Origin of the sequence: Wolbachia endosymbiont (group A) of Aleiodes leptofemur (assembly GCF_964028465.1) — a bacterium.
GTDB lineage: Bacteria > Pseudomonadota > Alphaproteobacteria > Rickettsiales > Anaplasmataceae > Wolbachia > Wolbachia pipientis.
On the sequence record NZ_OZ034782.1, the window covers coordinates 573,823 to 631,493 of the forward strand.

A 57,671-nucleotide genomic window follows, 5' to 3' on the forward strand; every position below is an offset into this window, starting at 1 on the left:
ATGCAGCTATGATAGCTAGATTTTGTATCGCCAACAAACCTGCTCTTTGGAAGCCCATTGCACCTGAAATGAGGCATTTGAGGGAGCTTTACCGTTGCATGCAATCGCTAAAAGATGATAAGGTGCAACAGACAAATCGCTTGGAAAACAAAAATATGCATTCCAGTTGCAAAGAAGCTATATCTAAAGTAATTTTGGCAATAGAGGAGCAAATTATTGTTCTCAAAAAAGAAATTAATGAGCATATAAATAACTATCCACATCTAAAAAATATGGTGGAAAACCTTAAGACTATAAAAGGTATAGGATATCTTACTGCTGTTGCTGTTGTCGCAGAAATGCCATCAGTTGATAACTTTGACAATGCTAAACAATTTACAGCTTTTGCTGGTCTAAATCCAGGACATTATCAATCGGGATCGTCAGTAAGTAAGAGAAGTTGCATATGCAAAATAGGATCTGAGCGTATTCGAAAAGCTCTTTATATGCCAGCTATAGTAGTCAAAAACCATAATAATCATTTTCAAAAGTTTTGTCAGCGTCTAGCAAGTAAAGGCAAATGTCCAAAAGTCATAGTTCTTGCGTTAATGCGAAAATTAATGCATGTCTTTTTTGGTATTCTTAAAAATAATCAACCATTTAATTGTAATTTTGTTGGATAATTTGTTTGACAGCAGAGACAGTATCTGGGATCTAAATTTTTTATGCGAAACCATTATGTTTATATACTTGTAGGCCCAAGTTCCTCACATAGTGAACAAAAAAGTAAATGAGATTCCAGTGTCACGCGCTGGAATGACACCTACCCCATGAGAACTCTATTTTTCATACCACTCATTTATAAGTTTATTGATATCAGAATCTATAAAATCCTTTAATGGTTGCCTGATTTTTATCTCAACATTTTTAGGGATGCACCTATCTTTACATATCGCATAATTTATATGGAAGTTAAGGTCAATATACCCTTGATTTAAAAATATATTCATCTTAAAGGGAAATAATACCATATCCTCATATACGTTACTTACAAACGTCTCTCTCCCTACTTTATCTTTATGTTCCTTTGGAATAGGCCAGTGAATATTTATATCTGATGCATTACCTTTGTAACTAATAGACGTGGGAAGGCCAAAATCTCCAGGATCTTTATAATATATGTGCCAGCCTGGTTCTACTGTAACCTTTATTGCACCTTTAAGAGTGAAGCTTGCTTCATTTATCTCGCCAATAAGTAAATCAAATTTTGCAATTTCCTCGTCAGCATATAGTTGAGCGCAAGAAAAAAATAAAAATAATATTAAATATATATATATTTTCATTAAGGTAAATTTCTCCTTTTATAGAGAAAGTAATTTAGATTTTAATTATTATATTTAATAGTATTATATAGATTATTTATTAATATAGCATTATGCTATAGCTAAACTGACTTACGACAATCTGAAAAACGACAAATTCGTCATTCCGCTACTTGTTAGCGGAATCTATGCCGAGATACCGCGAATGAATCCACAACTGTACGAACATTGTGATTTTGGCCCATAAGGAGGGTGTCATCCCAGTGCTTGACACTGGGATGGCTTTGTTGCATCACACTTTATGAGATGGTGATTTATGGTAAATTCATGTAACTATCTCAAATTTAGCCATACCAATATCAGTGAATTTATTAAGCAAATAGCATTTAGTTCTTTTTCTCGATTTATCTCAGATTTATTCCTAAAACTAAATCCGAATATTTGCTTTAATCTTGAGAAAAACCCTTCAATATAAGATCTTTTCCCATAATTTACTTCTTTTTTCCATTCTTTCATGCCATCAACTATGTTTTTTAAAATTTTTTGAATTTAGTCTCATTTGTTGATAATTTTGTATTTTTATTCAATTGAAAAATGTATTTTGGTAACAAAGATCCTAGTTTATACAGAAAGAAATTTATATCAAACAGCAACCACTGCTTAGATTTTATGGTTAACGAATATGTGCTTTAAATGTGTGTAGACGCACATATCCGTTAACCTATTTTCTATGCAGATTTTTTTTTATTTCATATTAATTGCTTCTTTAAGTCTTGCATTGGCAATTACTATGATTTTTCGCATTAGAGCTGTTATAGCTACCATCTTCTTTTTACCTCTACCAATAAGATCAGAATAAAAAGCACCAAGTGCAGATTTAGATCTTGCAGCAGCCATAGCAGCTGTGAAAAGCTTTGCACGAACATTGCTTCTACCACCTGTTATCCTTCGGTAACCAATAGTTTTACCGCTTTCTTTTGGATGTGGAGCAACTCCAGCAAGACTTGCAACTTCTTTTTTGTTTAGGTGGCCAAGTTCTGGCATTAGACACACAAAAACTTGTGATAACTTGAGACCTATTCCTGGCACTGTTCTCAAGATTTTTTGACGCTTTTGTAACTCTGGATTTTTATCAATAATTCTTTGTATGGCATCGTTGAACTCATTTATCTGACTGGTAAAAAAGTCTATTGTTTTTTGGCAACTTTCCTTTATATAGTCGTTTTCAGGTGCTGCAAGCCTACATTTCTCTTGAGTTCTCATTTGCGTAATGTCATCACGACGTTGACAGAGTGCAACTAAGGCGGTTTGTTCTTTTGACATAGGCACAAATAGAGATAGAGCACTATAGCGTTCAAAACCATATTGAGCAAGGGCTCTTGCATCTGATTGATCTGTCTTTGCTAAAGTTCCATGTGATATGATAAAACTTTTTACTTTACGAGTATTAGCTCGATGTACAGCAACATTCTTATCAACAAGAAAATGTGCTAAGCCAAGCTCATATTTTCCAGTGTTTTCTAAAGTTACTAGAGAATTAGGTAGGATATCTGAAAATTTTTGAAACAACTGTTGCCAACCAGTAGCATCATTGTCAAACTTGATAGCGCTCCTTTGGTTATAAGCTGCAGCAACATTTTTAAATTTTCCGATATCAATGCCAATGAAATTTTGATAAGATGTAATCATAATAAATAACCTCGATAGTTTAATTAATTTAAGATTGTAAACGGGTGCATACATATGTCCCATGCAACTATTCAAACGTATCGAGAGATGGGGCTAGTTTACCTTGATGGCTACGGTTGTAATACCAACTTTCATTCGGTCGCACACGCCCGTGATAGCCCTATTCCTATAGTGAGTAGGGTTATCTTTCCCTCTTATCTCTTTTATATCACATTTTTAACTTACAATCTTTCATATGCTTCTTTTACTTTAGCATGAGAAGTTAATGCATCAAAAAACTCAGGGCTTACCAAGGCATGAATTCCAGTCATATATTCACCACTTAGATTATCTTCTATGTGCCGGAGTACTTCCAGACACTTACGTTTTACGTCAGTTGTTGCTGTTCCAAGGGCAAAATTTACTACTTTTGGTGTTATTTCAAATTCGTTGTACAGATTTAATAATTCTGACCCATCAGCATCTAAAATTATTCCTTTGAGCGCTCCCATTCGCAAATGCTCTAATGTTATTGCGTGTTTGTTTCTCATTAGCTGCAAATGATCAGTTATTACATCTGCCAGCGCTTTCAGTTCACTTTCTGATCCAAATGCTCTTATTCCTTGTACTTCTTCTGGTAACACTACATCATCGTGAGGAATATGTGGAATCGTAAATGTTCTTACTTTTCTTTTACCACGTTTTCCTACTGTTGCTGGTACTCCTGGAACTTGCGTTGGTAGTAAACTTAATACTCCGTTGTGTTCTTCTATGGTAATATGTCTAAATCTTACTGACCTACTTGGAAACAAATTTAAATTTTCAACACGTCCATAATTTATCGGCAATATATTCATCGCATTTGTTAGTGCCGTCATGCTAAATGCTGTATTTGTAAATGGATTTTGCATTTTTTCCCCTTTATGTTTTTTATTATTTACTAGACCCCTTTGCGGATGATGATCCCTCGTCCTTCAAGTTGCTTTATTGCTGCATTTTTCTGCTCTTCAGTGATATTTGCTGGCCATACAACTGCATAATCAGCTAGCATTGCACTACGAGTAATAATTACTGCTTTGGCATTTTCTGTCGCATTTACATCACTTATAGCTCTTTTTACAATAATCCGAACAGACCGTAATATGCTACTGGCCTGCTATAGCCATAAACACATATCTTATCGCATTCGGACTATTATAAGAAAGGCTATACTATTGCACCTATTGCTGTTTGTGTGCCATCTGTGGCAGTTGGATTTATTATCCTAATCATGTTGTCTTTATCACGACCAACAACTGTCCCTAGCTTCAGATTTTGACCCTTTGCTACCGTTATTTGGTCTCTTGAATATAGACTTGATGCCTCATACTTTAATAAGTCACCTAGATTATTTTGTTCTGTTATACTACTCATTTTGCTTTTCTCCTTTTGTTATATATTTTAAATGCCTACGACTTTTCGCTACCTGCATCATCAACTCTTCTCCTGAATTCTGTGGTATTGTACTTATTATCTCTGTCTTCTTTGTTCTTTCTGCAAGTAATTCCATTAAAACCTCCCTTGCTTGCTCAACACTTACACCCTGCTCAATAAATTCTCCTATTTTCTCTGGCATTCGTGATAAGTTACACAAACGTATTATAGCTCTTTCCACAGAAGTCCGGATATGATAAGATTAAGGATAGATGGCGATAAGGAGGTTGGATGCCGGCAGCATATAGTTATGATTTAAGAAAAAAAGCAATGGAAGCACTAGACGAAGGGGAAAGCAGAGAAGCAGTGGCAGCAAGATTTAAAATTGGACGAACTACTTTGTGGGAGTGGAAGCAAAGAAAAAAAGAAACAGGCGACTTTCAGTCAAAAAACTCGGTAATGGAGGTTACAATCAGAAAATTATCGACTGGAATAAGTTTATCGAATTTGCTAAAAAACACGGTAGAAAAACTCTGTCGGAAATGGCTAAACTTTGGGGCAACGTTAGTATCGAAACGATCCACCGAGCTCTCAGAAAAATTGGATTTACGCGCAAAAAAAGACATATGGATACAAGGAAAGGAACGAAGAAAAACGTGCTGAATTCTTAAAAATTATAGCAACAAAAGAACCAGAAAACTTAGTGTATATAGATGAGTCTGGGATTGATAACACGGAGGACTATCCATATGGGTATTGCCAGAAAGGACAGCGATTTTATGCCCTAAAATCTGGAAAAAAAACTCAACGAATCAGCATGGTTGCAGCCTTAAGTAGAAGAAAGATAGTTGCTCCATTAACATTTGAAGGCCACTGTAATATGGATATTTTTAATGGATGGTTTGAGCAATTTTTGGCACCGATCTTAGAACCTGGACAAACTGTCATTCTTGATAATGCTACTTTTCATAAGTCTGATAAGCTTATCAAGCTCGCTAAAGGAGTCGGTGCAGAAATTTTGTATCTGCCGCCTTATTCTCCAGATTTTAACAAAATTGAGCATCATTGGTTTGCTATAAAAAACAGAGCCAGGAAAAACATTCCTCTATTCGAATCCTTTCGTCGTGCTGTTGATTCTGCCTTCCTATGACCTATTCGGACTATTATGAGAAATGCTATAATTCAACAACTTCAGTACGATACTTAGTTAAATTATTAGTTTTTAGGTCATTTGTAGTTTGTTCATTCATAATAATACTCCTGTTTTGATTAATAGATGAAAGAATTGTAATTCCATCTGCAAGACCTATTTCTACTGCTTTCTCGCCAAAATATAGCCCTGCTTCTGTTGATTTGATTGCTTCTACAGAAAGGTTTCTATTGCGTGCTATTAGCTCAACCAGCATTCCATATAAACGATTCACTTCGCTTTTTAGGTTTTCTAAACTCTCAGAAGTTATTGGCTCATGTGGATTTAAATCATTTTTTCTACTTCCTGCAAATACTGTCGTATATTTTATTCCCTGTTTTTCATCAAACCCACTTTGATCTATATGACTTGCTATTACTCCTATGCTTCCTACTCCTGAAGTTCTACTCACAAATACCTTTTCAGCGCTAGAGGCTATAGCGTACGCAGCAGAATATGCATCATCATTTGCTATTGCAATAATTCTCTTTTTTGTTCTTGATTCATAAATAAAATCAGCTAGGTCAAAGACACCGTTTACTTCCCCTCCTGGACTGTCTATGTCAAGTAGAATCGTCTCTATGCTTTTATCTTCTAAAGCGCTCTCTATCTCTTCATGAATATTTTCATACGAAGTCATATCTAAAATATGATCAAAAGCTTCTGTTTTTTTTGTCAAAACTCCATAAATACGTATTATTGCTATTCCTTTTGGGTTTATATGAAAATGCTTTAAGTTCTTAAAGATAGGTTGTTTGCTGTTATATAATGATAGTAGTTCAAAGCTTCTTCTCTCTACCATTACTGGTTTATTTATCCACACCACTTCCTCCCCTTTTATGATTAACATCAGAATCGAAACAAAGTCCAAAAGAATTAGCTCGCTTTTGATCTTCTACTATTTCTTGATCAATTTCTTCTACATCGTAACCCATTTCTGATACTACTTCCGATCGACTCTTAAATCCATTCCTTACTGCCATTTGCTGTGCTTGCTGGTCTTTCAGTGGATCCACCCAATCAAATCCCTGTGGTATCCATTTTACTTCTTTAAATACTTGATTATCTGTTGTAGAAAGCTCTCCAGATAAAGTGGCAAGTTCTAGCCATCTACTCCATACTGGTCTGCAAAATTGGAATACCATAATGTTATGTTGCAGCATAGCGCATCTACGACGAAACTCTATTAATCCTGCTCTGATTGATGAATAATTAACACCGGTTAAATCTCCTGTTAGCTGCTCATATGTTATCCCTGTACCTATTGCTATTGCCCTCAGTTGCTGTCTCATGAATGCTTCATAACTTCCTCCAACATCTGATGGCTCTGAAAATTTTATGTCCTCTCCTGGGTCTAAAAGCTGCATTGTTCCAGGTTCCAGGCCAGATAGTGCTACTCCTTGCTCATTTGCTTGCGCCTCACCTAAAATATTTGCTTCAGGATCAAGTCTTGTAATAAACCCTGCAAACATTGCTGCTGTCTTTTTTCTCACCAGCTCTGCATCATCGTATTGATCAAGCTCATAAAGCTTTAGCAGTATATTAGAAAGCCATGGCTCCCCTCTAATTTGCCCAGGTCTTAATGGTCTATAAATATGTAAAACATCATTTGCTGGCACTCTCACTGATTCTCCAAATGAGCCTTCTCCTGGATGTTCTCGAAAAAGGAAAAAAGCTTCTCTTTGCCCAAGCCTGTTAAACTCAATCCCGTTTCTTATTACATTACCATTTCCTAAAGTTTGATTTGTTTTATTATCTAAATGTTCAGACTCAAGTACTTGCAGTTGTAATGGCACAGAAAATCTATCTTCCAGCTTTCTCGTTCTTAAACGTACAAAACATTCTCCTCCCTCTATCATACTTCTGCATACTAGAGCTTGTAATCCATAAAAATCACTTACTCCATTACTGTCCGCTTCATCTGTCCATTTTAGCCATAATTCTTGTATTTTCTTTCGAAATTCTCCATCTCTTGCTTTTGATTGTGGTTTTATTCCTGTTCCAATAGAGTTACTTACTATTGTATCAATGATATTTGCTGCATATGGATTTTTTCTCACCATATCACGTGATCTACTACGTAAAGTTTCAAGGCTTTGAGAGAGTAAGCTATTTATATTACTTTTCTCCGGTTGCCAATACACTACTCTTCTTCCTGATCCTGCAGCATCCCATGCAGAGCTTTTTATCTTTGGTTTGTTAAATAATTGCTTGAATGATTTTAATAACATTTTGCCTCTTTAATTATGCAGCAAGTTGTTGCACAATTTGACATTGAAAAATTATAGCAAGTTGCTAGAGAATTTGTTTAACAGATTGTATGTAGAGAGTCATTACTCTGGACTACGTTTATAAATTTCTTTTCGATGTCCTATTGCTGCAATCTTGACCATGTGCTCTGAGTTATCTATTAAGTATATGACTCGATAATCGCCAACACGCAACCTAAAGTAGCCTACCCATTTATGCGATAAAGCCTCACCTACTTTATCAGGAATAATTGTGAGACGTTTTTCTATAGCTTTTTGCACCCTTAACCGTATTGTTTTCGGAAGAGAAGGAAGATCTTCGGTATCTACACCTTCTAAATAACCAATTTGGTAAATTATTCCCACTTGATATCTTCATGCCTAATTATTTTTGCTCCAGGAACATTACGTTTAGCAGCAAGTTCAAGTAGAGCTATTTCTCCTTCATCCATTTCGTCACCTTCAGATAGTTTACTTACTTCAAGTTCTTCTTCTACTAGATCTTTTACAATCTCTTCTATAGGTCTATTTTGAACTTTCGCCATTTCTATAAGGTAATGAGCAAACTCCCCCTCAAAATTTACATTAACATTAATCCTTCCTTGATTTTGATCCATATTATTCACTGCAAGATATCAACTTCGAATTGTAACACTTTTATATAATTTTGTCAATCCCTTTACTCGTTGAAAACACTATCTTTCTCTTTGGCTTCACACCTGCAACTTTCAGTTCAGCTTTAATACGTTGCCTGAGCTCCAATAAATCCTTTATTTGAACTTCCCCGTACCGCACAACATGGTCACCATAAGCAATTGATACTACTCGCTCTCCATTTTGCAGTTTTTTTATCGCTTCTTCGACTTGAATTAAATATTCTTCGTTATACATTTACTACTTGCTGATCCACTTGCTTTTGACTATTTTCTTTGATTTTTTACTTTCTGGTTTTTCACTCAAACTATTCCATTTACTCTCTGGCCAACGATCAATTCCAAGCGCAATAGATGCTGCTCTTGCGTAAATTCGGCAATCTAGTACTTCATTTCTTTCTCTTACCTTTTGCCACTCTTGTTTGGTATATCCTTTCACTACTTTACTGACTAATTGCTCTGCCGTTAGCTGCTTAAAATATTCAGGTGCATACTCAGGAAAATGACAATATCCTGCTGGCACTTTCTCTTTTTCCCCGCTTTTTAAAATATTAAGTAGCTGAAAAAGCTCTGACTTTAATATCGATACCCCTACTGGCCACAGCTTTATTCCTCTTTTCAGCTTTTGACCACCAACTGTTATATCTACTCTACTTGGGCTGCTAAGTGGTACTAGCGCTTTATTTACACCTTTCACTGCCATTACTCTTCCCGATCCTTGATGACTTCTCACCCAGTTGTAAACTTCCTGCGTTGCATACCCTGCATCAACCGCCATCATGCTTATCATATATTCAAGCCCATTTTCACCGATAAAATGATGATTTAAGAGCTCAGAGAGTTTTCCCCATACTTCTCCACCTCCTGTATCTCCTTCAAATACTCGATAGTCTATTGACCAACTTTCACGGCTTTTTCCCCAGGCTACAACTTCTACTTCTAACCGATCTTTTTGGACATCTACTCCTGCTGTGAGAACTACTTCGCCTTTTGGTACTGTGCCTATGGGGAAAAATTCTCTTCTGTTAAATAGTTGCTTCCAGTCTGGTACTTCTCCTTTGTCTACCCAGGTTTCTCCAAGCGTAGTATTTATCCCAACCTTCAGTAATTGTTCACTTTCCTTTGCATGCAGAAAATCCTCTACTGCTTGTTGCCAACTATACCAGCCAACTGGACTATAAAGACTTGAAAGATGAAATCCTTTTTTCTCACCTTTTACTCTACTAGTAGGCCTCCATTCTCCACGCTCAAGCATCTCTGTCTTTTGATGATTTTCTATCTTTTCACCACATTCTACACATATATAGTGTGCTGTATTTGGATTTTTATCTTCCCATTTTATTTGTGACCACTTTAGAACTTGATAGTAATTACAATGCGGGCATGGTACAAAAAAGTATCTCTTATCTGTTGCTTCAAATTCCTTCTCAATTCTGCTTATTCCATGAATCGTTGGTGTTGATACTAAAAAAATCTTTCTACGTGCAAAAGTGTTAGTTCGAGCAATACTGAGCAGTACTGGATCTCCTTCTCCTCCTGAATCTCCTGGATACGCATCTATTTCATCAAGAAAGAGGTATTTTACTGGCATAGATCGGAGGCCTACACTGCTATTTGCTCCAGTTATTACTACTATTCCACCTGGAAATTCCTTGCTTTGTACAGTATTGCCCGAATCTCTTGACCTTGGGTCTTTTACTTTACTTTTTAAACATGGTGTACTTTCAATCAGTGGCGCAAATCTTCCTTTTGACCAACGTTTTCCCATTTCAACTGTTGGCTGCACAACTAACATTGGACCTGGTGTCTGATCAATGATGTAGCCTATCCAATTGTTACCAGCTTCTGTTCCTCCAATCTGCGCTCCTTTCATGAATACTACTTTTTCTGCAGGTGAAGATGGAGAAAGTGAATCCATGATCTCTTTTAAATAAGGAGTTCTTTCCGTTCTCCATTTTCCTGGCTCTGATGCTGCAGTTGGTGCTAAAACTCGATACTCATTCGCCCACTCTGATACTTTAAGTAGTGGATCTGGTCTTAAACCTTCAGAAAAAGATGTAGCATAGATCATACCTTAACCCTACTTATTGCTGGTTCTATCTCAACATCATTAACAGTAGAACTACATTCCTCCAATTCCATAAACATCTTTTTCTGAAATTCGTTTTCTATATATCTTTTGCTCATCTGACTTATGATTATTGCTATAACAAGCACAAATACCCCTGTTATTGTTGCAAAAATGATTGCACCGCTTATTGTTGTTGCTGTTAACCCTATACATACCGCTATTGCTACTGCACTTACTGAGGTAGAAACACAGATTACATTATTGTATTTTCTTACTTTTGCATCTCTATGCTCCATACACCTATAATAAATTGGTACAGATCTGCCTATCTCATCTGGTAATTTGATACTCTTTTCTTTAAATAAAGTTTTTAGCAATTCTAAATTATTTGACTTGATTGCTAAGTGCAGAACAGGTGTATAGTTTGCTCCTTTTTTCAGCAATAACTTTACTACATGTAAATGCCCTTTTTCTGCAGCAAGATAAATCGGTGATAGACCTTTATTATTTACAATATCAATATTGATTTCTTCTTTTAAAATTGCATCTACAATCTCAATTTCTCCTCTTTGTGCAGCTAAATGGAGTAGACTATTCTTTTCAGAACCGTATTTATTACTCACCAAAGCCTTCTTTATCTCAGATTTAGCGTAATCAAATGGTGTCTTGCCGCTATCGTCTTTTACCAGAGGGTCTATATCTTCTCGCGTTAGTAAAACTTCTATTGTTTTAAGTCTTTCAGCGTAATGTAGTGGTGTTTTATTTTCGTAGTCTTGCAAATTGACTTGAGCATTAGGCTCCTTTATTAAGCATTTGAGAATATCAAGACATAAGTCTCTTTCATCGTAATTAGTATTACTTACAGCTATATGAACAGGTGACAATTTCATTGAGTTTTGTCCTATGCGCGCGCTATTTACATCTGCTCCAAGCTTCAGCAGTAACTTTACTATCTCCAACTTTTTATTATTAACTGCATAGTGCATTGGTGTCTGATTTCGTGCATCAAAGACATCTATTTCAGCTTTTCCTTCTTCTACTAAAATTTTGACAACATTTCCATGTCCTATGCCTGCTGCTAGATGTAATGGAGTATGATGCAGAGCATTTCGTGCATTAACGTCAATACCTTTTCTGATCAAATATCTCACTGCATTAACTTCACCTATCATTGCGGCCAAATGAAGTAAGCTATCTTGCTCTGATCCGTATTTATTGTTGATTAGCGCTTTCAATATTTCTGCTTTTTTCCCTTCTTTGGCATAATCTAAGGAGGTTTTGCCTTCATTGTCCTCAACAAAAGGATTAATATTCTTCTTCGTGAGTAACAAATCTACCATGCTTAATTCATCAAATTCTATAGCACAATGTAGTGGTGTCTTTCCATTTAATCCTCTGACATTAACATCTAATCCAGGTTGATTAATGAGACACTTTATTAACTCCAAACTTAAGTTATCAGCCATTTTATATTCAAAATCTTTTTTATATTTGAAATTTAGTATTAGATAACTCTTGTAATGAGTTTGTAATCTCTTCAGTTAGCGCCATATGAATCTTTTCAGTGTCACTCAGTGATGCAAGCAATGCTGAAACTCTATTTGGAATATTAAGTAAATTATTACGGACAACTCTTGCTACATTAAATGCATCGCGCTTTACTTCTTCTACTGCTACAAGTTCTCCTATCTCAGCCCTAGCTTTTGCCTCAAGAAGTTTACCTCGTTCCATTTCATTTTTTATTCTGGTTTTTAGCAACATCGTGGAAAGGTTACTTGTATTTTCTGGATTTTTCCTCCTCAGTGGCTGACTTGGATCTCTTATTGCCGCTACTGCTTCATTTGCTTGTTCTCTATTGATCAAACCATCCTCCAACTCAACTATTCCTTTTTTTACTAAATAACAGACATATTGCTTTGATACTCCTATCTCTCTTGCCCATTCTGTTTGTGTGATTTTCACTTTTTTTTCTCCTCTCTCTTGTTTCTACGAATTTTCTTCTTGAATCTCTGAAAAGGTTTTGCCAGTATCAGCAATTCCCTACCTGTTTATACTTGCCGGCGTCTTAGAGATATTTTACTAATATAGAGCGAAGTACTCCGGTTTATAGCTGCTTTCTTTTTACATAGTGAAATTTGGCTATTTTCAACTAATACTATAAATTGCATCTTTGTAGTTATGAGATTCAACCACTACTTGCTCTAGCGTTAAACTGCTGCATTTGGCATCTTTACTATGGTTTTCTTCAAGCACTTTTGTCCTTGCTTCCTTTATTTCCTCAATGAACTTTCCATTAACTTTTTCTGGTTCAATTCTTTCCTCACAATATACAAGATTTGTGCAATTTGTTTTTCTGTAGTAATGTACTCCAAGGAATATCACTGATAGTGCAAGTATACTCGAGCCTATAAGTAGTGATAACCCTACGTTATTAATCAAAGCGTTCTGGTAAAACTTCTGTACACTATTAATACCACCTTCTACATACAGTAATAAAGGCAATACTATATTTACAGCAACCAAACTGCTTAATAATGCTGTAAATAATGGCCTATCTTTGATTACTGATTCTACTTTATTTCTTCTACTAATGACTTTGTCGTCAATATTAATGAAGTTGTTCTTACCCTCCCAAGCGTTAAGTGTAAAATGCGAATGAGTACCATTGCCGTATTCCAGTTTGACTGATTTTATTACTTTATCTTTTGGTTGATACTTTAGCACCTGATTCAAAGTTTCATTCGCATTCTTTCCCCCTATTTGACACTCTTCAGTATCTCTAAATTGCTTTATTCCACAAAATATCGGACTAATTGCAACCAATAATGCAACAGCTAGAATTGGTATAGTTACATAGATGACACTGTTTGCAAAAAATGCAATAAATTGTGCTTTATCCTGTAAATATACCAAAGCTGCAGAAACGCTAAGTGCAACAGCAGCTATACCGAAAATTATAAATTCCTTCTGCTGCACTGCATATTTTACTCTTGGCAAAATTCTATTTGTTTTCTTTTCTTTTTTAATTAACGGGGTTTCTTCATTATCACTTTTTTCTGATGAGCTAGTTGAAAGTGTAACTGGACTATCATGATTTAATGACATATTCTCCCATCCTTGATTGCCACAAGACTCACTCATCTCTGCACTTCTATTGTCTATTCCACTATCACTTCCTTCCAAACTCTTTTTTAAAAATTTTGTATTCAGATCTACAGGTTCATCAATTGATCCTTTCTTAATTGATGTTTCTTCAGAATTTGAATTTTCTATCTCTGGACTTTGATCATTTATTTTACCATCTAAACCTCTTTTCGAGAATCTTTTACTTTGGTCTATAGTTGCATACATAGGTTCTCCTATAGCTTCTTGCTCATCACATTTTTCTCCATTTAATTGGAAAGAAGAATGTGGTAGCTTTGGTGGTGCAATATCCTGAATAATACTCAACCGATGATTTTCTGCTGTTCTAGGTGAAGGTGGAGCTACATTTCTAATATTGTCCTTCTCCAACATTCCATTCCTAGGTAACGGCTTTGGTTTATCTCCTAATTCTATATCCTCTTCCTCTTTTTGCATTTCTTTTGTGTTGTCTATTTGGGAGTTGGAAGATGTGTTTGATGCTGCCTCAAACTGATCAAGAGAATACGGACGGTTATATTCTATTCCTTTTTCCTCACAAACTGTATTAAATTCATCCTCTGTATCTTCACCCTTATCCAACACTGAAAGTGCATCAAATTGATCAGCACCTGCCTCATCCATTCCTAGTGTAATACTGCCATCACTACCATTACTAATCACATTTGAAAAAGCTGCTTTGTATTCAGTGTTGCACTGCTTCAGGTCGTGACTACCACAAGTTTGCTTCATATGTTTCTCCTTAATAATAGGTGTTTGCTTCGTACCTTTTTCAAACAATTCAATTCTCTCCTTAACAGATAGTGTAGAATTGGAATACGAAAGCCAAATTCCCGAATAGAAGCACACATTCTGTTGACCACATCGTCATTTTTACGTGGGTTACGCTCATATTCAACTAGGTTTCGAGTAGGATAGTAGTGGATTGCTAAATTCATATAATTTAAATTCTTAATAATTAAAAAGTTAATATTTAAAATATCTCTGACGCTAAAGAAGGCCTGGAGTCAGCACCACCAAACCCGCCAGTATGGCCGAAAGGACCCACTTTTACGGTATTTTTTATGTGTTAAAATCTTTACCAAGATTCATAGCGTAAAACATTAATGCCAAAGCATCCGCCTCATTATCATCTCTAGGTGAAAAACTTTTTTCACGTATCGCTTCAATAACTTCACTCTTACTTGCATTGCCTTTGCCTGCTATAAAGCGTTTTATAGTCTTTACAGGAACACCTTTGTATGGCACATGATGCTCTTCACACCAAGCAGAGAGAACAGCCAGAAAACCACCGTAGCAATGCGCTGCATCTGTTCCTAAATGTCTTCTTACTTCCTCAAAATACACTGCAGTGAACTTATGTTCTAAAGAGTTAAGCCAATTACGGAAACTCAAAAAGCACATGCCACCTCCACTGAAACGACTACCATGAAAGCTTTTGCTCCCACTTTGAATTGCTCCATCTGTCAGAATTGCCCAGCCCGTTTGTTTGCCGAGGTCCAGTGTTAGGATTGACATTTGCTATTATTAAAATTACAAGTAGCACTTACTCCAAAATATCGTCTGGTTTCTGCAAAATACACTAGCAATTCATAGGTTTTTGTAGACCAACAACGGAAATTCGAGAATTATGTGCTACTGCAGAAAGTTGTTTTCTTATTATATATATTCACCAAAATTACAAAAACTGTTCAATTTTTTTTGCAAAGGATAAAAACCGTTGCTTGCAAGTTTGTTTTGTAACAGTAAGATTACTAAAAATACCATTTAATTAAGTTTTAAAGGGTACTAAGTGCATTCTTTGATGAGGTGCTGAGATTGATCTATAAAGTTACACCTAGCTTTAAAATGAAGTTTTTACCTCATCTAAAAAAATACAAGTATATTCAATGTTTGTTTGCCGAGTTTTGAATTGACACTTAAAGCTTTTGTATTTGAAGCACATCCACAAACTACATCAATGCCCTTCTATTATATATATACCGGATTTCTCACCACTTTTTCCGGGATTTTCTAAAAAAAAGTTAAAATAATTTTAAAACTGCTTATCAGCTAAAGAATAAAGCAGATAGTTCTCTATTTTTAGAGTTTTACAGTTGCTTGTCTTTTTTACAAATAACCCATATGCTACTTGAAGTAAGGTAGAGTAGATATGATAATAAATGGGAACGAAATTTTATTATATACAACTCCAGATGGAGACGTGAGAATTGATGTTTTGTATCGAGATGAAAACATTTGGCTTACACAAAAAAGAATGGCAGAGTTGTTTGATGTTAATATTAGAACAATTAGTGAGCATTTACAGAACATATTTGCTAGTCAAGAGTTAGATAAAGATTCAGTTATCCGGATTTTCCGGAATACTGCTGAAGATGGTAAACAGTATCCTACACAATTTTATAATTTGGATGCAATTATAGCTATTGGTTATCGAGTTAATTCTAAAAAAGCAACATTGTTCAGAGTATGGGCTACGAAAATTTTAAAGGATTTTATTATCAAAGGATTTGCATTAGGTAGCGAACGACTAAAAAACGGAAGGAAGTTCGGTAAAGACTACTTCAATGAGTTACTTGAAAAAATCAGGGAAATACGAGCATCCGAACGTAGGTTTTACCAGAAGATTACTGACATTTATGCTGAATGCTCTGCAGACTATGATCCAAATTCAGAAATAACAAAACAATTTTATGCAAAAGTACAGAATAAATTATATTGGGCGATTTACGGCTTGACTGCAGCAGAGCTAATATATTCTCGAGTTGATCATAAAAAACCACATATGGGACTAACTACTTGGAAAGATGGTCTAGGTAATAAAATTCATAAGAGTGATGTAAGTGTTGCAAAAAACTACTTGACTTTCCATAAGATGGTACAAGCCTCCACCTTCTAGGTGGAGAAACTTTAGTTTGTCAATGTCATAACTGTACTTTATAAAGTATAGTTATGACGGAATATGACAAAGGAAAACACACTGTATTTTATCATAGGTACCATATAGTCTGGATTACAAAATATCGGTACAGAGTATTAACTAAGGCTATGAAGGAGAGAATACGAACAATCATAGCAGAAGTATCTGAAGAAATGGGGATTAAGATAGAAAACGGAGTAATATCATCAGATCATTTACATTTATTCGTAGTAATACCTCCTCATATAGCTGTGAGTGATTTTGTTCAAAGAGCCAAAGGCAGGTCTTCACGCAAAGTTCAACAAGAATTTCCAGAGCTAAATAAAATGTACTGGGGAAAGCGTTTTTGGGGAAGAGGATACTTTAGTGCTACCAGCAGACATATCACAGATGAAGTCATTAATGAGTACATCAATAAACATACAGATGCACATCAGCCTCATTCTATATCTAGTATAAGATTGGAGTAGCTTTAGCTTCTCATCGCGCTTCCAGCGCTATATCCAACCTTTCGGCTCTCAGCCGATAGTGGTTGAGTGAAAAAGAATTAAGTGAACTAAATCACATTGTTTCAATGTATCTAGATTATGCAGAACTTCAAGCAAGAAAGCATCGGCTAATGAAAATGCAGAATTGGGTTGAAAAGTTGGATGCATTTCTATTGTTCAATGATTATGAAGTACTTAAAGATGCTGGTAAAGTTAGTGCTGAAGTTGCAAAAGCTCTAGCTGAAGGAGAATACGAAAAGTACAGAGTTATACAAGATAAATTACATGAATCTGACTTTGATGAATTAATTAAAGCAAGTAAAGAAAGTGAGAAAATAACTACAACAAAAACCAGCTTGTAGTTGAGCTATCTGTGTTTGACATCTTGCTTTTGTTTTAATTTCAAGGGGTGAACCACCCTAGTGAAAACATAAATCTTTGTCTCCATTGTACGCGATAAAATTGGAGACGTAAATAAATAAATTTGTCTCCATCTTGAACTATTGAGAGAGTTTTGTAGCTTATGTTTATGGCAAAACTTTTTTCTTTATCTTCACCTACAATTTGTTTATAGAGATTATTTAAAATATTTCCTTAAGAGTTTTAAATAAAAGTCGTTATATTTCAATAAGACCTCCAAAATAACCAGCTCTTGTTATATATATTTACCTAAATTACAAAAGCTGTTCACTTTTTTGAAAAAATATTTTACAACAAATAAAAAACATGATAAAATGAAACAAGGTTTTTTGTAGTAAGTAAAAGTTTAAGGTAAAAGATAATTTAGAAGTGCCTCATAATCGGGTTTTAAGCTACCTTACATAAGTAACTTAGGTCTTATTAGTATAATTGTACCCTGGAGTCGTAGAATCTTTTTAAAACGATATTATTAGCCATCTTGTTTTTTGTAAGCATTTGTCTTTCATCTTTTTTTAGGTTATCCAAAATGCAATAGCAGGTTTTTCATATTTTTGTCTCTGTGTTGTATTTTTATTTAGGGCGATCTGATTCATTAAGTCTTTTGAAAATGGAAAAGTAATATTTTCACACACTAAGTGGCTAAAAGCATAGAAATTCAGTGAGTTAAGTATAGTATGTTTTTGTTCCTAATTTTTCAATTTTACTGGAAATCACAAAACTCAGAACAGCTTCTTATTCCTTAAAACCTTACTTTGAAGAATAGGCCACACATTTATCTTCCTTTGAGTGATGCCTTTAATTATCTTACAATAACTAGGTTTATGTCTACTAATATCATGAAATGCAGCTGGTCCACCTGTATGCGTAAGTAGTTAGAGTAGGTTATAGGCGACTTTAAAAAACCGGTTAATTGCCACTTGAGTTTATTTTTTAAATGACTTTTATATTTCGGTTAAAAATTAAAATGGACGGTATATTAGCCTTTTTGAAAACCATTTCAGTTGAGCACCAGGTTAAAACTTATTACAGTTCATGTCTTTTTGCTTAACTTGTTATTTAAAAATTAAATATTTAAGCACGTTAATAATATTTAGGTAGGTATTATGAAAGGTATAGCTCTTTCCACAGAAGTCCGGATATGATAAGATTAAGGATAGATGGCGATAAGGAGGTTGGATGCCGGCAGCATATAGTTATGATTTAAGAAAAAAAGCAATGGAAGCACTAGACGAAGGGGAAAGCAGAGAAGCAGTGGCAGCAAGATTTAAAATTGGACGAACTACTTTGTGGGAGTGGAAGCAAAGAAAAAAAGAAACAGGCGACTTTCAGTCAAAAAACTCGGTAATGGAGGTTACAATCAGAAAATTATCGACTGGAATAAGTTTATCGAATTTGCTAAAAAACACGGTAGAAAAACTCTGTCGGAAATGGCTAAACTTTGGGGCAACGTTAGTATCGAAACGATCCACCGAGCTCTCAGAAAAATTGGATTTACGCGCAAAAAAAGACATATGGATACAAGGAAAGGAACGAAGAAAAACGTGCTGAATTCTTAAAAATTATAGCAACAAAAGAACCAGAAAACTTAGTGTATATAGATGAGTCTGGGATTGATAACACGGAGGACTATCCATATGGGTATTGCCAGAAAGGACAGCGATTTTATGCCCTAAAATCTGGAAAAAAAACTCAACGAATCAGCATGGTTGCAGCCTTAAGTAGAAGAAAGATAGTTGCTCCATTAACATTTGAAGGCCACTGTAATATGGATATTTTTAATGGATGGTTTGAGCAATTTTTGGCACCGATCTTAGAACCTGGACAAACTGTCATTCTTGATAATGCTACTTTTCATAAGTCTGATAAGCTTATCAAGCTCGCTAAAGGAGTCGGTGCAGAAATTTTGTATCTGCCGCCTTATTCTCCAGATTTTAACAAAATTGAGCATCATTGGTTTGCTATAAAAAACAGAGCCAGGAAAAACATTCCTCTATTCGAATCCTTTCGTCGTGCTGTTGATTCTGCCTTCCTATGACCTATTCGGACTATTATGAGAAATGCTATATTTAACAAAATTATGGACAAAAATGCAAGAATTTCAGAATGATCTACCTGGTTTTTTATTTAGTTGTTTAAGTAATACCACTCCCTTTAACCTCTCTATATTTGCTGAACAACTAAAAAGGGTAGGGGGGTGGTTGTAAATTGTATCTGTTCAGCAGAGTGGCAAAATAAGGTAGACGAGAAAAGACAACTATAGGAACAAATGGGTGTCATGCCAGTGCGTGAAACTGGTTTCCATCCAAAAGGGTGTCATTCCAGTGTCAGCTACTTTCATGACATCGTTTACTATGTGCCATATTGTAATGTTCGTACAGTTGTGGAATGAATCGCGGTATGACGTGTTGCTTGGGTCAGCTATAGTATAAATATACTAGGGGTTATAGTTTTCTTATGCTGCCTTTTGTTATTAGACAACCATAATATAAAGGAGTGAAACGGATGCAAACAGTAGTGCATTTCTGCACCAAACGTATTACCTTTAACGAATAGTAAAATGTGAGATTTTTTGGAACTACCGTGGAGCAATTGCTCCACGGTTTCATTCTACTTAGAATCCACCCATGCCACTCATTTCTCCTGCACCCATAGGAGATGAAGCATTTTCTTTGCTTGGTACATCAACTATCATAGATTCAGTAGTTATCAGCACACTCGCAACAGATACCGCTGTTTCAAAAGCAATACGCACCACTTTTGCTGGATCAATCACACCAGCTGTAAACGCATTAGCATAATTCATAGCCTCAACGTTGTATATAAGCTCTTTATCATTCTGCTTAATCAAATAGTCAATTATAACAGCAGATTCAAGACCAGCATTTTTGACTAACCTTCTAATTGGAGCACTGAGAACTTTCTTGATAATGTTTATGCCTATTTGTTCCTCGTCACTTGCACCTTTTAATTTGTCGAGAACAGATGAAGCATAAAGAAGCGCAACCCCACCACCTGGAACTATACCTTCTTCAATTGCAGCTCTTGTTGCATGCAGCGCATCTTCGACTCTATCTCTACGTTCTTTAACTTCCACTTCAGTTGCTCCACCAACTTTGAGCACAGCAACGCCACCTGATAATTTCGCTAAACGTTCTCTTAGCTTTTCTTTATCATAATCAGAAGTTGAAGTTTCAATTTGAGATTTAATCTGCTCGATTCTAGCTTTCACACTGTCAGAATCGCTATTTTCGCTGACAACTGTGGTATTATCTTTAGTAATTTTAACATTTTTAGCCGTACCAAGATCATCAAGCGTGAGATCTTCCATCTTGATTCCAAGTTCATCTTTTATGACGTACTTAGCACCAGTTAAAGTTGCTATGTCTTCGAGCATCTCCTTTCTTCTGTCACCAAAACCTGGAGCTTTTACTGCAGCAACTTTTAAACCACCACGCAATTTATTGATAACTAAAGTGCTTAATGCTTCACCTTCGATATCCTCTGCAATAATAACCAAAGGTTTACCAGATTTAACAATAGCTTCAAGAATAGGAAGTAAAGGTTGAATAATATTTAATTTTTTCTCTGTAATTAATAGATAAGGATTATCAAGCTCCACGATCATTTTTTCATTATTTGTAATAAAATACGGAGAGAGATAACCGCGATCAAATTGCATGCCAGTAGTCAGCTCAACTTCTAACTCTTTTGAACCTTTACTCTCTTCAACAGTTATTACACCCTCTTTTCCAACTTTTTTCACGGAATCAGCGATACTGTTACCTATATCCTTATCACCATTTGCAGAGATTATTGCAACTTGTGCCACTTCGTCTATTTTCTCTAGAGAAATTGTACGAGACATTGACGCAATTTCCTTTAATATTACATCTTTTGCCTTCTGTATTCCGTTTTTAATACCAACACGATCGTTTCCAGCAGCAATTGATTTTGAAGCTTCCATTATCATGTTGCTAGTTAGTATTGAGCACGTTGTTGTACCATCACCAACTTTATCGTTACATTGAGAACAACTTTGTGCAAAGATGCTTGCTATCGCAGCGTTTAATGGTTTTTCAGGCTTGATACCCTTCATCACCTTATAACCATCTTTTGTAATTTCTGGTGCTCCATAGGGCTTGTTAATCCCTACTGTTTTTCCTCTAGGTCCTGCAGTTATTGCTACCGTTGAATCCACTATTGCTGCAACTTCACGAAAGGCTTCTTGCAACTGCTCACCTGATACTACTACATTAGTCATTTTTATCACCTCTTGTTAATAAAAAATTTAGAAAACTATAATAAAATCATTTACAATGCGCTATGTTCCGCTTTGTTTCAGTTTAGTAAAATAAAGACTGCTACTTAATGACAGCAAGTATATCGGACTCTTTCATCACGATAAGCTTCTCATTATTATGTTCTATTTCTGTACCAGCCCATTGGCGATAGAACACTTTATCACCAGCTTTCACAGTTAAAGTTACGCGTTCGCCACTTGAATTGCGTGAACCTTCACCAATTGCTATAACTTCACCTTTAGTAGGTTTCTTTTCAGCACTTGATGGAAGCACAATTCCACCTTGCTTTTCTTCGCTAATAGGCTTGATCAGCACGCTATCATCTAATACATTTAAACTTATACTTGACATTTGTTTTTCCTCATCAACAAATTAACTTATAAGTTTATATATATATACTCGTAAGTTAGATTTCAAGGGCTGGAGCTTGTAAAATATGCACGCCATTATAAAATATGCACGCCAAAAGCAGTTTCTAAAAGAGCCTAATGTTATATAATAAAATTTAGATTTATTTATAGAGATTTCATGAGTTATATACCATTTTTAAGTCGTGGTGTGATAGTGCTATATGGGCCTGACACTAGAGATTTTCTGCAGGGTATTATAACCAATGATATTAATAAGTTGGATAGCCAAAAAGCCATTTACTCTTTATTGCTTAGCCCTCAGGGAAAATATCTATATGATTTTTTTCTTATTGAATATGGTAAATACACCCTCTTGGAGTGCGAAAACATGCACTTGCAGCAAATAATCGAGAAACTAGATTTACTTAAAACTTATTTGAGGGTAAAGATTAAAGACGTTAGTGCACTATATAAGGTTGGGGTTTTGTTTAACACTAAGTTGGCGGAGTGTAGTAGTAAGTCACAAGTTATTTTTCAAGATCCAAGGCACAAGCTGCTAGGAATGAGGATCATACATAAAGATGAAATGAAAGAGCCGGTTGGGGATTTTACTCAGTATGAAAAAGTCAGAATTCAAAATCTCGTTCCAGATGGAGCGAAAGATATGGTGCAGAATTCATCGTTTCCGCTGCAATTTTTAATCGATAAAGTAAACGGTATAAGCTTTAATAAGGGGTGTTATATAGGTCAGGAAGTTGTAAATCGAATGAGCAGACAAGAAATATTCAGAAGAAAACTTTACCTTGTTGAGGGGGATAACGCACTTCCAGATATTGGCACTAAAGTGACAAATGAAAACAATGAGGAAATAGGGGAACTGCGCTCTAGTGTAGACAACATTGGATTTGCATTGCTTAATACTGGAAAGAGCCATGCAAATTTATATGCTGGTGGGGTCAAGTGCGTTAAGACGTTGAAGTCTTAAGGTAGCCCATATAGAAACGAAAAACTTGCTTGACAAACTCCGCCAGCCCCCTTATCATGGTATTGAAGGTATTCAGTTATCTTCATCTGTGCAGATTAAACAGCAAGAAAACAACGTAGTTGGCGTCTTATTTTTAATTTTTTGCACTATGTGCACCTTATGTCTTCACAACATTTCTGGGTTTTTACCTATATAAGCTGAAACGCGCTTATAAGTCGTTTAAGACAGTATAGTACGCCAATTTGCAGGATTAGAGAGTGACAACTAGCTAACACGGGGTTTCTTTTGCCTTTTTTTCTGCTTAGTAAATTTCTTAAACATTTGCAGCGTAGGTTAGTTGCATTCAAAAGCAGCTAAATTGCAGTGTTTAAGACTTAAAAACGCCAATACTGAAAATAGACAATGACTAGGGTTTCTTTTGCCTTTTTTTTCATTTGGTAAATTTTTTAATGTTTATGGCTAAACGACAACCGTCATCCCGCTGCTTGTTAGCGGGATCTCTTGTTAGCGCCGCGGCGGTATGACGGTTCGTGGCGGCGTGACGATATAGCCTTTCTTATAATAGTCCGAATGCGATAAGATATGTGTTTATGGCTATAGCAGGCCAGTAGCATATTACGGTCTGTTCGGATTATTGTAAAAAGAGCTATAAGCTCGTCATCCCGCTACTTGTTAGCGGCTAAGAGATACCGCGAATGAATCGCGGTATGACGGTTAAGTAGGGTGTCATCCCAGTGTCACGCACTGGGATGACATTATAGGAGCACTGGGATGACACCCTCTTGGATGGAAATCAGTGTCAGATAATTTCATGACACCAGTTGTTGTAAACTCACTTTTTCTCGATTTTTTGGTTTATCTTGTCTACCTATTTTGCCACTCTGCTGAACAGATACACTCAACTTATGGTCAATACATCTTCTATTAAAAATTGTACAAATTCATTGCCATTCCAGTAATTCATAGAGATTTTACCCAAAATAGCTTTAACATTACCCTGCATGATAGCAGAGCCAAGATGAGTATTTGCAGAACGAAATGCAATAGCTCTTACCATAACATTATCATCAGCAATAAAACATTTTATATGGTCAACTCCTATAACTTCAGGCTTTCTTATCTTTGCTCCTTGGATAATAAACCTTGGTTCAGGATTTCCAACTCCAAATGGTCCCAAGCGTTGCAGTTGGTTCCACAGAGATAAGTTTATTGCTTTAGCAGTTACTATACTATCAGCTTTTAAAGTTTTCTCATTTATAGAGTTTGAAAATCTTTCAGTAAAAAAATCATGCAAATCATTTATTTTGTCTTCTTTAATTGAAAATCCTGCCGCCATACTATGGCCACCACCTTCAATAATCAAATTTATAAACTTTGCGGAAAGGACTGCAGCACCGATATCAACTCCCAAAATTGATCTACAGCTTGCTTTTCCTATTCCATTATTTAAAGATATCACTACTGTTGGCAAGTGAAACTGCTCCTTTAGCCTTGATGCAATTATACCAATTATTCCCTGGTGCCAATTGCCACTTATCATTATAAAATTCGCACCTGATTGGGCAGACTTTTCCGCTTGTGCTGTAGCTTCCAAGAGAGCCTCATTTTCTAACACTTTTCTTGCATTATTCAAATCTATTAATTTTAGCGCGATTGAATGTGCTTCTTCATCATCATCGGTGGAAAGCAACCTTGCACCAAGCGATGCTTCTCCAATTCTTCCTCCAGCATTTATGCATGGCCCAATACTAAACCCTAATCGAGAAACACTTGGTTTTTCAAGGATTCCCAAAGCATCAAATAAAACACGCAAGCCAACGTTTTTTCTTGTTGACATAACTTTTAATCCTTGTGAGACAAGTGCTCTATTGAGGCCTGTGATCTGCATAACATCACAGACAGTTCCCAGGGCAACCAAATCCAACAGATCAAATAAATCTGGTTCTTTTTTGTTGGTAAAAAATCCTTGCTCACGTAGGCTTTTATTAAGAGCAACAATTAGCAGAAATGACACTCCAACTGCTGCTAGGTTATTATAAGGAGAGCTCTCATCAAGGCGGTTTGGATTCACAACTGCTACGGCGCTTGGTAATTTTTCCGTACCAAGGTGATGGTCAACAACTATAATATCAAGACCAAAAGCCTTTGCATCTTCTATTGGTTGATATGCAAGCGTACCACAATCAACGGAAATACATAAATCAATTCCATTCTTTTTAAGTTGTAATAAAGCATCTGTGTTTAATCCATAACCCTCATCAACACGATCTGGAATGTAGATTATAGAGTGTATATCGATTGCTCTCAGGTACCTGTTAATCAATGCTGACGACGTTGCACCATCAACATCATAGTCACCAAATATTGCAAGGTTTTCATCATTTTTTATTGCCCGTATTATACGAGAAACAGCTTTATCCATATCAAGAAGGTGAAAGGGATCTGGTAATAGCGATCTGATTAGTGGATATAAGAAGTCGCTTGCATTTTCTATGTTAACACCACGAGTAACCAATATTCTTGCTAATATTTCTGGTAACTCAAATCTCTGTGTAAGAGTTAAGATTTGCCTTTGATCTGCTTCTTGCAACTTCCACAATGCATTTGTTATGCTGCGCTTTTCAATTTCAAGTAGCATATTCTTTCTTTGTAAATAAAACTACCTTACCAGAATTTTTAAGCTTGTTCTATAATTGTATTAGACTTCTGCATAACCTAAACTAAGTAGAAAAAAGGTATCATCTAAGTAGCTGACACTGGTCTCCATCCAAGAGGGCAGTAGCCCCTTCGGTGTCATTCCAGCGCGTGACCAGGTCTTTTTAGCTATCATAGGATGACAGAAGCAGACACTCCACTTTGTCGTTCCAGTGCCTCCTTTTTTTGTCATTCCAGTGCCTTGACTATTTGGATCCAGGAAAAAGAATGGTGTCATCCCAGTGCCCCTATGATGTCATCCAAGTATCCTCCCTCTCCTGTCATCCCAGTGCTCCTTTTTTTGTCATCCGAGTAGCTGACACTGGGATGGCTTTGTTGCATCGCTACTTATGAAAGGCTAACTATAATTAGGATTATAAGCAACTTATTGAAAATCTTGTTTTTTTGCAATCAATCTGATCAAATTTAAGAATAGTAATTTGTTATTTATATTAATAAATTTAATTCTATTGAAAATAGCTAAAGCATTGAAATTCTTGAATTTTAGCCAGATTAGTGAGTGGTAGTGAAATTTCTTTTACTCAAATTTAGGTATTCACTGACCGTTCTTGTTATAAATACCAGAATAATAAGCTACTGATATTCTCCACCTTTTTTATCTTTAATCCATCATAGCTAGCGATGCAACAAAGCCCACTGGGATCCAGGAATTTTATTAAGTTGGTAAGCATAAAAGTGTTATGTAAAATACAACGTTCTTGATGGGATTGCGTGAAATGCTGGATCCCAGTGTCTGGGCACTGGGATGACAAAGGAGGACAGTGTCAGCTACTCGGATGACAAAAAAAGGAGCACTGGGATGACATCATCCTTTTTTTGGGGTTCCAGCTTCACGCGCTACCTTCCGTATAAATATTAAAAAATTTACCAAATGAAAAAAAAGGCAAAAGAAGCCCCGTGGTTGGCTAATTACTTACATTATATAGCATTTCTCATAATAGTCCGAATAGGTCATAGGAAGGCAGAATCAACAGCACGACGAAAGGATTCGAATAGAGGAATGTTTTTCCTGGCTCTGTTTTTTATAGCAAACCAATGATGCTCAATTTTGTTAAAATCTGGAGAATAAGGCGGCAGATACAAAATTTCTGCACCGACTCCTTTAGCGAGCTTGATAAGCTTATCAGACTTATGAAAAGTAGCATTATCAAGAATGACAGTTTGTCCAGGTTCTAAGATCGGTGCCAAAAATTGCTCAAACCATCCATTAAAAATATCCATATTACAGTGGCCTTCAAATGTTAATGGAGCAACTATCTTTCTTCTACTTAAGGCTGCAACCATGCTGATTCGTTGAGTTTTTTTTCCAGATTTTAGGGCATAAAATCGCTGTCCTTTCTGGCAATACCCATATGGATAGTCCTCCGTGTTATCAATCCCAGACTCATCTATATACACTAAGTTTTCTGGTTCTTTTGTTGCTATAATTTTTAAGAATTCAGCACGTTTTTCTTCGTTCCTTTCCTTGTATCCATATGTCTTTTTTTGCGCGTAAATCCAATTTTTCTGAGAGCTCGGTGGATCGTTTCGATACTAACGTTGCCCCAAAGTTTAGCCATTTCCGACAGAGTTTTTCTACCGTGTTTTTTAGCAAATTCGATAAACTTATTCCAGTCGATAATTTTCTGATTGTAACCTCCATTACCGAGTTTTTTGACTGAAAGTCGCCTGTTTCTTTTTTTCTTTGCTGCCACTCCCACAAAGTAGTTCGTCCAATTTTAAATCTTGCTGCCACTGCTTCTCTGCTTTCCCCTTCGTCTAGTGCTTCCATTGCTTTTTTTCTTAAATCATAACTATATGCTGCCGGCATCCAACCTCCTTATCGCCATCTATCCTTAATCTTATCATATCCGGACTTCTGTGGAAAGAGCTATACTTGCTCAACTTCACGGTCTGATAATCTTGCCCCTTCAATACGAGTAGAAGAACCAATACTTTCAATTGTTGCAATTTTCTTGAGCATTTGTAAACGTTCTGGAGCTAAATTACCAAACAATTGCCATGCTCCTTTAAATTCATCAATTTCAGCAACTAATTTTAACATTTCAGGTGTTATTACAATTTTTGAAATGTCAAACATATCTGTATTTTTATCTAGTTATATTCAATTATAGCCTTTCTTATAATAGTCCGAATGCGATAAGATATGTGTTTATGGCTATAGCAGGCCAGTAGCATATTACGGTCTGTTCGGATTATTGTAAAAAGAGCTATATATTCGAAAATATCCTATTAGCAAAGAATACTTGTGAGACACACACTAAAGAATGAATTTTGGTAGGCATAAAAGCAGCTATTTTATGTTAAAATACAACATTTTGATGAAATTATAAGAAAGGCTGGATCCGAGTAGTCAGCTACCCGTCAGTGCATGTTGAAAAATCATTTTATGATCTAAATCAGTTTTTTTACAGGTAACTTCTAAGCTTATCAATTTTTCCAAGATCTTCTTAAGTTCTGAAAGTTGCAAACTTTTCAAATGAGATTTAAAACTCTGCAATTGTTTAAAAAACAATGGAGGGCTTAGCTGATCAATCGCAGCCTGCTCACTCATTCCACCTTGCACTGACAGCAAAACGTTTTCAAGGCGTAGGAAATAATTTGATATAATGCGAATTAGTGCTATCGGTGAAAAATTTTCTTGCGATATCAATGCATCAGAAATTCTAATGAAACGCGACATATCTTTACTTGCTATGGCAGAGCATAGATCATCAAGTGTAGCATAGTCGTTGCCGGAAGTTGAAAAGCATAATTCTATATCAGTAAGTTTTAGGTCTTTTCTCTCCCCTAAGTATAAAACTAACTTCTCAAGTTCTGAACATATAGGCAGCTTGCTATGATTAAAGTAAGATTGCAAATGGTAGATTATCTCATTTGTGCATTTTATATCATTTTGTTTTAAGTAACTTGATATAATGTCATAAAGATTGCTGTTGCTGTCCTTATAGCAAGCAATCACACCAAAAATTTTTGAACTCTCCATATAACTTTTAGTCGCAGAATTATATGGAAGATCATTTGCTACCATCATTACATAATGACCACTTGCGTTATAATCCAATACATTTTTTAACTCCTTGGATATACCTCCACTCACATTTATCAGCTTAATTAATTTTTTGCTGGTAAACATCGAAACGTTTGCCAATTCAGAAAACAGTAAACTGGGTGACTTATGCACTATTGCAAAATCCATCACCTGAACTGAATACTCACCCAAATTAGCAATTATTTCTTGTACATAAAAATCAACCCTACTGTTATCACTTCCATGAATTAACACACCACGTAAAGCATCAGGTTTCTCTAGGAATTTTTTAACTTTGGATGGTGTGACCCTCATGCTATCTATATGATATCATTCTCATTTGACTGTACATGAGTATCCAAAGACTCTGAGTCTCCTTGTGCAATATTATGCACATCACCTGCTACATCATCTGACTCTTCTGTTTTTCCTGTAATATAATTATAAAATTTTTTCACAGGTTGAGATATATATTTGGAAAAAAATCCTTCTTCGCTCATATTGCTTACTCCATAAAATTAACAACTTATCATTAGCATATAAATAATAGTATAGCAAAAACTATTTTGTGCTAAGATAGTGATGTTTTATAATGAGTATATTACAAAATTATTAACATTCGAGATCAAAATTAAGCCAACCTGCTTAATACTAGCCTTATAAAATAAGCGATAATTAAATATACCGCTGCAACAAGTATAATTGCAGGTCCAGTTAACAAATCAAAACTTGCAGATAACATGAGACCTGATATCCCAGAGATCACAGAAAAAACTGTTGCAACAATAATCATCTGCATTGGAGTTTTCGAAATGAGCCTTGCAGATGCTGCTGGTATTAGCAAAAATGCAGCAATGAGTAATATTCCTATTAGTTGGGCAGCAATTGCTATAAATATAGCAAGAGTGATTAAAAATTCTAGTCTAACAAAGGTAACATTAATTTTTTCAACTACTGCTAAATCTTGATTAATTGAAATCATTAACCAATAACGCCATCTAAATATTAATATCAAAGTAACTACTGCAGAGGTTAAAAAAATCAATACTATATCACTTTGATCGAGCGTTAATATATCACCAAACAGTGAGCTAATAATACTATTATTGCCAGATGGAAGAAAAGACATAAGTATTAAACTCGATGATAAAACTACATTGGTAACAATGTTCAATATCGTATCAGCAGAATATAATCTGTTAAAATTAAGAGAAAGTAGTATAGCAAATGTAATTGCAATGAGCATTATGCTAAGCGATGGGCTAATCTTAAAGATTAAAGCAAGTGCAACACCAAGCAACGAAGAATGGGACAAACTATCACCAAGATAAGATAACCTTTGCCATATCATAAACGATCCTAAAGCGCCTGTTACTAGGCTAATTACAACTACTGCAATTAGACTATTGATGAAAAAGTCCTGGGTAAGCATGCTATATGGCTATTAGATAACTGACAACAAATCTATCTTCGGATATTAAAACGTTATGGGTTCTGCATGCAGAACCTGTTGTCATAAATTCAAAATTTAAACCTTTTTGTTCCATAAGATAGGACTTCACTGAAGAACTTAGTATATTGCGTGTTTTACCAGTACCTATTAACAAAATTTCTATTTCCTCTGTTAAAAAAGATTCAAAATACTCCTTGCTGTTTATATCACTTTCTTTCAATTTTATCACCTTTTCAGGAAAAATTATAATTGAGCCATAATATTCTTGATTGTTTACCAAAAATTTTCCTTCCCTGTAACCATTTATAAGATTTTTATTCTCGGAAATTAAGGGAGTTACATCCATAAGTCAAACTATTAATTGAGTGTCACATACCCACCATTCTGGTTGCTTTTTTCCGATATTAACTGCAGCAGCTTTTGCATTTTCCTCACTATCGAATATTCCAAAACATGATACACCACTGCCTGACATGCGAGAAAGTATAGAGCCTTCTTGTGACTCAAGTGTTGATATCACATCCTTAATTTCAGGTACAAAGCTTATTGCTATTTCTTGAAGATCGTTTCTCGTCTCTTTAAGAAACTTCAACAAATCCTTTTCAGCGTCATCGCTCCATTTAATTGGCTCAGAAAATTTTCCTTCATGTTTGGAAAATACCTCTGGTGTACTCAAAAACCTTTTTTTCGGTTTCACAAGCACCACATTTGTAGGTAAAGAGAATTTTTTAATGTGGCATAATTCTTCGCCAATACCTCTAACAAAAACTGGCTTGCTATCTACGCTTGCGGGAACATCAGCACCAACGTTTAAGGCTATTTCATTTAAAATCGTCCTATCAATCTCCCACAGCTTCCCTAGCGTACGTACCACAGCTCCAGCATCTGAGGATCCGCTACCAAGTCCTGCAGCAATTGGTATGTTTTTTACAACCTTTACAGTGACTTTAGTGCGTACAGGAGCATGCCTAAGCAGCAGATTAACCGCTTTCATTACAGTGTTATATTGGTTATTTATTTTAGACTCGGAGTTTATAAATTCAACTGTAGAGTTATCGTATCTAGAATCCTTCTCACCTACTTTTATTTCCAAAAAATTAGAGAGATTAGCAAAGACAAATAAACCTTCAATCAAGTGATACCCTGTTTCTTTTTTGTCTACAACATGCAAAAAAAGATTGATTTTTGCAGGCGCCTTTACACAAAAACTTTTCATTATATATCTTCACTAACACTATTTTTACATTATATGTATAATGCTATTCTAGTCAACTTTTATAAGGTTCTCGCACTTCTGATGAGATCAAATGCCATAAATCCTAATTTCTCTGTGTGGGTAAATGCGTCCGCTGGTACAGGCAAAACAAAAATCTTAATAGACAGAGTATTGAGACTTTTATTAGAAAACAAAAGAAATATTCTTTGCTTAACATTCACCAATGCTGCAGCAAACGAAATGGAGAATCGCATTCACAGCATACTCAGTAAGTGGGCAATATGTTCAGATAGTGTGTTGGCAGCAGATCTAGAACAACTAGATTTCTTTCCAATGTCATCCCAGTGCGTGACACTGGGATCCAGAAAAAATAAAGATTATTTAACAAGAGCAAGAAGGCTTTTCTCTGAACTGGAAAATCTTGGTCTAACTATACAAACCATACACGCTTTCTGTTACAAATTAATCTCCAGCTTTCCTATAGAATCTGGCATTGCTCCAAATTGCACGCTGAGTGAATGTAAAGAATTACATTCCATCATATTCAATAAAGTGCTTCATAACGAAACTGTGCAGGATGATATCAACCTTATTGCAACTGAAATTGATGAAAATAAACTACGCGATTTGCTTTATACTTTATGTGTAAAAAGATCAGCGTCAGCAAATGATTCGAAATATATCAAAGATAAATTGAGCGCCCCAGATGAAATTCATGACTTACAGAGTGAAACAATTGAGCACGTGGAAAGACTAGCCGAGATATTAAGTGAAGGCAGTAAAAGAGATCAGAGTTATAGTGAAATACTTTATTCTACTGTCATCCCAGCTGGGATCCAGAAGAAAAGAACCAGCGTCACGCGCTGGAATGACACTAAAGTAGAAAACCTAGCCAAGGTATTTCTAAAATCAGAATCGCACGAAAAAAAGAGCATATCATCCATTGCAACAAAAAGTATTTTGGAGAAATTCAAAGATGCAGAGCAAATAATAGAGAGCGTTCAGAATGTAGTATTTACCCATATAAGAGACATGAACTCTTATCAAATATTCAAGAGAACCAGTAGCTTACTTGGTGTATTTAAAGTATATGTTGATTTGTATAATAGTGAAAAATCAAAAAATGCACTGCTTGACTACAATGATATAATCAACTTAGCAACAAATCTTCTTAGCAATCCAAACTATAAAGATTGGATATTGTTTAACTTGGATCAAAAAATAGATCACATCCTTGTTGACGAGGCACAAGACAATAGCATCAGCCAGTGGAAAATTATAACAAATCTCTGCGATGAATTTTTTGCCGGTAATGATGAAAAGCGAACCTTATTTGTTGTTGGTGACGTAAAACAATCCATATACAGATTTCAAGGAGCAAATCCCCATCTATTCAACTATATGCAACAATACTTTCATACGAAAACTGGTGGTAGAGATTGGATATCATGCCAACTTGAAAAGTCATTTCGTTCAACTCCAGAAGTTTTGATGCTTGTAGATAGAATATTTAATAACTTCCGCGCAGAAATATCTTTTAATGATAATGAAATAAAACATGTTCCACATAGAGAAAATGACCAAGGATATATTGAAATTTGGCCAGCGTTACCAAGGCGCAAAGAGAAAGAACAGCGAGCTTTACAAATTCCTCTGACATGCAAGGAAGGTTATACAATAGCAGATCGATTACTTGCTCAAACAATAGCTAACAGAATTCACAATTGGTTAAATGAAGGGCGAATTTTAGTCGCTAAAGATCGCCATATAGAGCCAAGAGACATTATGATTTTGGTGCGACAACGAAACGTGTTAGTTGATTACATAATAAGCGAACTTAAAAAAGCAAATGTGCCAGTTGTAGGCCGGGATTATTTTAGAATTATGGACTATATAGCCGTGCAGGACTTAATAGCTTTGGCCGAATTTTTACTCCTCCAGGCAAATGATTTAGCTCTTGCAAATGCTTTAAAATCACCGTTATTCAATTTTACCGAGGATGATTTATTTAACATTGCATATGATCGTAAAGAGCATTCACTATGGGAAAGAATTCATGATTATTCTGTGGTTATCTATAGTGAATTAAACTATCTCATTAACTTATCTCGCATAGAGTCTCCTCTTACACTATTTACGCATATATTACGTACAGGTAAGAAGAAATTTGCTGCAAGGCTAGGTCTTGAGTGCTTTGAGGTCCTAGACGAATTTATGAACCTCGTGTTGCAATTTGAAAACCCATCTCTTCAAGCGTTTGTTCAATGGATCAAGGAGAATAATCCGGAGATTAAGAATGATATGCAATCAGAACGCAATGCTGTGCGAATAATGACAATTCACAAATCAAAAGGTCTGCAAGCTCCCATAGTATTTTTGGTTGATACAAACACAGTGCCAAGAAACAGTGAAAGCATTATCTTTGATGGAACGGAAGCACCATTTTGGTGTGGAAAAAACAACAACGCTTATTGCGATCAAGTAAAAAGAGAGAAAAAACTAGAGGATTATAATGAATATTTGCGTTTATTATACGTAGCACTCACGCGTGCTGAAGATGAGTTATACATCTTAAGTAAAGAGCCAGTGCAAAAGGGCTCTTGGTATGATCTAATCACTAAGTATGGAGAACCATATGAAAAGAAACAAAGGGGTTTACGGCCAATATTTAAAGAAAAAGTTGAAGTATTATCCGTGAATGCAAACTACCCTTACATTTATAAAAAACGTGATTACTTTGACGTTCCGGTCATTTCCCTTCCGCCAAACCTATCAATGTCATTCCAGCGCGTGACGCTGGAATCCAGTGAAAAAGAAGGAGCAGAATGGATCCCAGTGTCAGCTACTTGGATGACAGATGGTTATGCAAGAGGCCTGATTATTCACAGCATATTGCAGTATATGCCCAAGATAGAAAAAGAAAGGAGAAAAAATTGGGTCAGAAAATACCTTGATAACATCAGCGAAGATAAGGATGAAATTTACAGTAAAATATTAGCCTTTAATGAAAAATATGGCTATTTGTTTGACTTGGAAGGCAAATCAGAGATTACACTGAGTGGAACAATTGATGGCAAGTCAGTATTAGTACGACTAGATAGGCTATGCATAACGCAAGATAAAGCAATCATAATTGACTACAAATCACACCGTAACGTTTCTGTTTCCTTATTAAATGAAATAAAAAAACAGATGTTAATCTATAAAACCTTAGTACAAGAAATATATCCAAACAAGCAAGTAGAGTGCGTGGTTATTTGGGTGGAAGATTTAACCATTCAATCTGACTTTTAACGAAACTTGATTGCAAGAAATAGCTACTACGTCATACCACCGCGAACCGTCATCCCGCCGCAGACCGTCATACCGCGATTCATTCGCGGTATCTCAGCCGCTAACACGTAGCGGAATGACAGCAGTCCTACGTCATACCGCTGCGGATAGATCCCGCTAACAAGTAGCGGGATGACGAATTATAGCTCTTTTTACAATAATCCGAACAGACCGTAATATGCTACTGGCCTGCTATAGCCATAAACACATATCTTATCGCATTCGGACTATTATAAGAAAGGCTATACTTAACTGTCATACCACCGCAAACCGTCATACCGCCACGGTATCTCAGCCACTAACAAGTAGCGGGATCTCAGCATAGCTATCTTAAAGCTAAGTAATATAAGTCAATCCAGCTAGGATTCTTTTGATTGATCAAATTAATTTTCCACTGCCTTAGCCATTCTTTCAGGCGCCTTTCTCTTGCAATAGCTAAACTTATATCTTCAAACTCTTCAAAACATACAAGTTTATTTACATTATATCTTGATGTAAAACCTGAAACAATTTTGTTTTTGTGTTCCCAAATCCTCTTGATCAAATTTGCAGTTACACCAATATATAATGTGCTATTAGCTTTATTTGTAAGTATATAGATATATGATAACTTCATCTTAATCGTTTATAGCTAAAGTAACTGAGGTTTACCAACATTATACTACACCATCATACCACAATAAATCTTACCGTCATGCCGCCGCAGATAGATCCCGCTAACACGTAGCGGGATGACGAGTTACTATACCGCGGCGGTATCTCAGCCGCTAACAAGCAGCGGGATGACAGCAATCTACGTCATACCGCGATTCATTCGCGGTATCTCTTAGCCGCTAACACGTAGCGGAATGACGATTGTCGGTAAATCTAAGTTACTGTAGCTATAAAGGCTTTCACAACAACCTATTTTCCTTGAAACTAAAATAGCTACTGAATGTAATAATAATGTGATCTATTAATTCTATTCCTATACTTTGGCAAGCTTCTGCTAGTTGTCTAGTGAGAGATATATCGCTATTTGAAGGTTGTGTATCTCTGCTTGGATGATTGTGAGATATTACAATGGATGTTGAACCAATCAAAAGTGCGCGCTTGATGATCTCTCTGACATAAAGAGGAGTTTGATCTACTGTACCAATATTTTGCAGGTCTTCCGCTATTAGACGATACTTTTTATTCATATAGATGACGCGAAAATTTTCCTTATTGAGGCTTCCTATACTTATTCTTAAATAATCAAGCAATTTTTCCCAGTTATCGATTATAGGCAGGTCTTTTATTTCTTCTCTTGCAGAACGAACAAAGGCTTGTTTTACACAAAAGATGGCAGATATCGCTGCATTGCTGACACCATCAACGTTTTGCAGCGCTTCCAGGTCAGCATTAAAAACTTTATTCAAACTGCCAAAATTTTCTATCAAACTCTTTGCTATCGGCTTTACATCAATTCTACTATATGCTGAATATAAAATGTGCTCTAAAACCTCATAATCAAGTAATGATTGTCCATTATCTAAAATAATTTTCTCCCTTAGGCGCTTTCTATGCCCCTTTTTGTAATTTTTCATCATCAATGAATTGCTTATCTCTTGTATAATAAGAAATTAGATTTTTAAGTAAAATATTTAATAAAGCGCATGACGCACAATTGTAAAAACATTCATTTTTGAAGACAGCAAATGGTGTCATGAAAGTAGCTGACGCGAGCTCTACGTCATACCGCCGCAGACCGTCATACCGCGATTCATTCGCGGTATCTCATCCGCTAACAAGAGATCCCGCTAACAAGTAGCGGGATGACGAATTACTTAACCGTCGTGCCACCGTGAACCGTCATACCGCGATTCATTCGCGGTATCTCTAGGTCCCGCTAACAAGTAGCGGGATACTTGATCTTTACAGGGATGACGGTTGTCGTTTAGCTACAAACATTAAGAAATTTACCAAATGAAAAAAAAGGCAAAAGAAGCCCTAGTCATTGTCTATTTTCAGTATTTGGCGTTTTTTAAATCTTAAACACTGCAATTTAGCTGCTTTTAAACGCAACTCACCTTAGTTTAAATGTTTAAGAAATTTACTAAGCAGAAAAAAAGGCAAAAGAAACCCCGCGTTAGCTAGTTGTCACTCTCTAATCCTGCAAATTGGCGTACTATACTGTCTTAAACGACTTATAAGCGCGTTTCAGCTTATATAGGTAAAAACCCAGAAATGTTGTGAAGACATAAGGTGCACATAGTGCAAAAAATTAAAAATAAGACGCCAACTACGTTGTTTTCTTGCTGTTTAATCTGCACAGATGAAGATAACTGAATACCTTCACTATCATGATAAAGGGGCTGGCGAAGGGTGTCAAGTAGTTTTTAGCTCTGCCTTCTAAGGCTTTTACTCGTGACAACCACTGTGCCTGCGATCTTATCGTGCCAAGTTTGACAGCGTTTGTTGAAATTTGACCATAAAAAGCCCAAGAACAATGGTGCAACTGACAATATAAAGGAAAAAAATCTCTTTGTTGCTTGTTTTAGGGTCATCTTTTCGAAAGTTTGTGCATCTACAACTCTAAGCCCAAATAATAGTTTTCCAGGTGTAGTAGCAAACTTTACCCACATATATATTACATAGCAAAAGAGCATAATAAACTGGACTATTTGATTTAGGATTAGTAATTTTATAAGTCTACTCTGCGTTGTCTTTTCTTCCGCAGACAGTGGTGCTTGCATTGGGGATTTTGCAGCAATTTGACTTAATATTTTGCTATCCTCTGAGTTCATAAAGAGCTGATTTAAGGCTTGGCTGCAAAACTGCAAGAACAAAACGATAATAATTAAATCAAGCAATACTGATATATAGCGCCTGAGGCCCGTTACATAACATATCCCATCTTCATCTTTCTTTACCTTTTGAATAACATTTATAGAAGAAAAAATAGAAAATAAACGATCAAAAAATTTATGTAACATATATACACTTTCCAATATTTAACGTGCCCCTGGCCGGACTTGAACCAGCATGCTTTTGCAAGCAACAGATTTTGAGTCTGCCGTGTCTACCATTCCACCACAGGGGCATTAAGTTTTAATGCTATAGGCAACACGGAATTAGTCAAATTTTTTTGCCTTTACATCTTTCAAATGAGGACTAAATATTCTACAATAATCAACAGTTACTCTCAAAACTTAAAATGAATGAATTAGCTAGTCTCTTGGGTTCAAGAAGTGTAGACAAGGAAATATGTAAATTACCGCATAATCTAGAAGCTGAACAGATGCTTATTGGTGCAATGATTCGTGATAATAGAATCTGTGATGCAGTTGAAGACACAATTACAGCAGAAAATTTCTATGATCCACTGCATCAAAGTATTTTTACGCAAATATCTAAAACCAGGAAACATGGCATAATTGCCAATGAACTGAGCCTCAAAATGTTTTTTGAGAACGACCAAGCGTTTACCGAGTGTGGCGGGGTAGAGTACTTAGCAAAGCTTGCAGCGAAGGCAAGTATTGCACTTGATATTTATAGTTTGACTAGAATAATCCGTGATACTTACTTAAGGAGATGTTTAATCAAGCTCGGGCAAGAAATAGTTGGTGATAGCTACAACTACGATATTGAAAATCCTGCACAGGCGCAAATTGAACAAGCAATGACAAAATTGTTCAATTTGGCAGTAAAAAAACAAGGTGAGAAAACATATATAAAACTTGCAAGTTCAATTAAAGATGTAGTTGAGAAGATCAGCACACTGAAAAATAATCCAGAAGCGCTAGGCGTTACAACCGGACTTCAAGATCTAAATCAGCTTCTTGGTGGTCTACAAAAATCTGATTTATTAATTTTAGCTGCAAGGCCTTCTATGGGTAAAACAGCATTGGCGCTAAACATCGCACTTAATGCTTGTAAGATGTTGCAAAAAAGAGCAGATAAACAACACCATGTAGCGTTTTTCTCACTTGAAATGTCAGCAGAACAATTAACGGCAAGATTGATTACTATAGATTCAGGAATTAGTTATTATAAGGCATTAACCGGGAGAATTAGTGATTTTGAATTGCATGAGTTTATCAATACTAGTACAGAATTATCTGAACTGCCTTTCCTCATAGATGACACCCCTGCACTATCAATTAGTGCCCTTCGCACCAGAATACGCTTGCTGTATCAATTATATAATGTAGAAGTGGTATTCATTGATTATTTGCAGCTAATCAGAGGAACAACAAAAAGGAGTAATGAAAATAGAGTGCAAGAAATCTCGGAAGTGACGCAGGGTTTGAAAGCAATTGCAAAGGAGCTAAATATTCCCATTGTTGCACTATCTCAGCTCTCTCGTTCTGTTGAGCAGAGGGATGATAAAAAACCACAACTTTCTGATTTACGTGATTCAGGGAGCATAGAGCAAGACGCAGATATAGTAATGTTTCTCTATAGAGAAGAGTATTATGAACTAAGAAAACAGCCAAATGAAGGAAACAATAAACATCGGGAATGGCAAGAGAAAATGGAAAAAATTAGAAACATTGCAGAGCTCATTATTGCAAAGCAGAGAAATGGACCAATTGGCAGTGTGAAGCTATATTTTGACTCTAACAGAGGTGCATTTAAAGATTACACGGAAAGGCATAGTTCATAGCTTGGCAGCAATCTTCTTGTTCCCAAGTTTATCAATTATTTTTTTTTATGTAAAGATAGCTTGGTAACTTCTTAAAAATCCTTTTATAATGGTATTATATTTTATAATACGTGAGATGATGAATAAAAACAATGTACCCTATCTTATAGCTGGTGCTCTGGCTACTGCAACTTTGTTAGCATCGGGAGTGTTTGCTGCAGCTCCTTATATTGGTTTCTTAGCTCCAGTTGCAGCATTAAGTGTTGGCTTGCCATTTATTATTGGTTATGCTGTGTTTTCTGTTGTAACTATTGCACTTTCGTATAAAGCAATTAGTGAGAACAAAACAAATTCTGAGTTAAAAAATAAAATGAAAGCTCAAGAGCAAACAATTTCTGGGCAAAAAACTCAACTAGCTAAAAAAGAAGCGGAAGTAAAAGCTAAAGAGGAAGAAAATTCTAAGTTAAAAGATCAAGTACGCACTCAAAAGCAGAAAAGTTCTGAGCAAAAAACTCAACTAGCTGAAAAAAATAAAAAGATAGAAGAAGACAAATTAAAAGTGGCAATTGCTGATGGCACTGTTCAGCTTGCAAAAGGAACAGTTAATAGCGCTGTTTGGTTTGAAAAAGAAGCAGTTAATGGTGTCTTGTATTCTGGCAAATATGCTTACGATAATTATGTGCCATCAACTGAGTCTACAAAAGGAACACTTAGTGGTATTGGAGGTGGCTTGAAAAATACTTATGATGCGTCAATTGCATCTGTAAGAGGAGCACTTAACAGCGTTGGAAGCAGCTTGTACAGTAGGATTTATGGTACTAAGGTTTCTAGTCCGGAAGAGCAGTTTAAGCGTGAAGATGGATCTAAACCTAGCATGCAAGAACTAACTCGTTTGGATTATTTAAATCTTGAGGTTCTTTCCAGTGAGCAAAAGCAACGAGCTAATAGTTTGGATTATTTAAATATTGATAACGTTCCTAAGCAACCTGATCATTTAAATGTTGATGCTGCTAAAAGTTATTTAATGAGTCTTTCTGAGGATCAGGATGTATTTTATGATGCAGAATCTGGTGATGAAAAAGGTACTGAGATTTCTAGCCCAGAAAGTCAGCCAACTAAAGAAGAAAATGGTCAAGGCTGGTTTGCATGGAGCCTAGGAAAGGTTAAGTCGGCAATGACGGAAGTAGTAGTGATAGATGCTGATGTTACTAAACCATATTTTGCTAAAGTAACTAAGGCACTTGCCACCTAACTTGAATATGTAGACAGCGGTGTGCACCGTTGTTAACTAAAGATAATCCCATCCAGGAGAAATAGTTTTTACACTATTTCTCCTCTTTAGCATCAACCCTCAAAAAAACCGGCGTAGGTTTAGGCAGCGTAATGCCTAAGCTTACGCATGCGTTGCACAGAGATTTTAAATCTTGTTGCTCTTTCGGGATTTGCAGTTGATCAAGTATCATTTCCGCTGACCTCGGGACAATTGGCTGCAATAAAATGCCTATTATCCTGATATATTCCAGTAACTTGTAAATTACTAAATTCATGCGCTCTCTGTCAGTTTTGCTTAGTGTCCAGGGTGCACTTTTGTCTATGTAGGCATTTGCTTCAGAAGAGATGTTGATGATTAGAAGTATGATATGGTTAAATTCATACTTTGATAAATGGTCTATCACTTGACCTAGTATAGCTTTGCAATTTGGCAAACTTTCTTCACCTTTAAGTAGGCTTTGATCGATTGTTGGTACAATTCCAGAACATTGCTTGTGTAAAAATGAAATTGTTCTTTGTACTAAATTGCCTATGTTGTTTGCCAGTTCTGAATTTATCCGGCTGATCATATTTTTCTTACTAAAGTTACCATCCTGGCCGAAGCTTGCTTCCCTGAGGAGAAAATAGCGTAGCTGATCAACACCAAACTCTTGAGCGAGGCCAATTGGATCTATGACATTACCAAGGGACTTGGATATTTTCTCTCCCTCGTTCAACCACCAACCATGAACTGCAATTTGTTTTGGCAGTGGCAGGTCTGCTGCAAGGAGAATCGCTGGCCAATATACAGCATGAAAGCGCAATATGTCTTTACCGATTACATGAACGTTGAAAGAGTTGTCAGCTAGGTTTGCAGCGCTTGACACTGGAATCTGCGTTTTCCCTTGGTTTGGTGTCATTCCAGTGCTTGACACTGGAATCTGTGTTTCTGGTTCTGCCCAAAACCTCTTATATTCCTCACCTTCAGTACTAGGGAAACCTATTGATGTAAGATAATTGGTTAATGCATCTATCCAGACATAGATTACGTGTTTGTCATTACCTGGTACTTTTATTCCCCAGTTAAAACTAGTGCGAGAGATTGAGAGGTCAATGAGCCCTGATCTTACAAACGATATCACTTCATTTCTTCTGCTCTCAGGAAAGATAAAACTTGGCTGATTTTTATAGAGTTCCAGTAATTTTTCTTGCCAGTTTGATAAGCGAAAAAAGTAACTCTCTTCTTTTATCCACTGGACCTCAGCACCTGTTGGTGCTTTGCCATCTATCAGCTCTGACTCCTGATAAAATGCTTCATCACGAACTGAATACCAACCCGAATAGGAATCCAAATATATTTGCCCTCTCTCTTCAAGTCTATTCCATAAAGCTATAACTGCTTTTTTGTGACGTTCCTCCGTAGTGCGAATAAAATCGTCATACTCAAAATTCATGAACTTAGCCAATTCTTTAAATGAAACGCTCACTTCATCTGTAAATTCTTTTGGCTGCATTTCCTTTGCTTTAGCTGCTTTTTCTATTTTTTGTCCATGTTCATCTGTACCGGTGGTAAATTTGACATTTTTCCCAGCTAGTTTCATGAACCTTGCCACCACGTCACACAAGAGAGAAGTGTATGCATGACCAATATGCGGCTTATCGTTTACGTAATATACTGGCGTGGTGATGTAAAAGTTCTCGAATTGTTCCATGGTTTAGCATTTTGATAAAAATCAACTGAGTTAATTATAGTATTAAAAAGGCAGTAATAAATAAATATTGATTGGGTTAAGCATAATTTTTGAAAAAAGCTATTTACTGAAATTTTATTAAAATAAGAAACAATCAGGCATGATTATTGGAAGCCCAGAACAGATAAAATCTGTAAAACCAAAAAGAAACTCCCTCTTTACTTTATGTTCTTTGGGTATAGTGTTATGAAGAAGCGCTTCTGCAGCTATAACCGAAACAATCAATGGTGCTATAAATGCCCGTTTGAAAGCATGGTTTTGGGGGAAATGGTAAAACCATTGATGGAGTTCTTTTTGGGCTACCTCGTTTAGAAGATTGTATAACCTAACCGTCCCAAGCTGAAGTGCTTCTTATCATAATAATATAGGAGGGATTTTATATGGCAGAAGCAAAAAGTAAATTAAAAACAATAAACCTTGATGCAGCAGGGATTGATATTGGCTCGACTGTACATTATGTATGTGTACCTGAAGGAAGAGATGAACAACGTATCCAAAAATTTGGGTGCTTTACAGTAGATCTACACAACTTAGCAAAGTGGTTAAAAAAGTGTCAGGTTAGAACTGTAGCCATGGAGTCAACTGGAGTATATTGGATTCCCTTATTTCAAATATTAGAATCACATAAATTTGAAGTAAAATTAGTAAATGCGCGACATGTCAAAAATGTGCCTGGTAGAAAGTCTGATGTTCAAGATTGTCAATGGCTGCAACAATTGCACAGCTATGGACTGCTTCAAGGATCATTTAGACCGGATAATCAAATGTGTGTACTGCGTAGTTACGTTAGACAACGTGCTAATCTAATTGAAAATGCAGCTAAACATACTCAACGTATGCAAAAAGCGCTAATTCAAATGAATATTCAATTACACAAGGTTATTAGTCATATTACTGGGATAACTGGTATGAAAATCATTGAAGCTATAATTGAAGGCGAAAGAGATCCTGAGAAATTGGCTAAATTCAGGGATGCACGAATAAAAAATGATCAGTCTACTATAGCAAAAGCGTTAGCTGGTGATTATAGAGAGGAACACTTGTTTGTGCTAAAACAAGAATATGCAGCATATACTTTTTTTCAAGAGCAAATAACGGGATGTGATAAAAGTATAGAAAATTACTATAAAACATTTGAAACAAAGTCGAATGAGAACAGGGCATTGAATAAGACACGAAAGAGAAAACAGAAGAATAGTCCAGATTTTGCCGTAGATGAAGATTTATATCGAATAACGGGGATGGATTTTACTAGAGTTCCAGGACTTGATGTATTAAGTATACAGGCTGTCATTTCAGAAACAGGTATAAATCACAATAAATGGAGGACAGAAAAGCATTTTTCTTCCTGGCTCGGATTAAGTCCTGCTAATAAAATTACAGGAGGGAAAATTATTGGAACAAGAACTCGTAAAGTTGTTAATCGTGCTGCAACTGCCTTGCGACTTGCTGCTCATTGTGTATCAAGAAGCAACACTGCACTTGGTGCATACTGCAGGAGGTTAAAGAAGCGACTAGGGATACCAAAAGCGATCACTGCTACAGCAAGGAAATTAGCATGTATTTTTTATAATATGCTAAAATATGGACAAGAATATGTAGAAAAAGGAATGAACTATTATGAAACACTCTACAAAGAGAGAGTAGTCAAAAATTTGACTAAAAAAGCAAAGGAATTTGGTTATATACTAATGAAAGAGGAGCCGATAGATGAAGAAGGTTCTTAGGAGTTTCTTAGAAGATGGATGAAAGCTCCAATTCAGCAAGCAGATGGCAACAAGGTAGTAAGGGATAAGGGAGTTCCGCAAGGGGGTTCAGTTAGCCAGATCATTTCAAATATATTTATGCATCATGCATTTGATATGTGGATGAAACGAAACTACCCAACAGTACCATTTGAAAGATATGTGGACGATGTGATAGTGCACTGCAAAACTAAGGAACAGGCGGACTTTATGCGAGCAGCAATCGAAGAAAGATTGGCACAATGTAAGCTAAAATTACATCCTGAGAAGACGCAAATAGTGTATTGTAAGGATGATAACAGGAGAGGTGGGTTTCCAATACAAAGTTTTGACTTCCTAGGCTATACGTTTAGACCTAGGTTAGCAAAGAACAACAAAGTAGGAACCTATTTTGTCTCGTTTCTACCTGCGATTAGTCACAAGGCCAAGAAAAAGATCTGTCAAGTCATAAGGTCATGGAAAATACGCAGACAAACATCAACAACTTTAGAGGATATATCGAAGAAAGTAAATCCAATAGTCAGAGGCTGGTATCAGTACTATGGCAGGTTTTACAGGCAAGAAATATACAAACCTCTGAAGAACATAGAGCGGCAACTGGAAAAGTGGGTCAAAAGAAAGTACAGGAAGCTTCGAACTCGTGGAAAACTAGCAAGGCAACTTCTAGGAAGAGTAAGAAAGGAAAATCCAGATACTTTCTACCACTGGACGTTAGGGTTAGGTCAGAAGACTGAATAATGGAAGCTGTATAAATCGAGAGGGTGCGCCGTGGTACGCATTAAGAAATACTTAGCGGAGCTAAGCGGGGTTCAGAATAAATGGCCTCGAGGTGAACAACTAACTTTAACCCGAAAGGGAAGGAGGACAAGAGCATGTATGTAAAGCGAGAGTTATCTGAAGATGTGTAAGGTAACGGCTTGCAACACCTGATCAATATGGTTAAAGCTAAACTGCTTGAATTCTAATCTTCAGGGGTGGGATTTCACATCCATGGGTATCACATTTAAAACCCCATGTCTACAGTAAGCACAAATTAAACTTTCGTTTGTGTGACATTCTGGCTGTAGAACGATAAGTAGTGAACTTATTTAAGAGGATGAATAGAAAACCTAAGTTGATCTAGAACAGTTCTTAGTGACGGAACATGGGATGACCTAAGGAACGCGAGTTCTATGGTTACGGAGTCATCGTAGTAGTCGTGAAAGTAACGAATCACCGGGGAGTGTGGGAAAGCCACATACAGGGCAAAGGGTGACAGATAATTGAATGTTGAAATTGGGAGGTACGCAAGATGCGGAAAGCTGAAACAATACTTAACATTATACGTGAACGTGGAAAAAGAAATTTGCCGGTTAAAAACGTATATCGCCTACTCTATCAGCGTGATCTTTACCTTCGGGCGTATGGCAAACTTTGTCGTAATAAAGGTGCTATGACAGAAGGTGTGACAGTTGAAACAGTTGATGGTATGTCTTTGGAAAAGATCGATAAAATCATAGAGGGTTTACGCTATGAGCGATATCGGTGGACACCAGTAAAACGTATCTATGTTTTAAAGAAGAGTGGTAAACGCAGGCCGTTAGGGTTGCCAACATGGTCAAATAAGTTACTTCAAGAAGTAATTCGATTAATATTGGAAGCCTACTATGAGCCTAAATTTAGTGAATGTTCACATGGATTTCGACCAAAGCGTGGATGCCACACTGCATTAAGAGCAGTAATGCAAAAAGGCAGAGGTACAAAATGGTTTATAGAGGGAGATCTCAGTGTATGTTATGACTCAATTGATCATACTATGTTGTTGAAAATACTGAGTGAAAGCTTCCAAGATAACCGTTTTATTCAGCTAATCAATCGACTGCTAAAAGCAGGATATATGGAAAATTGGAAGTACAATAAGAGTCATAGTGGGGTACCACAAGGTTCTATTATTGGTCCAATTCTGAGTAACATATTACTCGATCGGTTAGATAAACATGTGGAGCATATACTAATACCAGCAAATAACCGAGGTAAGCGAAGAAGGACAAATCCAAAATATTTAAGGTTAACCATGCAAGTATCGATCATGAGAAAACAAGGGAACTGGGATCAAGCAAAACAACTGCGTCAATTAGTGCAGGGTATGCCATCTAAGGATTCTTGCGATCTAAATTATCGACGTCTTTGGTATGTTAGGTATGCTGATGATTTTCTGGTAGGGTTTGCAGGACCAAAGAATGAAGCTGAACAAATTAAGAATGAGATTGCTGGGTTTCTCAATGAGGAGCTCAAACTTATGCTTAATGAAGATAAAACGTTTATTACACATGCGTGTGATAGCAAAGCCAATTTTTTGGGTTATGAAATACATGTTTTGCATGCAGATGATAAACATGATCATCGGACACAACGATGTATTAACGGTAGTATTGGGTTACGTGTACCACATCATATAAAGCAGAAAAAGTGTTCTGAATATATGCGTTGTGGTAAACCGATACATTTACCTCAACGTACAATTGATACAGCTTACAGTATTGTTGCTCAGTATCAAACTGAATATCGAGGAATTGTACAATACTACAAAATGGCCTACAACCTTCACACACTAAGCTATCTGAAATATGTGATGGAAGTATCATTAGTAAAGACTTTAGCATCTAAATACAAAACAACTTGCAGGAAAATTTATAGAAAATTTGGTGCGACGATCGAAAATGATGAAGGTGAAAAACGAAAAGTCATCCAAATCAGAGTAGATCGTTTACCATCAAAGATACCATTAATTACACACTTTGGTGCTGTGTTGCTAAAATGGAATAAATGGGTAAGCATAAGTGATAACCTTATACCAATATGGAATAAGCGTAGTGAAATAGAGCAAAGACTATTGGCACAAACTTGTGAATTATGTAAATCACAAGAGCAGATTGAAGTACATCACGTACGTAAACTTGCTGATTTGCTAGGTAAACGTAATACTGAACTACCGGAATGGAAAAAGAGAATGATTGAACGACAGAGGAAAACTCTTGTTGTTTGTCATGAATGCCATAAGAAAATCCAATATGGAAAATATGATGGTGACTCCTTAAAACGTTAGATTATTGGAGAGCCACGTGATACGGAAACGATCATGCGTGGTTCGGAGAGGGGTTGTTGGAAAAGTACTTAACAAGTAACTCGCTGGCTGCCCACTCTACTTTATAGCTCTTTTTACAATAATCCGAACAGACCGTAATATGCTACTGGCCTGCTATAGCCATAAACACATATCTTATCGCATTCGGACTATTATAAGAAAGGCTATACGTACAGTTTTGTGAGGGACTGGTGGGGAAGTTCCGCCGGTCTACTCTCCTGATTTCTATTACAATTTGCATATTGATTATGCTATTTTTTGGATCTAGCCTGGCAAGTTAATAATAATTTAACCAATTGCAATTAAAACAGCTATAAGGTTAATTATGAGGCAAAACAAAAATTTTTGAATGGAACGATCTTGACAAGTGCTACGTTGAGATAAGTTTTGCATAAAAATACTGCTTTTACGGTGTGAGGCTAGAGGTTTGTAAAGCAGTTAGCAGGTTGTCATCTAAGTAGCGTGACCAGAGCTAGATTCCGCGAACACGCCGCGGAATGACGACTATGCAATATGCGTTGCGGAGTGACGATTATGGTCATACCGTCACGGTATCTCACAAACATGTAGCAGTAATGACAAAATCTCAAGTTATATGTATACTTTTATATTATCTACCTACTAAAAAAACAGAAAAATGCTCAAACGTAGCGGTCCAAAAAAATTAAAGTCTATAATAGAAAACTATGCATTAAAATGCATGAAAAATAAAATTAGCAAAAATGAAATACGTCTTATTTTAAACTGGCGAAATATAGTAGGGAAAGAAATAGCAGAGTGTACAAAACCGAAAAAGATCTCATATGCACAGAATATAAATTCGGGTGTGTTGCATCTGGTAGTAACAAATGGCAGCAAAGCATTGGAAATTCAGCATATGATTTCTCTTATAATAGAAAAAATTACGATATTTTTTGGTTATAAAGCAGTATATGGTATAAAAATTAAGCAAGAGAGTATTGACTATTTGACTATATAAGGTAATCTAAGTACATAGAATAATTTGGTATATTGAAGTGAGTAGAGTTTGTGAATTAACAAATAGAAAAAAATCTTTTGGTAATAAGGTATCACATTCGAATCGTAAAACAAAGCGTACCTTTCTTTTAAATTTACATAAGGTTACGTTGACAAGTGATATATTGAATAAAAAGTTTAGATTTCGTGTGGCAACAAGAACTTTGAGAACTATAGATTACAAAGGTGATTTAGATGCTTTTTTGCTCAACACAAGAACGATTAAACTAAGTGAGAAAGCGCAGAAGATAAAAAGAAGGTTGAAAAAAGTTTTAGTAAAGCAAGAGGTAGAGTTAGCCGTTTCAGATGCATAACAAACCTCAATGGCTCAGAGCAAAAGCTCCGACCGGTGAAGTATTCAATGAAACCTTAAACATCGTTAAACTGCATAACTTACATACGGTATGTGAAGAAGCTGCATGTCCAAATATTGGTGAATGTTGGAATAAACGTCACGCTACTGTGATGATTCTCGGTTCTGTTTGCACTCGTGCTTGTGCATTTTGCAACGTTGCAACTGGCATTCCTGATAAGTTAGACCCTCATGAACCAGAAAATTTAGCAAAAGCAATAAAAAAGTTAAACTTAAAACATGTTGTCATTACTTCTGTTGATCGTGATGATTTACCAGATGGTGGCGCAAATCAGTTTATACAGTGCATAGAAGAAATTAGAAAGATAACTTCAGAAACAACAATAGAGATTTTAACTCCTGATTTTTTAAATAAGAAAGGAGCATTTGAAGCAATTGCTGTTGCATCACCTGATGTCTATAACCACAATATTGAAACAGTGCCGAGATTGTATGCAAAAATAAGACCACGAGCTCGCTATTTTCATTCACTATATTTGCTGAAGATGGTAAAGCAGATTAATCCTAAAGTTTTCACAAAGTCAGGGCTTATGGTTGGTCTTGGAGAAACAAAAGAGGAAATACTTCAGGTTATGGACGATTTGCGCAGTGCTGAGGTTGATTTTATTACAATTGGTCAATATCTACAACCAACTCCAAAACATGCAAAACTTGATAGGTATGTTACCCCAGAAGAGTTTGAGCATTATAAATATATTGCTTACTCCAAAGGTTTCTTAGTGGTTGCATCAAGCCCACTGACTAGGTCATCATACCACGCTGAAGAAGATTTTAACAGGCTCAAGGCCTGTCGTTGACATTTGTGTTAATTCAAATTAATTTTTACTAATTATAAAGGAGTTGAGCGACTTTACGTAATGTCTACTATAAAAATCAAGAAGAAATCACAATTAGTTAAAGAGGTATTCGATTCCGTGGCAAGTCGCTACGACACCATGAATGATATAATGAGCCTCGGAATGCACAGATTATGGAAAGATAAGATGGTAAATAGTGTGCATTTTACAAAAAACTCTAAGGTTTTAGATGTTGCTGGAGGAACTGGAGATATAGCAATAAGAATAGTAAGAAAAGAGCCAAGTGCTAAGGTTACAGTATGCGATATAAATCAAAACATGCTAAACAGAGGACGTGATAAAGCTATAAATTCAAACCAAATTAATTTTGATTGGGTATGTGCAAGTGCAGAAAGTTTACCATTTGAAGACTCCGAATTTGATTATTGCACAATAGCTTTCGGCATTCGAAATGTTTCTGACCGCAAGAAGGCTTTAAATGAGGCGCACAGGGTATTAAAACCACATGGGAAATTTATCTGCTTAGAATTTGCCCCTATGCACTATCAAAATGAGATATTTACCAAACTTTATGACTTATATTCATTTAAAGTAATTCCTAAAATTGGCAGCATAGTTGCTAAAGACAAGAGTTCTTATGAATATTTAGTGAAGAGCATCAGAGAATTTCCAACTCAGGCTGATTTTAAAATGGAAATTGAAGAGGTAGGCTTTAAGAATGTTGAGTTTCATAATATGAGCTATGGAATAGTGGCATTACACATTGGAACAAAATGAATATTAAACTCTGGTATAGAACGCTGGATTATTATCTCATCCTTCCAGTGTTTTTTTTGCTCACTATAAGCTTCATTCTTGTTTATTCAGCAAGCCCTGTAATTGCGCAGCGTCTTTCTTTACCACAAGATTATTTTATACGGCGTCACACAATTTATATAGTCCTGTCACTAATTACCTTGGTGACATTTTCTTTTCTCAACACAAGAACTATACTTAACCTCTCATTCGCAGGTTTCGCTTTATTTACTATTCTAGTAGCAACTGCGATAATACTTGGTATAGAGGTAAAAGGTGCGAAACGATGGTTACATATTGTCAAAATTTCAGTTCAACCATCTGAGTTCGTAAGGCCATTTTTTTCTGTTGTTATAGCTAGTATCTTGGCCAGCGAAATGAAGTTTAAAATACACATATCAATCATAATATTTCTGTTAGTTTTTGTGTTGTTACTTTTGCAACCTGATTTCAGTATGTCTATGCTTTTAACATATTCTTTTATTGGTCAAATGTTTATTGCATGTATACCACTTTTATACTTTCTATGCATAATAGGAATGGCCACAACTGGAACTACAATAGCTTACTTATGCCTCCCACATATAAAGCAAAGGATTTACAATTTTGTCTTTTTTACGCAACGCGATAACTTTCAAGTCACAAAATCATTAGAAGCATTCAAAAGAGGTCAATTAACTGGAGTTGGACCTGGTGAAGGTAGCGTAAAAGCCTCTCTTCCTGATTGTCATACAGATTTTGTGTTTTCTGTTTTAGCAGAAGAATTTGGTTTGATTACGTGCTTAGCCACATTGATGTTATTTGGTATCATTTCCGCCCGCTTGCTTTACGTTGCATATAGGGAAAATGAATTATTTAATCTGTTAGTGATTCTCGGTATCTCAATGCAATTCATCACACAATTCATAATAAACATAGGGGTAACATTGAGTGTTTTTCCTACCACCGGCATAACCCTGCCGTTACTTAGCTATGGTGGTTCTTCTCTTTTATCTTCGAGCATCGCACTTGGCATAATGCTGTCTTTCAGTAGAAACCAAGCTATCGCATTAAAGTTTCGTGAGCGTGTTATGCTTGGAAGGTATATGGACTAAACTTGTACCGCTCACAACTATTATTGGTATCCCTCCAAAATGGGTATCTGTTCAGATGAGTGGCAAAATAAGGTAGACGAGAAAAGCAACTATAGGAACAAATGGGTGTCATGCAAGTAGCTGACACTGGTATCCAGTCCTTTTGCACAGTTCCATCAAAAACGTTGTAAAGCGCTTTCGTGTTTACCAACTTAGTGCCCAATCTGGATCCCAGACTGGGATGACAAAAAAAGGAGCACTGGAATTTTTGTTTCAGCATTAGCCATGCATCTGAACAGATATAGCCTTTCTTATAATAGTCCGAATGCGATAAGATATGTGTTTATGGCTATAGCAGGCCAGTAGCATATTACGGTCTGTTCGGATTATTGTAAAAAGAGCTATACCAGAAAATATTCCACTGACATGCTGAACAACAAATACATCACTATGTCGTTTATCGCAAAAACTTATATTTTTCGTAACCATTCACACTTAGAGGTTGTCCGGAAACAAGTAAAAGGCTATAATATCTGAAATTTTAGTACGGGGTAAAGATGAGAAAAAAGTATCCAACAGATCTAAGCGAAAGGGAATGGGCAAGAATAGAAAAACACTTCAGAGTATCATACAAGAAAGGAGGAAGGCCGCCAAAGTATAGCAAAAAAGAAATATTAGAAGCAATTTTCTATGTATTGCGTACAGGGTGTCAATGGCGGTATTTACCAAATGATTTTCCGCTATGGAAGACTGTGTATGAGCAGTTCAGGCAATGGAAGAAGCAGGGAATTTTTGAGAAAATGAATTATGAAATTACAAAATATAGTAGAAGAAAAATAGGAATGAATGAGCAGCCGAGTGCCTGTATAGTAGATAGTCAATCTGTAAAGACTACAGAAAAGGGGGGATCAAAGGCTATGATGGAAGTAAAAAAGTAAAGGGTAGAAAAAGGCATATAATTACAGACACTCAGGGTTTTATACTAGGTTGTTACGTAGGCGCTGCTAACGAAAATGATAGAGATGGTATTAAAATAGCATTAAACAATATGAGAACAAAATATACTAAAGTTAAAAAAATGTGGGCTGACATGGGATACCAAGGAAGAAATTTAAAGAATCACATAAAGGAAGAATATGACATAGATATTGAAATTGTTAAAAGGCCTCCATGTAGATTTTGGGTGCACAAAGATACGCCACCTGAGCTACTACCAACAAGAGAACAAGGGTTTAAAGTACAGCCAAGAAGATGGGTTGTAGAAAGGACTTTTGCTTGGGTTAATAGGAATAGAAGGCTATCGAAGGAGTATGATTTACTCACAACATCCACTGAGAATTTCATATACCTAGCTATGAGTAGGGTTATGTTAAAGAGGGAATATGCTTGAATTTACTAGTTTCCGGACAACCTCTTATATCATTTCTCATAATAGTCCGAATAGGTCATAGGAAGGCAGAATCAACAGCACGACGAAAGGATTCGAATAGAGGAATGTTTTTCCTGGCTCTGTTTTTTATAGCAAACCAATGATGCTCAATTTTGTTAAAATCTGGAGAATAAGGCGGCAGATACAAAATTTCTGCACCGACTCCTTTAGCGAGCTTGATAAGCTTATCAGACTTATGAAAAGTAGCATTATCAAGAATGACAGTTTGTCCAGGTTCTAAGATCGGTGCCAAAAATTGCTCAAACCATCCATTAAAAATATCCATATTACAGTGGCCTTCAAATGTTAATGGAGCAACTATCTTTCTTCTACTTAAGGCTGCAACCATGCTGATTCGTTGAGTTTTTTTTCCAGATTTTAGGGCATAAAATCGCTGTCCTTTCTGGCAATACCCATATGGATAGTCCTCCGTGTTATCAATCCCAGACTCATCTATATACACTAAGTTTTCTGGTTCTTTTGTTGCTATAATTTTTAAGAATTCAGCACGTTTTTCTTCGTTCCTTTCCTTGTATCCATATGTCTTTTTTTGCGCGTAAATCCAATTTTTCTGAGAGCTCGGTGGATCGTTTCGATACTAACGTTGCCCCAAAGTTTAGCCATTTCCGACAGAGTTTTTCTACCGTGTTTTTTAGCAAATTCGATAAACTTATTCCAGTCGATAATTTTCTGATTGTAACCTCCATTACCGAGTTTTTTGACTGAAAGTCGCCTGTTTCTTTTTTTCTTTGCTGCCACTCCCACAAAGTAGTTCGTCCAATTTTAAATCTTGCTGCCACTGCTTCTCTGCTTTCCCCTTCGTCTAGTGCTTCCATTGCTTTTTTTCTTAAATCATAACTATATGCTGCCGGCATCCAACCTCCTTATCGCCATCTATCCTTAATCTTATCATATCCGGACTTCTGTGGAAAGAGCTATAAGTAGCTCTTCTAACACTATGCCAGTTATGGATAATTCTGTTGATAAGATTGAAATTTGTACTTTCCCTGGTATAGGTGATTCTACTAGTGCATCTTTTACTCTACTATCTGCTGACAGTGCATGATATTTATAATATTCCTTACTTCCTCCTGTTGACCAACCTGCTATCTTTGCTTTAATTCTTTTTCTAAATCGTTCATCATCTTCTTCTTTTTGCCTCTCCACTCCATAAAACTCAGCTAAATTATCAAGATCTTCTCCTGTCGCAAATTTTAGTAAATTGCTCTTTACTGATTCATTTATTCTTTGTCTTAGTAACAATTCCCTCAATGCTGCTACTTCTAATACCTTTATCGCTGGGTCACTTTCTACTAACGCTGAAAAGGTTTCATCTCTACACACTAACTCCTCCTTCATTCTGGAAAAGATTTCCTCATAGCTTAGTTTTTCAATAATATTAGATGTCTGCATTTCTAAACAACTACTCCACTAATACCTATGAATTTGCCTTCTGAAAGATACATACCTTCAAGTACAAGAGTCATTTTTCCTTCTTTAGCTTCAGCAATCTTTACTTTTTCTAACTTAAATCTCTTCTCAAATTTCCCCAGTGCTTCTGCTGTTGCTGCATAGATTTCCAAAGTTAAATCTCTATTTATTGGCTTATCCACCAATTCAAATAATCTTGAGCCATAATCTCTCCTCATTATTCTACTGTTTACTGGAGTGGTCAGTATATCAATTATCGATTGCTTTAAGTGCTCTATTCCTTCTAACGCTTTTCCTGTTTTAGCATCCATTCCTCTCATATATTTTTCATGGCTCTGACTTAATACTTGCATGTTTTTCACGTGCTATAGAAATAGCCTTTCTCAACTTCTTTTCAAGAATTTCTTTAGAAGGAAGCTGTGTTAAATACTGTGCAACATGAATATTAGAGCCTTCGAGTTCAAGATATTCTATATCCTCTTGATCCTTATCAGCACATAAAATAATCCCTAACGGTTTTTCTTCACCTGCTTTTCGTTCATTTTTATCTAACCAATTTAAATACCATTCCATCTGTCCTTTATAAGCTGGTTCAAAGCGACCTATTTTTAGTTCTATTGCTATAAGACGTTTTAATCCTCTGTGAAAAAATAGCAGGTCCAAATACCTGTCAGTTGTTTTAGTACTCATCCTTTTTTGACGTGTTACAAAACAAAAATCACTCCCAAACTCTTGTAAAAATTTTGTCAATTCATCCAAGATTGTATTTTCTAGATCAGTCTCACTATAACTTGATGGCAATTCCATGAAGCTAAGGAAGTATGGGTCATAAAAAATGAATTCTGTTGCTAACATATTTTCTTCACGTAAATTTTTTATACTCCTTCTTATAAACTCTTCAGGTTTTTTTGCTAGCGCTGTACGTTCATACAACATAGTATCGATTTTACTACGTAGTGCTCTAACACTCCACCTTTCAATACGACACATTTCTATATAATAATTACGCTTCAGCTAATCAGAAATTGCAATAATTTCTACAAAATGTGACCAACTCAATTGTTGTGACAGTGTCGCGACAATTTCTTGATCAGAAAAGAATTTAGAAAATTGCACCATACGAAATAATGACGCTCTATCAAAACCACGTCCATATTTAATCTGAAGTTCTTTTGCAAGTTGGGAGATGATTTGCTTCCCATAATCTGCACGTTTGTGCTTTAGAATATCTTGATCAATTCTGGAGCCAATTTCCCAGTTTAACAATACTAGAGTAGAATTGAATTGAACAGAAAGATGATTCTTTGCTCTATCTATTAAATTACTAATGTCTCCTAATAGGCTAGTAGTTATATCCATATTCATAACTTTACTTTTGGTAAGTATAGCAGATGGTTTATTTTTATCCTGAAAAAACATTACTACTACCACTTATTACTTTAGAACCACAAGATATTGAATCTCCAACTCTTCCTATACTATAGCCATTTGCAAACACTTTTTTTGATCCTTCAATTAATACTCTACCTTCTGTAAAATTATCTCCTTTTCGGCAAACTGGCTTACCATTTACAAAAACATTGTTACTGCCGCTAATGCAGAAATGTGGTATAGCTTCTCCACAGCAGTCTCCTAACCTCACTATTCCTTTGTTCAATTTAAGTCGATCCTTTCTGCTTTCAGTTTGATTCCACTTTTTGTCATTTCTATCTCTGATTTTCCTACTTTGAAATTTAATTTATCCACTACAGAAATTTCAAGATTCTTGCTCTCCTTGTCATACAATAACTTTGTTCCATCTTGAAATACTAAACTGTTAATCATTTCACTATTCTCTGGAGCAGAATAATTTTGCTGATATATTCCAGCTAGTACTACTCCTAATGATAACTCTCCCAATGGTGACAATATTACTACCTGTTCATTTATGCTTGGTGGTAGCCAGCTTCTTTCCTCTCCTGCTCTAGAAGTTATCCATGGAAGAAAATCTGTTAAAAGTTCTCCTATCTTCACTCTTACTTTTGCTTTCTCATAATCTACTTCTTTTACAACTCCTATTCGTACAATGTTTGCTAACTTTCTTTGCAGCTCTGAAATAGCAAAATTACTCTCTAACATTTTCTTCTATTATAATCGTATGTGGCTTAATCTTATTTTCTGTCCATATCGATTTACCTAAATGAAGCTGATGACTCCAATCAACCATCCACACCAAATATGCATCTAATTCGGGTCTAAATCCGTCAATTGCTGCAGAGATAAATTCTCCTGGTGAAACATTTTTTATATTCCATGTATTTTTGTTTACAACTTTTGCCACCTCGGCAGCTAATGTTCTGACAATAAGAGGAGCATTTTCGATTGTGCTATCAACTACTATTCTAGCTTCAAATCTTGCTTTCAGAGCTAATTCTTCTGTTCCTGGATCTTTTCCTTGCTCTAGACTTGATAATTCTATAAATACTGCCGGTGCTACTAATTCTTTCCTTATTGCTGGATATACTTCGCATGTTTGTATCGCAGAAATTTCTTTCTTCAGCGTGGTACAAATTTTATCATGTAAATCTTTCAAATTCATCCTTTATAGCTCAATTCACGTTCAAAAAATTTTGTAAACACTTTCTCAACCTCATAATTAACAAGATCTCTCATTACTTTTGATGCTTCTGGTTCCAATGGCAATTTAACTTCCTTTATTGGCAATGCTGCTCTTCCTTCACGTTTAAACATACCGCTATTTCCTTTTGGCATAACTGCTGCAAATCCTCCTATAAACTCATGCTTTCCTACTTTCGATCCTCTTCTTGTTTTTTGTATTTTGCCAATTGTCGATGCTCTAATGTCATAGAGATTTGCTCTAATTAACACTTCTAATCTGCTAGTTTTCGCCTTAAAAATTCTTAATCTCTTTCTTATCAAACTTAATTTTATCTTCTTTTCCTCACTGATTTCCTTAGCTGCTTGCGCTTTTAACCATAGTGCTGTTCTATTTAGTGCTTTTATAGCTGCCAGTTTTACTTTCTGCTCTTTTTCGTCAATATTGTAGACTATTTCATTAATATTATTACTAATTTTAATATCAAACACTTTCTATTGCCTCAATTTTCCATATTTCACTCGAAGAATCTTTTAACGGTGGTTCAAAAATCTTGTAGAACCTTTTTTCAATCTTGATATAATCACCTATGCTAAAGGAAGTAACGTCCTGATCACGTATTTCTATAGAAGCAATTTGCTGAGTTAATGCTCCATCTGCACCTAGAGAGTACGTAGTCTCAGGACGTTTTATTAGCACTTTTATTCTACGAATACCCTCCTTATTTCGATTACAATATATGGCTTCCACTCCTAGATGCTTAAAACAATCCTCCAATAATCG

At 36.0% G+C, this 57,671-nt stretch carries 54 protein-coding genes, 1 tRNA gene and 11 pseudogenes (2 of these 66 only partly in view); 22 read left to right on the forward strand and 44 right to left on the reverse strand.

The window, feature by feature from the left end:
• Positions 1 to 86, forward strand: a pseudogene (locus ABWU67_RS03170) (IS110 family transposase) (its annotated part extends 299 nt beyond the left edge of the window); the annotation flags it as partial.
• A 252-nt stretch (positions 87 to 338) separates the two neighbouring features.
• Positions 339 to 662: a transposase gene (locus ABWU67_RS03175; RefSeq protein ID WP_182183164.1), complete on the forward strand. Its 324-nt coding sequence runs from the start codon at positions 339 to 341 to the stop codon at positions 660 to 662.
• Positions 663 to 818: 156 nt separating this feature from the next.
• On the opposite strand, the gene ABWU67_RS03180 is transcribed toward ABWU67_RS03175, so the two are convergent.
• From ABWU67_RS03180 to ABWU67_RS03215, 6 genes and pseudogenes are all read right to left on the reverse strand, one after another.
• A complete protein-coding gene (locus ABWU67_RS03180) occupies positions 819 to 1,322 on the reverse strand; it encodes a protein-disulfide reductase DsbD domain-containing protein (RefSeq protein WP_015589109.1) in 504 nt (167 codons plus the stop codon).
• Between the two features lie 312 nt (positions 1,323 to 1,634).
• Positions 1,635 to 1,817 (reverse strand): hypothetical protein, encoded by a 183-nt coding sequence (locus ABWU67_RS03185; RefSeq protein WP_264951319.1) that lies wholly within the window; start codon positions 1,815 to 1,817, stop codon positions 1,635 to 1,637.
• A 228-nt stretch (positions 1,818 to 2,045) separates the two neighbouring features.
• Positions 2,046 to 2,990, reverse strand: coding sequence for an IS110 family transposase (locus tag ABWU67_RS03190; RefSeq protein WP_265022222.1), 945 nt, complete (start codon positions 2,988 to 2,990; stop codon positions 2,046 to 2,048).
• Positions 2,991 to 3,217: 227 nt separating this feature from the next.
• Positions 3,218 to 3,880, reverse strand: a pseudogene (locus tag ABWU67_RS03195) (major capsid protein); the annotation flags it as partial.
• Between the two features lie 29 nt (positions 3,881 to 3,909).
• Positions 3,910 to 4,382 (reverse strand): annotated as a pseudogene (locus ABWU67_RS07255) (head decoration protein).
• Positions 4,375 to 4,611 (reverse strand): annotated as a pseudogene (locus ABWU67_RS03215) (hypothetical protein); the annotation flags it as partial. The pseudogenes ABWU67_RS03215 and ABWU67_RS07255, both read right to left, overlap by 8 nt.
• A 62-nt stretch (positions 4,612 to 4,673) precedes the next feature.
• On the opposite strand from ABWU67_RS03215, the pseudogene ABWU67_RS03220 reads away from it, so the two are divergent.
• Positions 4,674 to 5,532, forward strand: a pseudogene (locus ABWU67_RS03220) (IS630 family transposase).
• Positions 5,533 to 5,560: 28 nt separating this feature from the next.
• Here ABWU67_RS03220 and ABWU67_RS03225 read toward each other — a convergent pair.
• From ABWU67_RS03225 to ABWU67_RS03275, 11 genes and pseudogenes are all read right to left on the reverse strand, one after another.
• Positions 5,561 to 6,421: pseudogene (locus ABWU67_RS03225) on the reverse strand (S49 family peptidase); the annotation flags it as partial.
• Positions 6,381 to 7,802 carry a phage portal protein gene (locus ABWU67_RS03230; RefSeq protein ID WP_353282184.1) on the reverse strand — a complete coding sequence of 474 codons (1,422 nt, stop codon included), beginning with the start codon at positions 7,800 to 7,802 and terminating at the stop codon, positions 6,381 to 6,383. The pseudogene ABWU67_RS03225 and the gene ABWU67_RS03230, both read right to left, overlap by 41 nt.
• Before the next feature lie 102 nt (positions 7,803 to 7,904).
• On the reverse strand, positions 7,905 to 8,186 hold the full coding sequence (locus tag ABWU67_RS03235) for a type II toxin-antitoxin system RelE family toxin (protein ID WP_010962706.1): 282 nt from the start codon (positions 8,184 to 8,186) through the stop codon (positions 7,905 to 7,907).
• Positions 8,177 to 8,437, reverse strand: coding sequence for a hypothetical protein (locus ABWU67_RS03240; protein ID WP_077188256.1), 261 nt, complete (start codon positions 8,435 to 8,437; stop codon positions 8,177 to 8,179). The genes ABWU67_RS03235 and ABWU67_RS03240 overlap by 10 nt, the downstream gene beginning before the upstream one ends.
• Positions 8,438 to 8,477: 40 nt before the next feature.
• Positions 8,478 to 8,711 carry a hypothetical protein gene (locus ABWU67_RS03245; RefSeq protein WP_341822143.1) on the reverse strand — a complete coding sequence of 78 codons (234 nt, stop codon included), beginning with the start codon at positions 8,709 to 8,711 and terminating at the stop codon, positions 8,478 to 8,480.
• 3 nt (positions 8,712 to 8,714) lie between these two features.
• Positions 8,715 to 10,544 (reverse strand): phage terminase large subunit family protein, encoded by a 1,830-nt coding sequence (locus tag ABWU67_RS03250; RefSeq protein ID WP_353282185.1) that lies wholly within the window; start codon positions 10,542 to 10,544, stop codon positions 8,715 to 8,717.
• Positions 10,541 to 12,010, reverse strand: coding sequence for an ankyrin repeat domain-containing protein (locus ABWU67_RS03255; protein ID WP_341822145.1), 1,470 nt, complete (start codon positions 12,008 to 12,010; stop codon positions 10,541 to 10,543). Before ABWU67_RS03255 ends, ABWU67_RS03250 begins: the two co-directional genes overlap by 4 nt.
• Positions 12,011 to 12,029: 19 nt before the next feature.
• Positions 12,030 to 12,506: a hypothetical protein gene (locus ABWU67_RS03260; protein WP_341822146.1), complete on the reverse strand. Its 477-nt coding sequence runs from the start codon at positions 12,504 to 12,506 to the stop codon at positions 12,030 to 12,032.
• Between the two features lie 183 nt (positions 12,507 to 12,689).
• Complete coding sequence (locus ABWU67_RS03265) at positions 12,690 to 14,417, reverse strand: hypothetical protein (protein ID WP_353282186.1); 1,728 nt, start codon at positions 14,415 to 14,417, stop codon at positions 12,690 to 12,692.
• A gap of 74 nt (positions 14,418 to 14,491) precedes the next feature.
• Positions 14,492 to 14,623 (reverse strand): annotated as a pseudogene (locus tag ABWU67_RS03270) (DNA methylase N-4); the annotation flags it as partial.
• A 124-nt stretch (positions 14,624 to 14,747) separates the two neighbouring features.
• Positions 14,748 to 15,203: a crossover junction endodeoxyribonuclease RuvC gene (locus ABWU67_RS03275; RefSeq protein WP_341822148.1), complete on the reverse strand. Its 456-nt coding sequence runs from the start codon at positions 15,201 to 15,203 to the stop codon at positions 14,748 to 14,750.
• Between the two features lie 634 nt (positions 15,204 to 15,837).
• On the opposite strand from ABWU67_RS03275, the gene rhuM (ABWU67_RS03280) reads away from it, so the two are divergent.
• The 5 genes and pseudogenes from rhuM (ABWU67_RS03280) (at position 15,838) to ABWU67_RS03300 (ending at position 19,942) form a co-directional block, all read left to right on the forward strand.
• Entirely contained in the window at positions 15,838 to 16,584 is a 747-nt protein-coding gene (gene rhuM / locus ABWU67_RS03280; protein WP_353282187.1) for a RhuM family protein, read from the forward strand.
• Between the two features lie 53 nt (positions 16,585 to 16,637).
• Positions 16,638 to 17,075, forward strand: coding sequence for an IS200/IS605 family transposase (gene tnpA, locus ABWU67_RS03285; RefSeq protein WP_341822150.1), 438 nt, complete (start codon positions 16,638 to 16,640; stop codon positions 17,073 to 17,075).
• Positions 17,076 to 17,137: 62 nt separating this feature from the next.
• On the forward strand, positions 17,138 to 17,455 hold the full coding sequence (gene rhuM / locus ABWU67_RS03290) for a RhuM family protein (RefSeq protein WP_341822151.1): 318 nt from the start codon (positions 17,138 to 17,140) through the stop codon (positions 17,453 to 17,455).
• 1,234 nt (positions 17,456 to 18,689) lie between these two features.
• Positions 18,690 to 19,548 (forward strand): annotated as a pseudogene (locus ABWU67_RS03295) (IS630 family transposase).
• A gap of 250 nt (positions 19,549 to 19,798) precedes the next feature.
• A complete protein-coding gene (locus ABWU67_RS03300) occupies positions 19,799 to 19,942 on the forward strand; it encodes a hypothetical protein (protein WP_353282188.1) in 144 nt (47 codons plus the stop codon).
• A 182-nt stretch (positions 19,943 to 20,124) separates the two neighbouring features.
• Here ABWU67_RS03300 and groL read toward each other — a convergent pair whose 3' ends face one another.
• Both groL and ABWU67_RS03310 read right to left on the reverse strand, forming a co-directional pair.
• Positions 20,125 to 21,774 carry a chaperonin GroEL gene (groL, locus tag ABWU67_RS03305; protein WP_010962503.1) on the reverse strand — a complete coding sequence of 550 codons (1,650 nt, stop codon included), beginning with the start codon at positions 21,772 to 21,774 and terminating at the stop codon, positions 20,125 to 20,127.
• Between the two features lie 100 nt (positions 21,775 to 21,874).
• The gene (locus ABWU67_RS03310) at positions 21,875 to 22,156 is read right to left on the reverse strand and encodes a co-chaperone GroES (RefSeq protein ID WP_173862895.1); all 282 of its coding nucleotides are present in this window, start codon (positions 22,154 to 22,156) and stop codon (positions 21,875 to 21,877) included.
• Positions 22,157 to 22,342: 186 nt separating this feature from the next.
• On the opposite strand from ABWU67_RS03310, the gene ABWU67_RS03315 reads away from it, so the two are divergent.
• Positions 22,343 to 23,149 (forward strand): YgfZ/GcvT domain-containing protein, encoded by an 807-nt coding sequence (locus tag ABWU67_RS03315; protein WP_010962504.1) that lies wholly within the window; start codon positions 22,343 to 22,345, stop codon positions 23,147 to 23,149.
• Between the two features lie 488 nt (positions 23,150 to 23,637).
• On the opposite strand, the gene ABWU67_RS03320 is transcribed toward ABWU67_RS03315, so the two are convergent.
• The 10 genes and pseudogenes from ABWU67_RS03320 to ABWU67_RS03365 form a co-directional block, all read right to left on the reverse strand.
• Positions 23,638 to 23,763 carry a hypothetical protein gene (locus ABWU67_RS03320; RefSeq protein ID WP_353282189.1) on the reverse strand — a complete coding sequence of 42 codons (126 nt, stop codon included), beginning with the start codon at positions 23,761 to 23,763 and terminating at the stop codon, positions 23,638 to 23,640.
• Positions 23,764 to 24,047: 284 nt separating this feature from the next.
• Complete coding sequence (recJ, locus tag ABWU67_RS03325; protein ID WP_010962506.1) at positions 24,048 to 25,787, reverse strand: single-stranded-DNA-specific exonuclease RecJ; 1,740 nt, start codon at positions 25,785 to 25,787, stop codon at positions 24,048 to 24,050.
• A 60-nt stretch (positions 25,788 to 25,847) separates the two neighbouring features.
• Entirely contained in the window at positions 25,848 to 26,081 is a 234-nt protein-coding gene (locus ABWU67_RS03330) for a hypothetical protein (RefSeq protein ID WP_010962507.1), read from the reverse strand.
• A gap of 734 nt (positions 26,082 to 26,815) precedes the next feature.
• Positions 26,816 to 27,674, reverse strand: a pseudogene (locus tag ABWU67_RS03335) (IS630 family transposase).
• 60 nt (positions 27,675 to 27,734) lie between these two features.
• Positions 27,735 to 27,944, reverse strand: a complete 210-nt coding sequence (locus ABWU67_RS03340) for a hypothetical protein (protein ID WP_353282190.1) — start codon at positions 27,942 to 27,944, stop codon at positions 27,735 to 27,737.
• Positions 27,945 to 28,217: 273 nt separating this feature from the next.
• Positions 28,218 to 29,210: a DNA polymerase III subunit delta gene (holA, locus tag ABWU67_RS03345; protein ID WP_265042721.1), complete on the reverse strand. Its 993-nt coding sequence runs from the start codon at positions 29,208 to 29,210 to the stop codon at positions 28,218 to 28,220.
• Positions 29,211 to 29,215: 5 nt separating this feature from the next.
• The gene (locus tag ABWU67_RS03350) at positions 29,216 to 29,395 is read right to left on the reverse strand and encodes a hypothetical protein (protein ID WP_010082539.1); all 180 of its coding nucleotides are present in this window, start codon (positions 29,393 to 29,395) and stop codon (positions 29,216 to 29,218) included.
• 131 nt (positions 29,396 to 29,526) lie between these two features.
• Entirely contained in the window at positions 29,527 to 30,327 is an 801-nt protein-coding gene (locus ABWU67_RS03355) for a metal ABC transporter permease (protein WP_341822125.1), read from the reverse strand.
• 1 nt (position 30,328) lies between these two features.
• The gene (locus ABWU67_RS03360; protein ID WP_151808071.1) at positions 30,329 to 30,694 is read right to left on the reverse strand and encodes an Mth938-like domain-containing protein; all 366 of its coding nucleotides are present in this window, start codon (positions 30,692 to 30,694) and stop codon (positions 30,329 to 30,331) included.
• 3 nt (positions 30,695 to 30,697) lie between these two features.
• Positions 30,698 to 31,564 carry a 4-(cytidine 5'-diphospho)-2-C-methyl-D-erythritol kinase gene (locus ABWU67_RS03365; RefSeq protein WP_265023264.1) on the reverse strand — a complete coding sequence of 289 codons (867 nt, stop codon included), beginning with the start codon at positions 31,562 to 31,564 and terminating at the stop codon, positions 30,698 to 30,700.
• Positions 31,565 to 31,645: 81 nt separating this feature from the next.
• On the opposite strand from ABWU67_RS03365, the gene ABWU67_RS03370 reads away from it, so the two are divergent.
• Positions 31,646 to 34,858: a UvrD-helicase domain-containing protein gene (locus ABWU67_RS03370; RefSeq protein WP_353282191.1), complete on the forward strand. Its 3,213-nt coding sequence runs from the start codon at positions 31,646 to 31,648 to the stop codon at positions 34,856 to 34,858.
• Between the two features lie 217 nt (positions 34,859 to 35,075).
• A complete protein-coding gene (locus ABWU67_RS03375; protein WP_353282192.1) occupies positions 35,076 to 35,222 on the forward strand; it encodes a hypothetical protein in 147 nt (48 codons plus the stop codon).
• Here ABWU67_RS03375 and ABWU67_RS03380 read toward each other — a convergent pair whose 3' ends face one another.
• The 4 genes from ABWU67_RS03380 to ABWU67_RS03395 form a co-directional block, all read right to left on the reverse strand.
• Positions 35,223 to 35,513: a GIY-YIG nuclease family protein gene (locus ABWU67_RS03380; RefSeq protein WP_353282193.1), complete on the reverse strand. Its 291-nt coding sequence runs from the start codon at positions 35,511 to 35,513 to the stop codon at positions 35,223 to 35,225.
• A 277-nt stretch (positions 35,514 to 35,790) separates the two neighbouring features.
• Positions 35,791 to 36,465, reverse strand: coding sequence for a RadC family protein (radC, locus tag ABWU67_RS03385; protein WP_006280440.1), 675 nt, complete (start codon positions 36,463 to 36,465; stop codon positions 35,791 to 35,793).
• Between the two features lie 792 nt (positions 36,466 to 37,257).
• Positions 37,258 to 37,854: an RDD family protein gene (locus tag ABWU67_RS03390; RefSeq protein WP_353282194.1), complete on the reverse strand. Its 597-nt coding sequence runs from the start codon at positions 37,852 to 37,854 to the stop codon at positions 37,258 to 37,260.
• 24 nt (positions 37,855 to 37,878) lie between these two features.
• Positions 37,879 to 37,961 (reverse strand) — tRNA-Leu (locus tag ABWU67_RS03395).
• A 114-nt stretch (positions 37,962 to 38,075) separates the two neighbouring features.
• On the opposite strand from ABWU67_RS03395, the gene ABWU67_RS03400 reads away from it, so the two are divergent.
• The gene (locus ABWU67_RS03400; RefSeq protein ID WP_341822130.1) at positions 38,076 to 39,527 is read left to right on the forward strand and encodes a replicative DNA helicase; all 1,452 of its coding nucleotides are present in this window, start codon (positions 38,076 to 38,078) and stop codon (positions 39,525 to 39,527) included.
• A gap of 115 nt (positions 39,528 to 39,642) precedes the next feature.
• Positions 39,643 to 40,758 (forward strand): hypothetical protein, encoded by a 1,116-nt coding sequence (locus tag ABWU67_RS03405; protein ID WP_353282195.1) that lies wholly within the window; start codon positions 39,643 to 39,645, stop codon positions 40,756 to 40,758.
• Positions 40,759 to 40,831: 73 nt separating this feature from the next.
• Here the strand turns inward: ABWU67_RS03405 and metG are convergent, their stop codons facing one another.
• Positions 40,832 to 42,469, reverse strand: coding sequence for a methionine--tRNA ligase (metG, locus tag ABWU67_RS03410; protein WP_209472839.1), 1,638 nt, complete (start codon positions 42,467 to 42,469; stop codon positions 40,832 to 40,834).
• A 419-nt stretch (positions 42,470 to 42,888) separates the two neighbouring features.
• Here metG and ABWU67_RS03415 point away from each other — a divergent pair, with 419 nt between their 5' ends.
• From ABWU67_RS03415 to ABWU67_RS03460, 9 genes are all read left to right on the forward strand, one after another.
• Positions 42,889 to 44,235, forward strand: a complete 1,347-nt coding sequence (locus tag ABWU67_RS03415; RefSeq protein ID WP_341821667.1) for an IS110 family transposase — start codon at positions 42,889 to 42,891, stop codon at positions 44,233 to 44,235.
• A gap of 18 nt (positions 44,236 to 44,253) precedes the next feature.
• On the forward strand, positions 44,254 to 44,991 hold the full coding sequence (locus tag ABWU67_RS03420; protein WP_353282196.1) for a reverse transcriptase domain-containing protein: 738 nt from the start codon (positions 44,254 to 44,256) through the stop codon (positions 44,989 to 44,991).
• A gap of 553 nt (positions 44,992 to 45,544) precedes the next feature.
• A complete protein-coding gene (locus ABWU67_RS03425) occupies positions 45,545 to 47,338 on the forward strand; it encodes a reverse transcriptase/maturase family protein (protein ID WP_353282197.1) in 1,794 nt (597 codons plus the stop codon).
• A 676-nt stretch (positions 47,339 to 48,014) separates the two neighbouring features.
• On the forward strand, positions 48,015 to 48,356 hold the full coding sequence (locus ABWU67_RS03430; RefSeq protein ID WP_010082513.1) for a DUF721 domain-containing protein: 342 nt from the start codon (positions 48,015 to 48,017) through the stop codon (positions 48,354 to 48,356).
• A gap of 37 nt (positions 48,357 to 48,393) precedes the next feature.
• Positions 48,394 to 48,708, forward strand: a complete 315-nt coding sequence (rpmB, locus tag ABWU67_RS03435) for a 50S ribosomal protein L28 (protein WP_006279619.1) — start codon at positions 48,394 to 48,396, stop codon at positions 48,706 to 48,708.
• The gene (gene lipA / locus ABWU67_RS03440) at positions 48,701 to 49,564 is read left to right on the forward strand and encodes a lipoyl synthase (RefSeq protein ID WP_077188099.1); all 864 of its coding nucleotides are present in this window, start codon (positions 48,701 to 48,703) and stop codon (positions 49,562 to 49,564) included. The genes rpmB and lipA overlap by 8 nt, the downstream gene beginning before the upstream one ends.
• A 60-nt stretch (positions 49,565 to 49,624) precedes the next feature.
• A complete protein-coding gene (gene ubiE / locus ABWU67_RS03445) occupies positions 49,625 to 50,341 on the forward strand; it encodes a bifunctional demethylmenaquinone methyltransferase/2-methoxy-6-polyprenyl-1,4-benzoquinol methylase UbiE (RefSeq protein WP_274979993.1) in 717 nt (238 codons plus the stop codon).
• Entirely contained in the window at positions 50,338 to 51,453 is a 1,116-nt protein-coding gene (locus tag ABWU67_RS03450) for an FtsW/RodA/SpoVE family cell cycle protein (RefSeq protein WP_264373796.1), read from the forward strand. Before ubiE ends, ABWU67_RS03450 begins: the two co-directional genes overlap by 4 nt.
• A 536-nt stretch (positions 51,454 to 51,989) precedes the next feature.
• Positions 51,990 to 52,822, forward strand: a protein-coding gene (locus ABWU67_RS03460; protein ID WP_353282041.1) for an IS5-like element ISWpi1 family transposase whose coding sequence is annotated in 2 segments (ribosomal slippage) — positions 51,990 to 52,359 and positions 52,359 to 52,822 — 834 coding nt in all. Because the reading frame shifts where the segments join, the coding sequence is not laid out codon by codon here.
• Positions 52,823 to 52,877: 55 nt separating this feature from the next.
• On the opposite strand, the pseudogene ABWU67_RS03465 reads toward ABWU67_RS03460, so the two are convergent.
• The 10 genes and pseudogenes from ABWU67_RS03465 to ABWU67_RS03510 form a co-directional block, all read right to left on the reverse strand.
• A pseudogene (locus tag ABWU67_RS03465) lies at positions 52,878 to 53,736 on the reverse strand (IS630 family transposase).
• 43 nt (positions 53,737 to 53,779) lie between these two features.
• Positions 53,780 to 54,274 (reverse strand): annotated as a pseudogene (locus ABWU67_RS03470) (baseplate J/gp47 family protein); the annotation flags it as partial.
• A gap of 2 nt (positions 54,275 to 54,276) precedes the next feature.
• A complete protein-coding gene (locus tag ABWU67_RS03475; protein ID WP_264735441.1) occupies positions 54,277 to 54,612 on the reverse strand; it encodes a GPW/gp25 family protein in 336 nt (111 codons plus the stop codon).
• 7 nt (positions 54,613 to 54,619) lie between these two features.
• On the reverse strand, positions 54,620 to 55,228 hold the full coding sequence (locus ABWU67_RS03480; protein WP_353282198.1) for a PDDEXK nuclease domain-containing protein: 609 nt from the start codon (positions 55,226 to 55,228) through the stop codon (positions 54,620 to 54,622).
• A gap of 78 nt (positions 55,229 to 55,306) precedes the next feature.
• On the reverse strand, positions 55,307 to 55,711 hold the full coding sequence (locus ABWU67_RS03485) for a DUF1016 N-terminal domain-containing protein (RefSeq protein WP_353282199.1): 405 nt from the start codon (positions 55,709 to 55,711) through the stop codon (positions 55,307 to 55,309).
• Complete coding sequence (locus ABWU67_RS03490) at positions 55,695 to 55,949, reverse strand: PAAR domain-containing protein (RefSeq protein WP_226080738.1); 255 nt, start codon at positions 55,947 to 55,949, stop codon at positions 55,695 to 55,697. The genes ABWU67_RS03485 and ABWU67_RS03490 overlap by 17 nt, the downstream gene beginning before the upstream one ends.
• Positions 55,946 to 56,410, reverse strand: coding sequence for a phage baseplate assembly protein V (locus ABWU67_RS03495; RefSeq protein ID WP_047759504.1), 465 nt, complete (start codon positions 56,408 to 56,410; stop codon positions 55,946 to 55,948). The genes ABWU67_RS03490 and ABWU67_RS03495 overlap by 4 nt, the downstream gene beginning before the upstream one ends.
• Positions 56,397 to 56,870, reverse strand: a complete 474-nt coding sequence (locus tag ABWU67_RS03500) for a hypothetical protein (RefSeq protein WP_353282200.1) — start codon at positions 56,868 to 56,870, stop codon at positions 56,397 to 56,399. The genes ABWU67_RS03495 and ABWU67_RS03500 overlap by 14 nt, the downstream gene beginning before the upstream one ends.
• Positions 56,867 to 57,352 (reverse strand): phage tail protein, encoded by a 486-nt coding sequence (locus ABWU67_RS03505; RefSeq protein ID WP_410529994.1) that lies wholly within the window; start codon positions 57,350 to 57,352, stop codon positions 56,867 to 56,869. The genes ABWU67_RS03500 and ABWU67_RS03505 overlap by 4 nt, the downstream gene beginning before the upstream one ends.
• Positions 57,353 to 57,371: 19 nt before the next feature.
• On the reverse strand, positions 57,372 to 57,671 hold the 3' portion of the coding sequence (locus ABWU67_RS03510; RefSeq protein ID WP_341819738.1) for a hypothetical protein. 18 nt of this gene lie beyond the right edge of the window; only the last 300 of its 318 coding nucleotides appear in the window; its start codon lies off the right edge, out of view; its stop codon occupies positions 57,372 to 57,374.

Excerpts from the sequence above, each read along its gene's own strand:
- ABWU67_RS03405 (WP_353282195.1), top strand. The coding sequence starts at position 39,643 with ATGATGAATAAAAACAATGTACCCTATCTTATAGCTGGTGCTCTGGCT.
- ABWU67_RS03495 (WP_047759504.1), bottom strand. The coding sequence starts at position 56,410 with ATGTTAGAGAGTAATTTTGCTATTTCAGAGCTGCAAAGAAAGTTAGCA.
- ABWU67_RS03390 (WP_353282194.1), bottom strand. The coding sequence starts at position 37,854 with ATGTTACATAAATTTTTTGATCGTTTATTTTCTATTTTTTCTTCTATA.
- ABWU67_RS03320 (WP_353282189.1), bottom strand. The coding sequence starts at position 23,763 with ATGCTACTGGCCTGCTATAGCCATAAACACATATCTTATCGCATTCGG.
- ABWU67_RS03355 (WP_341822125.1), bottom strand. The coding sequence starts at position 30,327 with ATGCTTACCCAGGACTTTTTCATCAATAGTCTAATTGCAGTAGTTGTA.
- ABWU67_RS03430 (WP_010082513.1), top strand. The coding sequence starts at position 48,015 with ATGCTCAAACGTAGCGGTCCAAAAAAATTAAAGTCTATAATAGAAAAC.
- ABWU67_RS03340 (WP_353282190.1), bottom strand. The coding sequence starts at position 27,944 with ATGTTTGACATTTCAAAAATTGTAATAACACCTGAAATGTTAAAATTA.
- ABWU67_RS03450 (WP_264373796.1), top strand. The coding sequence starts at position 50,338 with ATGAATATTAAACTCTGGTATAGAACGCTGGATTATTATCTCATCCTT.
- radC (WP_006280440.1), bottom strand. The coding sequence starts at position 36,465 with ATGAAAAATTACAAAAAGGGGCATAGAAAGCGCCTAAGGGAGAAAATT.
- ABWU67_RS03415 (WP_341821667.1), top strand. The coding sequence starts at position 42,889 with ATGGCAGAAGCAAAAAGTAAATTAAAAACAATAAACCTTGATGCAGCA.
- ABWU67_RS03400 (WP_341822130.1), top strand. The coding sequence starts at position 38,076 with ATGAATGAATTAGCTAGTCTCTTGGGTTCAAGAAGTGTAGACAAGGAA.
- lipA (WP_077188099.1), top strand. The coding sequence starts at position 48,701 with ATGCATAACAAACCTCAATGGCTCAGAGCAAAAGCTCCGACCGGTGAA.
- ABWU67_RS03275 (WP_341822148.1), bottom strand. The coding sequence starts at position 15,203 with ATGTCAATCCTAACACTGGACCTCGGCAAACAAACGGGCTGGGCAATT.
- holA (WP_265042721.1), bottom strand. The coding sequence starts at position 29,210 with ATGAGGGTCACACCATCCAAAGTTAAAAAATTCCTAGAGAAACCTGAT.
- ABWU67_RS03360 (WP_151808071.1), bottom strand. The coding sequence starts at position 30,694 with ATGGATGTAACTCCCTTAATTTCCGAGAATAAAAATCTTATAAATGGT.
- ABWU67_RS03315 (WP_010962504.1), top strand. The coding sequence starts at position 22,343 with ATGAGTTATATACCATTTTTAAGTCGTGGTGTGATAGTGCTATATGGG.
- ABWU67_RS03255 (WP_341822145.1), bottom strand. The coding sequence starts at position 12,010 with ATGGCTGATAACTTAAGTTTGGAGTTAATAAAGTGTCTCATTAATCAA.
- ABWU67_RS03500 (WP_353282200.1), bottom strand. The coding sequence starts at position 56,870 with ATGAATTTGAAAGATTTACATGATAAAATTTGTACCACGCTGAAGAAA.
- ABWU67_RS03425 (WP_353282197.1), top strand. The coding sequence starts at position 45,545 with ATGCGGAAAGCTGAAACAATACTTAACATTATACGTGAACGTGGAAAA.
- ABWU67_RS03350 (WP_010082539.1), bottom strand. The coding sequence starts at position 29,395 with ATGAGCGAAGAAGGATTTTTTTCCAAATATATATCTCAACCTGTGAAA.
- metG (WP_209472839.1), bottom strand. The coding sequence starts at position 42,469 with ATGGAACAATTCGAGAACTTTTACATCACCACGCCAGTATATTACGTA.
- ABWU67_RS03230 (WP_353282184.1), bottom strand. The coding sequence starts at position 7,802 with ATGTTATTAAAATCATTCAAGCAATTATTTAACAAACCAAAGATAAAA.
- recJ (WP_010962506.1), bottom strand. The coding sequence starts at position 25,787 with ATGCTACTTGAAATTGAAAAGCGCAGCATAACAAATGCATTGTGGAAG.
- ABWU67_RS03265 (WP_353282186.1), bottom strand. The coding sequence starts at position 14,417 with ATGAAGCAAACTTGTGGTAGTCACGACCTGAAGCAGTGCAACACTGAA.
- ABWU67_RS03475 (WP_264735441.1), bottom strand. The coding sequence starts at position 54,612 with ATGAGAGGAATGGATGCTAAAACAGGAAAAGCGTTAGAAGGAATAGAG.
- ABWU67_RS03365 (WP_265023264.1), bottom strand. The coding sequence starts at position 31,564 with ATGAAAAGTTTTTGTGTAAAGGCGCCTGCAAAAATCAATCTTTTTTTG.
- ABWU67_RS03175 (WP_182183164.1), top strand. The coding sequence starts at position 339 with ATGCCATCAGTTGATAACTTTGACAATGCTAAACAATTTACAGCTTTT.
- ABWU67_RS03480 (WP_353282198.1), bottom strand. The coding sequence starts at position 55,228 with ATGTTGTATGAACGTACAGCGCTAGCAAAAAAACCTGAAGAGTTTATA.
- ABWU67_RS03180 (WP_015589109.1), bottom strand. The coding sequence starts at position 1,322 with ATGAAAATATATATATATTTAATATTATTTTTATTTTTTTCTTGCGCT.
- ABWU67_RS03370 (WP_353282191.1), top strand. The coding sequence starts at position 31,646 with ATGAGATCAAATGCCATAAATCCTAATTTCTCTGTGTGGGTAAATGCG.
- ABWU67_RS03240 (WP_077188256.1), bottom strand. The coding sequence starts at position 8,437 with ATGGATCAAAATCAAGGAAGGATTAATGTTAATGTAAATTTTGAGGGG.
- ABWU67_RS03330 (WP_010962507.1), bottom strand. The coding sequence starts at position 26,081 with ATGACACCATTCTTTTTCCTGGATCCAAATAGTCAAGGCACTGGAATG.
- ABWU67_RS03245 (WP_341822143.1), bottom strand. The coding sequence starts at position 8,711 with ATGTATAACGAAGAATATTTAATTCAAGTCGAAGAAGCGATAAAAAAA.
- tnpA (WP_341822150.1), top strand. The coding sequence starts at position 16,638 with ATGACGGAATATGACAAAGGAAAACACACTGTATTTTATCATAGGTAC.
- ABWU67_RS03485 (WP_353282199.1), bottom strand. The coding sequence starts at position 55,711 with ATGTTTTTTCAGGATAAAAATAAACCATCTGCTATACTTACCAAAAGT.
- ABWU67_RS03375 (WP_353282192.1), top strand. The coding sequence starts at position 35,076 with ATGCTACTGGCCTGCTATAGCCATAAACACATATCTTATCGCATTCGG.
- ABWU67_RS03190 (WP_265022222.1), bottom strand. The coding sequence starts at position 2,990 with ATGATTACATCTTATCAAAATTTCATTGGCATTGATATCGGAAAATTT.
- rhuM (WP_353282187.1), top strand. The coding sequence starts at position 15,838 with ATGATAATAAATGGGAACGAAATTTTATTATATACAACTCCAGATGGA.
- ABWU67_RS03250 (WP_353282185.1), bottom strand. The coding sequence starts at position 10,544 with ATGATCTATGCTACATCTTTTTCTGAAGGTTTAAGACCAGATCCACTA.
- ABWU67_RS03185 (WP_264951319.1), bottom strand. The coding sequence starts at position 1,817 with ATGAAAGAATGGAAAAAAGAAGTAAATTATGGGAAAAGATCTTATATT.
- ABWU67_RS03380 (WP_353282193.1), bottom strand. The coding sequence starts at position 35,513 with ATGAAGTTATCATATATCTATATACTTACAAATAAAGCTAATAGCACA.
- ubiE (WP_274979993.1), top strand. The coding sequence starts at position 49,625 with ATGTCTACTATAAAAATCAAGAAGAAATCACAATTAGTTAAAGAGGTA.
- groL (WP_010962503.1), bottom strand. The coding sequence starts at position 21,774 with ATGACTAATGTAGTAGTATCAGGTGAGCAGTTGCAAGAAGCCTTTCGT.
- ABWU67_RS03420 (WP_353282196.1), top strand. The coding sequence starts at position 44,254 with ATGAAAGCTCCAATTCAGCAAGCAGATGGCAACAAGGTAGTAAGGGAT.